Raw genomic sequence first — 57671 nt, 5'->3', positions numbered from 1 at the left:
TAATATGGATGTGGTAAAATGCGCTGACTGGGTGATTGATATTGGTCCTGAGGGGGGCGACAGGGGTGGACGGCTCATCTTTGAGGGTACACCAGAAGATCTTATTAAAGAACAAGATTCATACACTGGCAAGTTTCTGAACTCACATTTCAAATAATTAGCCTACTAATCTTATATACATTGTATTTTAGCGGAATTTACTGTTTCTATGGAATTGAAATCCGCTGAAGAGCCCGAAGTAATTGTACAGGAAGATGTAATTGGTTCTCAACCAGAGCTTCGTCAGACAAAGTTGATATTATCGATCGCTTCATTAGTGCTGGTGATGTTGGCTATTGTTGTGCTCTGGGCATATGTGCCGTCTTTTCAAACTTATTTTTCGGATATTCCTGCTGAATTTTACTGGTTTTTAATTGCAGGCTTCATTTTCGCGATGATCGACGGCGCCATCGGCATGTCATACGGCGTTACTTCAACAACTTTTAGTATCTCCATGGGGATACCGCCCGCATCGGCCAGTACGGCGGTGCATTTATCTGAAATATTGAGTAACGGAATAGCTGGCCTGATGCATTATAAGATGGGCAACGTAAATGTGAAGTTGTTCAAAATGCTGGTCATCCCGGGCATAATTGGAGCCATGCTTGGGGCCTTTTTGTTATCTTCGCTTGAGCACTACAGCGCTTACACAAAGCCACTTGTGTCATTGTATACATTGATTTTAGGCCTCGTTATCCTGTCGAAGGCGTTCAATCTGAAGAAAAAAACAGGCGAGATAAAAAAGAAAATTAAAAACATTGCGGCGTTAGGTTTTGGAGGTGGTTTGGTTGATGCAGTTGGCGGCGGCGGCTGGGGATCTATTGTACTTTCGACTCTGATTGCCGGCGGACGTCATGCCCGTTTCTCTTTAGGCGCCGTGAAAGCATCAAGGTTTTTTGTTGCGTTAATGAGCTCCTTAACGTTTATAACCATGTTAAGAGGCTTGCATTGGGCAGCCATCGGCGGATTGGTAGTAGGAAGCGCTATTGCATCTCCTATAGCGGCCCGGGTAGCTAACCGAATTTCGGCCAAGAGTATTATGTTCGCCGTCGGCATAATCGTGATTCTGGCGAGCTTAAAGAATATCCTGGGATTTATTTTGAAAATGCTCTGATCCTTATACAGACTCTTTTTTGATATCCAGTTTACCCTAATCTTCTGTAAGTTTGTTTTTGTTGAAAGAGTCGTATAAGGATTTGAAACCGACGGACGGCTCCAGATAAATCAGAATAAGATGAAAATAGAATTAAAAAGAGTTAATGATGCGGTGCATTTCGAAGCTACAGGCTCTGAAGATGTGATTGTGCACGTAGACGGATCGGAAGCTATTGGTGGACAGGGTCTGGGTGTCAGGCCTATGGAGCTCGTTCTAATGGCTTTGGGTTCATGCAGTTCGTTCGACCTTATCTCAATATTAAAAAAGCAGCGTCAGGATATTAAAGACGTATCCGTTACAGTGGAAGGCGAGCGGAAAGATGCTACACCGGCTGTGTTTACAAAGATCCACATGACAGTTAATATCTTAGGAGATGTCGATCCTGCCAAAGCAGAAAAGGCCGCTGAACTAGCGATAAAAAAATATTGCTCAGTACATGATATGCTGGCGGCTGGTGGTGTCGAAATTACATATTCCCTGCAAATCAAGGCTGAATAATAATCTTGGATTCAGCCGGTTTTAGACGTTCGACTGGGCTTTCAGACTATTGCTTCAACTTGAACAATTCAAGATTCCATATTTTTTCTGCCTTACGGCCGATGAGCCAGAACGAAAGTGCGAGGATTCCGAAAAAGATGGCTTTGTCTGTTGTATTCCAGAAGTACTCAAAATATCTGGTGTAGATATTTACCAGTAAAAACGTGATACCAAATTCTCTTGCTATTTCATCTTTTTTCTTGAGTCCGAAAGCAATAAATGCTGCCGACACAATTGCAGAAATGATAGCATAGTAGAATATATCGGTCTGTTTTACTCTGAACCAATCTTCCAGGTTTCCGAAGTTTCCAAAGATCGATAGCAGCCATAAGGAACCAAACAGGTATAATAAACCAATTATATACGTCAGGTTTCTGAACATTTCGAGGGCTTTCAGCCGATTTAAATGATAGCCTGCCAGGGTGATAAATGCGCCAAAGAATACAAAACGCAAAGGATAGTTCATCTTTAAGAAATAATCCCTCCAGGCGGTTTGATAGCCCGTTTCTGTGCCAAACCAGCTCCCCAGTGATATTAGAGCAAATGCCCAAATTAGCCGCGACTTAAACTTTAAGGCGAGGGCGCCGTACACGATAACCGACAGAAGGAAAAGCATCGAAAAGTGACCAGAGCCCTTATCGATCGCTTTTCCAAGAAAGGCGATGCTGCTGGCTGTAAAAAGAACAGCAACGAACAAGGTTGCTTCATTGCTGAATATCTTTTCAGGAAATTTCAGTTTGCTTTTTTGGCCATGATAATAAAGCCAGGCGGCTATCAATGCGGAAATTACACTTATAACAATATCCGGCGCGTCAGACAGCTTTTGTAAGAGTTTTAATATTTCATCGTTAATGATGAGTGAGGCAAATGCTATAAGTCCGCAGGCAAGAGCGATCCAAAATGAATATTGAGCCAGTCTCCTCCAGTCGAACTGCTTTATTGAATAAGATTCACGCAGTTGTTCGGCTGTGTCAGGGGTTACCAGGCCTTCAGATTCCCAATGCTGAATGGTTTGATTCAAAAAGTCAGCTTCCTGCTGATCGAGGTTTAATTTTCTCACGCGGTTAATGATACCCAAAAATAAGGGTAAAACCTTAAGATAGCAATTTTAGGCCTGATTGTTTGTCGCTGGATATTTGCAGCTTCAGTGCTTCAATATTGTCAAACCTGATATCGCCACGGATAAAATGAATGAACTCGATGGTTATATATTGACGGTAAATATCCTGATCAAAGTCGAAAATATTCACTTCAATATTTCTCGACATACCGTTGATGGTGGGGCGGTTTCCGATATACGCCATTCCCTTGTAGGCCTTAGAATTCTCCGGAAGTCTTACCCTCACAGCATAAATTCCATCGCCCGGAATTAACTTGTAGTTTTCCTCAATTAACAGATTTGCGGTGGGGAAGCCGAGAGTTCTCCCTAGCTGGTCGCCCTTGATCACCTGGCCGAATAAGCTAAACGGATAACCCAAAAAATCATTTGCAGTTTGCACATCACCTTTTAGCAGGGCATTTCGAATCTGGGTAGAGCTCACTGCTACATCATGAATGTCCTGTTCAGGAATTTCTTCTACTTCGTAACCGTATTCGGTAGCAAATTTTTGTAAGGCGGATAAATTGCCCTGGCGGTCTTTACCAAAATGATGATCGTATCCAATCACTATTTTACTGATCCCAATCTTTTCGACCAGTATCTTGCTGATATATGTTTCGGCACTGAGGTTCGAGAAATCTCTTGTGAAGGGTGTAATTATTAAATGGTCTACGCCCAACTGTTCCAAAAGTGCAGCCTTTTCATTGATGGTTGTGATCAGTTTTAGGTTTTCCTGTTCAGGATTGATGATCATCCGCGGATGGGGGAAAAAGGTAAGAATGACACTTTCTCCTTTAATTTCGTTCGCAACTTCGGTTAAACGGGAGATGATTTTTCTATGCCCTACATGTACGCCGTCGAAAGTGCCGATCGTAACTACAGCATTTTCCACTTTCTGAAATTCATCCAGATGCCTGTAAACTTTCATTTTTGCTCTGTTTCTTTTAGACTGCGAACGTGGTTAACAAGTTCCATCACTTCATAAGCGTTTTCCACACGAAAATCGCCGCTACGGGTGCGTCTTAATTTAGAAAGATAAGCGCCATTATTCAACAACTTTCCGAAATCGTATACCAAAGATCTGATGTAGGTTCCTTTGCTGCAAACTACTCTGAAGTCGACCTCCGGCAGGTCAATTCTGGTGATTTCGAATTCGGTGATAGTTACCTGGCGGGCCTTCAGTTCTACCGTTTCGCCCCTTCGCGCTTTTAAGTACAAGCGCTCTCCGTCTACCTTAACCGCTGAGTGGGCCGGCGGAAATTGTTCTAAAAGACCAATAAAGTGCTTACAGTTGTCGCGAATTTGCTCTTCCGTTAACCCCGAGATATTAAAGGTTTGATCGATTTCTGTTTCCAGATCGTAAGAGGGCGTGGTAGCGCCCAGGGTCATCGTTCCTGTATATTCCTTTTCCTGTGCCTGAAACTCATCAATCTTCTTGGTGAGTTTGCCGGTGCAGATAATTAATAATCCGGTGGCTAGCGGGTCCAATGTTCCGGCATGGCCTACCTTTAGTTTCAGCGGTTTAAACGAGTTCCGGATCTTACCCACCACATCAAAGCTTGTCCAGCGATATGGCTTATTTATTAAGAGTAGTTCGCCTTCGGCGAAATTAAAAGGAGGAAAGTCTTTTTCTGACACTATACAATTTTCAATTCGTAGCCCATCCAGTACAATACAATAATGGCTACTCCCAGTACAATTCTGTAATATCCAAAAACCTTGAAGCCATATTTCGTGACATAGTTCACAAAGGATCTTATCGCCAGTAAGGCTACCACAAATGCTACTATATTACCAATAATGAGCACATTAAAGTCTTTCGACTCGAAGCCGGTTTCTTTATAGTACTTTAACATCTTATATCCGGTGGCAGCAAACATGGTGGGCACCGCCAGAAAAAAAGAAAACTCCGCTGCAGCTTTTCGGGTAAGTTTCTGAGTAAGGCCACCGATGATGGTTGCTGCCGACCTTGAAACACCAGGGATCATGGCAATAACCTGGAAAAGACCAATAGAGAATGCCTCCCTGTAGTTCACGTCAAAATCTATTTCTCCACCAATAAACCACTTATCTACAAACAGAAGAATAATGCCACCCAAAACAAGCATTGCTGCAACTACCAGCACATTCTCCATTAACATGTCGATATAATCGTTTAGTAGAAAGCCAATTACAGCTGCCGGGAGAAAGGCTACAAATAATTTAAGGTAAAAGTCGAACGATTTAAAAAAACGTCTGCGATAAAGTACTACCACCGATAAAATAGCACCGAATTGAATAGCGACGTTAAACATTTTAACAAACGGGTCGTCCTCGATTCCCATTACCGCCGAGCCAATAATCATGTGGCCGGTTGATGATACCGGAAGGAATTCGGTCAACCCTTCTATAATAGCAAGGATGATGGCCTCAAAAATACTCATATGTATGGATTAGCTTCGCTTTTTAAGAATTGCGAGAAATCCTATAGCGAATCCAACTAACACAACAATCGGAGCCAAAATGGTTTTACGAAAATCATAAATATCCGTATCTCCGATCATCAGGATAAATCCCAGGGTAACAACTGCAATACTCAGAAGCATCAGGCGGTAATTACTTTTGCCGAATACAAATTGTACCGATGGTTTTTCAGTCGCAGTGGTTGTTGATTGTTTTTGTGCCATTATCTATAAAGGTCGTAAATTTTTAAACGCAGGTACTTACTCACAGCGAAATAGGTGCTGAAGAAAGATATCATGATGCCGATTGCGAGAACGCCTATAAACACTATCGAAAACTCTACCCAGTTCGTTAATATCACCAGTTCAGGGATTTGCTGTTGTGCAACATACAGTGTAACCAGCAAAAGGATAATTGCAATTAAGGCTCCTAATAAGCCGTGAAGCACACCGTATCCCAGAAATGGTTTCCTGATAAAGTTTTTTGTTGCCCCAACCAATTGCATGCTTTTAATCAGGAACCGCTGTGAATAAATTGCAAGCCTGATAGTGTTGTTAATTAAGGCAATAGAAATAATAAGTAATACGCAGGCAAATCCAAGAATGATCAGACCAATGACTTTGATATTCTGGTTCACCATATCAATAAGAGATTTTTGATAGATAACCTCTTTCACTAAAGGGTTTTTAGTAAGTTGATTGCTGAAAGATTGAATACTTGCATTATTTGCGTGTTCGGCTTTCATGTAAATATCGATCGAGGATAATAGCGGGTTGTACCCTAAAAACTCTACAAACTCCTCTCCCAGATCTTTTTGAAGGTTCCTGGCTGCCAGTTCCTTACTTACATATTGTGATTTTAAAACATAAGGATGCGTGTCGAGCTGCTTCTGAAGCGCAAGAACGTCAACCTCTTTTGCTCCGTCGCTAACAATAATGTTGAGTACAATATTCTCTTTCACATAATTCGAAAGATTCTTTGCGTGAACCATTATCAGTCCTAAAAGTCCTGTCATTAGTAAAACAAGAGCAATACTGATTACTGTAGAAATGTAAACCGTTTTTGTCTTTTTAGACGCTGTGCTGCTTTCAAATTCTTCCATATGCATTTAGAATACCGCGAAAATAAAGATTTCATAATCAATTAAGGTAAAACTTTGCAGATATAACATTTTTTAACAGCCTTCACCTTAAACGATCTCTCACAAATTAATGGATTCCTGTATAAGGGTATTTTGTTATTTTCGCATTCTTATTAAAACCCGTTCATGGATTATCAGTTTAGAGAACTCGAAAGCAAGTGGCAACAGTATTGGGCAGAGAACCAAACTTATAAAGTAGATAACACATCTTCAAAACCGAAATATTATGTTTTAGATATGTTTCCTTATCCATCGGGAGCGGGACTGCATGTTGGACATCCTTTGGGCTATATAGCTTCTGATATTTTTGCACGTTACAAGCGACTTAAGGGCTATAACGTATTGCACCCGATGGGATATGATTCTTTCGGTTTACCTGCAGAACAATACGCTATACAAACGGGGCAACATCCGGCATTGACTACAGAACAGAATATTGCTACCTACCGGCGGCAACTTGACCAGATTGGGTTTTCTTTCGACTGGAGCAGGGAAGTTAGAACCAGCGACCCGGCTTACTATAAATGGACGCAGTGGATCTTCATGCAGCTGTTTAATTCCTGGTATAATCTGGAAGAGGATAAAGCTGAGCGGATTGAAAATTTAATTCAGCATTTCTCATTAAAAGGTTCAGAAGGAATTCGTGCAGTATCTGATGAGGATACTTTAAGCTTTTCGGCTGATGAATGGAATCAGTTTTCGGAAAGACAGCAACAAGAAGAACTGTTAAAATATCGCCTTACTTTTCTTAAAGAAAGCACCGTAAACTGGTGCGCTGCCCTGGGAACGGTTTTGGCAAACGATGAAGTGAAAGATGGAGTTTCAGAACGGGGTGGTTATCCCGTGGAACAAAAAAAGATGATGCAGTGGAGCATGCGGATCACAGCTTACGCCGACCGCCTGCTTCAGGGATTGGATATTATTGATTGGCCGGATCCTTTAAAGGAAATGCAGAGGAACTGGATCGGGAAAAGTACGGGCGCATCGGTTATTTTTCCGTTGGAAAAAGGTGATGATGCTATCGAGGTGTTTACAACTAGAGTCGATACCATATTCGGAGTAAGCTTTCTCGTTATAGCTCCGGAACACGAACTGGTCTCATCTTTAACTACTCCACAACAAAAAGAAGAGATCGAGACCTATATAGCACAAACCAAGAAAAAATCTGAACTCGACCGCATGGCGGATGCTAAAACGGTGTCAGGTGCATTCACGGGGAGTTACGCTTTAAATCCTTTGAATGGCACTAAAATTCCGGTTTGGATAGCAGATTACGTGTTGGCAGGGTACGGAACGGGTGCTGTTATGGCGGTGCCTTCCGGCGATCAGCGTGACTGGCTTTTTGCCAAACACTTCAATCTTCCCATCATCCAGATACTGGACGCTCAGAAAGATATCGAACATGAGGCGGATGCCACCAAGGAGGGGAGATATATAAATTCAGACCTGATTAACGGTTTGACTTACCAGGAAGCCATCCCTGTTTTAATAGAAAAATTAGAACAGTTGAAGGCCGGAAAAGCCAAAATTCAGTATCGTATGCGGGATGCGATTTTTGGTCGCCAGCGTTACTGGGGTGAGCCGGTGCCTGTTTATTTTAAAGACGGGCTTCCTTATTTAATTGATGAACAAGACTTACCGCTGGTTTTGCCAGAAGTAGATAAATACCTCCCTACCGAAAGCGGCGAACCTCCTTTGGGAAGAGCGAAAGATTGGAAATACAAAGGCGAGTACGAGTATGAACTAAGTACTATGCCAGGCTGGGCAGGTTCAAGCTGGTATTGGTACCGATATATGACTTCTGCCGACGAACGGGCGGAAAATGTAATGGCTCCTCAACCTGCTATTGAGTACTGGAAGGACGTTGACCTTTACATTGGCGGTTCAGAACATGCGACCGGGCATTTGCTTTACAGCCGCTTTTGGAACAAATTTTTGAAAGATTTGGGGTATGTGATTGAAGATGAGCCTTTCAAAAAGCTGATTAATCAGGGGATGATCCAGGGGCGTTCTAACTTCGTTTATCGCGTTATCGATGAGCAAGGGAAAGGAACGAATGTTTTCGTTTCTAACGGATTGAAGGATCAATATAAAGTTTCGGCAGTGCATGTGGACGTCAATATTGTTGAAAATGATGTGCTCGATTTAGAAAGATTCAGAAAATCGCGTGAAGAGTATGCCGATGCAGAGTTTATTTTCGAAAATGGAAAATATGTCTGCGGTGTTGAAGTCGAAAAGATGTCGAAATCGAAGTTCAATGTGGTAAATCCTGATGATATCATCGAACGGTACGGTGCAGACACTCTTCGCCTATACGAAATGTTTCTTGGTCCGCTAGAGCAAAGCAAACCATGGAATACAAACGGTATAGAAGGAGTTTTTAAGTTCTTAAGGAAGCTCTGGAGACTTTTTCATGATGAACAACTTAATTTTAAGGTATCTGAGGAAGAACCAACAAAAGCAGAGCTTAAGTCTCTACATAAAATTATTCTGAAGGTACAGGAAGATATTGAGCGGTTTTCGTTTAATACTTCTGTGTCAAGTTTTATGATCTGTGTAAACGAGTTGACCGAATTAAAATGCAACAAGCGCAAGATCCTTCAGGATTTAGTGGTTGTACTGGCACCCTATGCGCCCCATATCACAGAGGAGTTGTGGACCTTACTGGGAAATCCCGCCGGAACAGTATCTTTTGCTTCATATCCTAAGTTTAACCCGGATTACCTGGTTGAGGATGAATTTGCCTATCCGATTTCTCTTAACGGTAAGATGAAAATGAATTTAAATATGTCGCTTACGCTTGAAGCTTTGGAAATTGAAAGGTTTGTTTTGGAAAATGAAGATGTGAAAAGATATCTTGACGGAAAAACTCCTAAAAAAGTTATTGTGGTAAAGGGTAAGATTGTGAATCTGGTGGTGTAACTCGGTTTCTTGCCTCAGCAACAAAAAGCGATAGAACTTAACTCTATCGCTTTTTTATTTTCTCATAAAACTTTAACATTTGCCTTGTAACATTCCGTCTATCTTTGCGACTAACTATCAAAAATGAAATAATGCGATCTTTTCTTTCTTTATTAATATTCTTATCCTGTACCAACTTCTTAATGGGCCAAATACCCGGTGGAGGCGCGCCAACGGTGATTGGAAGGGTTTCCGGAACAGTAGTTGATTCGATTACTCAAAAGCCGGTTGACTATGCATCAGTGGGTCTTGGGCGTGCCAGTTCTACAAAGAGCACAAACGGTGCACTTACCGATCAAAAAGGTGTATTCAAAATTGACAATGTTGCTCCTGGTACATATAAGCTTACTATAGTTTTCATGGGCTATCAAACTAAAGTGATAAGTCCGGTAATGACCACTCCGGGCAAACCAGATTTGAACCTCGGAAAAATTCTTTTATCACCTTCGGTTACCGCCCTGAAGGAGGTGGCAATCACCGGACAAGCATCGTTAATTGAAAACCGGGTGGATAAAGTTGTTTACAATGCCGAAAAGGACGCCACTGTAACGGGCGGAAATGCTGGCGATGTATTACGCAAAGTACCAATGGTTTCGGTTGATCAGGACGGGAATGTATCTCTTCGCGGAAGCCAGAACATTAAGGTGTTAATTAATGGAAAGCCTTCGGGCGCTATGGCGAGTAATGTGGGAGATGCAATGAAAATGCTCCCCGCCGATCAGATCAAAAGCGTTGAAGTAGTGACCAGCCCCTCAGCTAAATACGATGCGGAAGGGTCTGCAGGTATTATTAATATTATCACAAAGAAAAGCAACATGTCGGGTGTGAGTGGCTCGATTAGCGGTGGAGTGGGTACACGTCAAAACAATGGTAACGCAAACTTGAACGTCAATCAGAACCGCTTGAGTATTTCTGGTAATGTTGGTGGAAATTATACTTGGCCGCAGATTAGTACTATAGACTTCGCTAGTGTTGATTCGAAAACGATGAGATCGCAAACCGGTCGGAGCGAAACAGAACGCTATTCGGGAATGGGATCTGGAAACGTGAGTTATGATTTTAACAGCACCAATAGTATCTCTTCGGGTATCAGGTTTCATCAAGGAGGCTTTTCCACCGAGGGAATCTCGGCAAACTCTAACACCCCCACTGCCAGTAGTATGATAGGGCAATTGTATAATATCGATAATGATTCAAAAATGCAATTCAGCGGGTTTGACTGGAATGCTGATTATACTCATAAATTTAAAAAGGTAGGTAACGAAATTACTTTCGCAGGCCAGTGGAGCCATGGGAAAAGTCAGACCGATTATACCACTATTTATAGCGGATTTAACCCTAACCAAATTGCAGCTAACGATGGTATAAACGATGAGTACACCATTCAAGCGGATTATGCTCTGCCTTTAACCGACAAAATAAAATTGGAGGCTGGAGCTAAGGCTATTCTGAGAGATATTACCAGTAATTCGCTGGTACAGGTGGCTAATGGAACAGGCGTATATATAGAAAATGACCTCATGTCGAACGATTACCGGTACAACCAGGATGTGTACTCTGGCTACACAGTATTAAGTTTTCAGTTACCAAAAAGCGTTGGGGTACAGGTTGGAGCACGACTAGAGAATACAGAAATAAAAGGACGCGAAAACTCTGCTAATCCTGCTTTCGAGCCCTTTTCACACGACTATCCCAATTTTATTCCCAGTCTGGCTATTTCCAAGACTATAAAGAGCAATACTTTCCGATTGAGCTACAGTAAACGTATTCAGCGCCCCAGTCTGCATTATTTAAATCCTTTTAGAAATACAAGTAATGCTGTGTCGCACAGTATGGGGAATCCTTACCTTTCGCCGGAAATCACTCAAAATGTAGAATTGAACTTCTCCACTTTTATCAAAACGTCGGTAATTAATGCTTCGATATATTACAAACATACTGAAGATGTGATAGAGAGCTTTGTAAGTCCCGATGAGTACGTAACTCAAGGTAAGAGCGGAAACGATACAACAGTCAACGTATCTCTCACCAACTTTGATAACATCGGTAAAAATAACTCCATTGGAGGAAGCTTTTTTGGACAGATAAGTCCCGTTAAGGCGATAACATTAAGAACTAACATTAACCTATTCTCATATAAACCTCAAGCGACCACAGAATTCCAGAGATCGAGCGCGAACATTGGTACTCAATTACTTTATAACGCTTTTCTGAGTGGTTCTGTAACATTGCCGGGAAATTTCATCACCGAAACCTTTTTGATTATCAATTCACCAAGAAGAACTTTTCAGGGAAAGAATCCAGCATTTAATATGTGGGTAGTTTCATTCAGTAAGCAAGTGTTGAATAAGAAGGGAAAAATAGGACTGAATATTGTTGATCCTTTCAACGAGCGAAAGAACTTCAGGAGTGAGATTAAAAGCGGGGAATTAACTCAAAGCAGTAATTTCTCTATGCCATTCCGTTCATTTGGCGTAACATTTAGCTGGCAGTTCGGTAAGATGAACTTCAATGCACCTCAGAAGAAGAAACGCGGCGTAAACAACGACGACCTGAAACAGGATGGTGGCCAGGGCGGGACCCAAGGCGGTCAAGGCGGTGGCCAGGGAATGTAGGTTCCCGGATACCAAAAATAAAAATGCTGTTTGCCTGTAAGCTCACAGCATTTTTTGTTTTGAATAGTACCTTTGCACACATGTCTGATAAAAAGATAATTTCACTTCTTCCGGCTGCAACAGAAATTGTATGTGGCCTGGGGCTAAAAGATCAGTTAGTTGGCCGCTCTCACGAATGTGATTCTCCCGAAAGTATCATTGATTTGCCTGTATGCTCTTCAGCGAAGTTCGTTTCCGGATCTTCAAGCATAGAGATCGATCAGCAGGTAAAAGATGTCTTGTCTGATGCGCTTTCTATTTATACTATTGATAAAGAAAAAGTGAAAGATTTAGATCCCGCGGTTATAATTACCCAGGCTCAATGTGAAGTCTGTGCGGTATCGTTAAAGGATGTGGAAGAAACCCTGCAGGAAGTACTTCAAAATAATGTAGAAGTGATTTCGCTAAATCCTCGGACGCTTTCTGATATTTTTAATGAGATTGTGCTAATCGCAGAACGCTTAGGGGTAAGAGACAAAGGGGAAGAGTTTGTATCAGAACTACAAGAGCGGTGCGACTTAATTCACCATAAATTAAAATTTGTGGAACAGCGGCCTTCGGTAGTGTGTATTGAATGGTTGTCGCCCTTAATGGTTGCAGGAAACTGGACTCCGGAGTTAATATCCATAGCTGGCGGTAGGTCATTGCTGGCCGAAAAAGGTAAGCACTCGGGGTATATTAATTTCGATGCTATCAAGTCGGCAGATCCGGAGGTTATTATTGTTGCGCCATGCGGTTTCCCGATGGAACGAACCCTGCAAGAAATTAACCTGCTGCTAGAACTACCCGGATGGTATAATTTACAAGCGGTCAAGAACGATAAAGTGTTTATTTGTAACGGCAATCAATATTTTAACCGTTCAAGCCAAAAGGTTGTCGATACCATCGAGCTTTTAGCGGAGATCTTGCACCCCAAGCAGTTTGTTTTTGGATATGAAGGAAAAGGTTGGCTCAAGTTCTCATGTTAACTTAAAACTTTATTTATGAAACCTATATTCAATATCCTCTCGGCAGGTTTGATTGCATTATTTATAAGCGTCGAGGTATCAGCGCAAAGCAAAGAGAAGGTTCAGGCTAAATGCGGTTTGCTTTGGGAAGTGAGCGGCAAAGGGATGAAAGCGCCGTCTTATTTATTCGGCACCTATCACCTGATCGGCAAAAACTTTCTCGACACTTTACCGGCCATTATGCGGCATTTTAGTAAAGCCCAAACTGTGGTAGGGGAGGTCGTTATGGAAGATGAAATGGCCATGGCTCAAAAGCTTATGCCGATGATGCTTTTGAAAGACAACAGCCTCGACAAAATTCTTTCAGACCGGGAGTTTGCCGAGATAGATTCCTTTCTTAAAGTTAAAACCTCTATGAACCTTAGTATGCTAAATGGTATGAAGCCTGCTGCTGTTCAAATAATGTTGGTTGCGATGCTCGCACCGAAGAATATATCTCCCGAAAATCCGGCCCTGGATATGTTTTTCCAAACCGAAGCAAAAAAGGCCGGAAAAAACGTTGTTGGATTTGAAACTGCAGAGCAACAGGGAGCTTTATTGTTTAACCAAAGCTTATCGCGGCAAAAGGACCTCTTATTGAAAACCGTGCGCGAGAATGCCAGAATGATGAGAGAGAGTCAGGAATTGTTTCATTATTATAAGAATCAGGATCTGGAAGCTATTGAAAAAGCATTTTCTTCTAACGAAGATTATACCCCGGAAGAGATGGATGCCATGCTAGCGCAACGCAATAAGGTTTGGATAAAAGTGATGCCAGAAATGATGAATAAGAGTTCTGTATTCTTTGCAGTTGGGGCAGGTCATTTGGTTGGTAGGGAAGGACTTATTAACTCATTAAGAGAGTTAGGATATACATTGAAACCTGTATTCTAGAACCATTTTTGAGTTTAACTCCTCCTACGTAAGTCTCGTTTATTAAGGACATAAAAAAAGGTAGCCGATCTGGCTACCTTTTCTTGTAATCTATGGGAATATCTTACAATGTTGCTAATGATTGACTGGCCGAAACAAATTTGCTGGCTGCTGTCTGAACGTCTAAAAAGTTAGACGAATACTTTACCGGAGTACTGTCGCTGTATAAAAACATAGCAGTTTTTCCTTTTATCGTCTTAATAATATCGTTGGTAAGTTCTACCGGAACTGCAGGGCAGCCATGGCTTCTTCCTAAATATCCGTTCTGATTAACGAAACTTTGGCTTACATAATCAGCGCCATGAACTACGATCGCACGTGCAAAGGCATTGGTGTTGTATCCTTTATCAAGGCCTTTCAGTCTCAATGATAAACCGTGTTTTCCAAAATATGTGTCATCAGTTACATAAAAGCCAAGGCTGGATTGGTGCGATTCTGAAGTGTTTGAAAACTTTTCAGCGTTCAAACCACCGCTACCTCTTCCATGTGCCACCAATGTATGAAACAAGATTTTACGTTTCTCTAAATCTACAATCCACAAACGTTTTTTAGAACTTGGTTTAGTGAAATCCACGATAGAGATGATTTGTTTGTCGCCGGAAATCTTGTAATCCCCTTTTAGGTGATAGTATCCGGTTAAAGCTTTTTTGAAAACTTCAAAATCCAGAGACGCTGCACTTAATTTCGCAGAATCATAAATCTCTGTAATATGCTGACTGAATAGTTCTTCAGCCGACGCTGTTCCTGAAGTTATTGTTGTTTGAACCGACTCTTGAGCAACAGCCGTGTTTGAAATTACTTCCTTTTCTTTTAAACCCCATCCGATAGCAGGTATACTTAATGTTAATAGTATGAATGATGCCCCGCGAAAAATCCTTTTCCTCATATTATCCCTCAGTAAATTGTTATGTAGAGTTTATTCGATAGATTTAGTTTAGGTTTTGTTGATACAAATATACCACAAAATTAACTGTTAGACAAGCTATTAGTGAAAGTAATTGTCATATTAGTATAACAAGTTTTTGCGGTGTCAATCATAAAAAAAGCGCTTGTGTAAACACAAACGCCTTAAGAATTTAAGTAGTATACGGTTTATAATAAATTTCTCCAGCTTACTAAACTGGCAATCATCTGATCCAGCTTGTCAACGGCAACACGTTCCTGCTGCATGGTATCCCGATGGCGGATGGTGACCGTATTGTCTTCCAGTGTTTGATGATCTACTGTGATGCAAAAAGGCGTTCCGATTGCATCCTGACGACGATAGCGTTTTCCAATAGCATCTTTTTCTTCGTAAATAACGTTATGATCCAGTTTCAAACTGTCCATAATCTCTTTAGCCTTTTCAGGAAGCCCATCCTTCTTGGTAAGGGGGAAGATAGCAGCTTTAACCGGGGCCAGGCAAGGATGTAGCTTCAAGACCACGCGGCTGTCGGTTTTATCTCCTTCACTCAAATCTTCCTCTTCATACGCATTAATCATAGTTAAAAGGAACATTCTGTCGAGGCCAATAGAGGTTTCAATAACGTAGGGAATATAGTTGCCCACAGGCTTACCATCCTCATTTAAATCGTTATCGAAATACTGAAGTTTTTTACCCGAGAACTTTTGATGCTGACTTAAGTCAAAATCAGTTCGGCTGTGAATTCCTTCAACTTCTTTAAATCCAAACGGGAATTCAAATTCAATATCCACGGCGGCGTTAGCATAATGCGCCAGTTTTGTATGATCGTGAAAACGGTATTTTTTTGAATCGGTTCCAAGGGCCTTATGCCATTTTAAACGAGCTTCCTTCCAATACGCATACCATTCCATTTCGGTGCCCGGGCGGACAAAGAACTGCATCTCCATCTGCTCAAATTCCCGCATCCGCATAATGAACTGCCGGGCAATTACTTCATTCCGGAAAGCTTTTCCGATTTGGGCAATCCCGAAAGGGATTTTCATCCGGCCGGTTTTTTGCACGTTCAAATAGTTAACAAAGATACCTTGGGCCGTTTCCGGACGGAGATAAACCAAATCTGCATCGTCAGCTACTGCACCCATTTGCGTAGAGAACATCAGGTTAAATTGTCTTACATCGGTCCAGTTTTTTGTGCCTGATACCGGGCAAGCAATTTCATGCTCGACAATCAAATCGCGTAAAGCAGTTAGATTTTCGCCTTTTAAGGCTTCATCCATCGCCGTTTGCAATTTAGCTGCTTTATCAGTTTTGCCGTCTTTTTCGTAACGAGCTATCTTATCTTCTAATAGTTGGTCGGCACGGTAGCGCTTCTTTGAATCTTTGTTATCAATCATTGGGTCGCTAAAGCCGTCTACGTGGCCCGAAGCTTTCCAGGTGGTTGGATGCATGAAAATTGCAGCATCAATTCCCACGATATTCTCGTGCATTTGAACCATTGATTTCCACCAATAGGCTTTAATGTTATTTTTTAGCTCTGCTCCATTTTGCCCATAATCGTACACAGCGCTCAGGCCATCATAGATTTCGCTCGACTGGAATACAAATCCGTATTCTTTGGCGTGGGATATAACGTTTTTAAACAGTTCGTCGTTATTTTTACTCATGATGCTGCAAAGATAATTTGATCTGCCATATTTTTATCAAGTTTATGAATTCGTTTACGATCGGCCGGCTTCTTGAATTATGGCCTATGAATTGCCATTTTAATTAGCTTGATTTGCCTTAATAAGTATTTCTATTTTCTGACATTCAATTTTGTTAAACCTTGAGTATAATAGTAGACCAACTTACAAAAGTTTACGGACAGCAGCGGGCGATAGATAATATCAGTTTTAATGCAGAACCGGGTAAGATATTAGGTTTTCTTGGTCCGAACGGAGCCGGAAAGTCAACTACTATGAAAATTCTGGCCGGTTTCATTCCCCAAACTCATGGTCGGGCAAGCGTTGCCGGGTTTGACGTGACCGGTCAATCTCTAGAAGTAAGACGAAACCTGGGTTATTTACCCGAGCATAATCCTCTTTATCTCGACATGTATGTCAAAGAATCAATGGAATTTGTGGCCAATCTGCACGGGGTAGCAAATAGAGCCGCGCGGATCAGTGAAGTAATCGACCTTACTGGCCTCGGTGTAGAGCAACATAAAAAGATAGGTGCTTTATCAAAAGGATACCGTCAACGGGTTGGGATAGCGCAAGCCATTATCCACGATCCTAAAGTTCTTATTTTAGACGAACCAACATCAGGTTTGGACCCGAATCAACTCGTTGAAATACGAAATTTGTTAAAGGAACTTGGCAAATCTAAAACACTTGTTCTTTCCACCCACATTATGCAAGAGGTAGAAGCCATCTGCGAACAGGTGGTGATCATAAATAAAGGTCAGATTGTAGCGAACGACTCTTTGGCCGGTTTAAAGGAATCACATAGCAAAAACTCTCTCGAAGAGATATTTATATCGCTCACCAGCCCGGCCGGATTTTCCGTGGATTAATGCATTTATTGGCGGGTTTTTTGTTTAAGTGATTTTTGTCTTAATTTCGGCAGCCAGACTCTTTCTATGTTTACACTCTTCAGAAAAGAAATTAACGGATACCTCAGCTCTTTAGTAGCTTATATCACTATCGGGGTTTTTTTGCTGGTTATGGGTCTGTTCTTATGGGTTTTTCCTGAATCAAGCATCCTTGATTACGGGTATGCTACGATGGAAGGCTTGTTTAATACCGCACCTTACATCTTTATGTTTATGATTCCGGCGCTCACCATGAGAACCTTGTCCGAAGAGCAGAAGGACGGAACTTTTGAACTGCTTGCAACACGTCCTTTAACCGACTGGCAAATTGTTTGGGGAAAGTATTTCGCATGTTTACTTATCGTATTGCTGGCGCTGCTACCAACTTTAATTTACTACTATGCCGTTTATAAGCTGGGTGCTACAGAAGGTAACATTGATACCGGCGCTGTTATTGGTTCGTATATAGGCTTATTCTTGTTAGGCGGAGCTTTCGTAGCAATCGGTCTTTTTGCATCGTCGGTTACAAAAAACCAGATCATCGCCTTCGCAATAGGTGTTTTTTTATGTTTTTTTACCTTCATCGGATTCGATTCTTTAAGCCAACTTCTTTCATTCAGAACCATTGATTCTTTTATAGCTTCCCTGGGGATCAATGAACATTATCAGTCGGTAAGTAGGGGAGTACTGGATACACGCGATCTGGTTTATTTCTTAAGCTTTATCGGGGCCTTTCTTGTTGTCACCAAAACGGTTTTAGGAGGAAGAAAATGGTAAACCGGAAAAAGACAGATCTGACCTACCTCGCCGTGTTTGTGTTGGCACTGTTCTTAGTCAATGTGGCATCATCCTTTGTTTTCGAGCGCTTCGATTTTACCGCCGAGAAGCGGTACACTCTCTCTGAGAACACAAAATCGACCTTGTCGCAATTGAGAGAACCCTTACAGGTCACGGTGTACCTTGAAGGCGACTTTCCGGCAGGTTTCAAACGACTGAGAAATGCGACCCGGGATATTCTGTCCGATTACCGGTCTTATTCCAATAAGAACATAAGCTATCACTTTGTAAACCCATCTTCCGGAAATCAGCAAGATCAGGAACAAGCTTATGTTGACCTCGTCGAGAAAGGATTGCAGCCCACCAATTTAACCGTTGATACAGAAGATGGCAGAACTCAAAAGATAATTTTCCCGGGGGCTTTAATAACTTACCAGGGTAGACAAATGGCGGTAAATCTGTTCCAAAGTAAAATGGGTGCCTCACCGGAGGATGTCTTAAATAATTCTATTCAGAACTTGGAATACGCGTTCACCAGCGCTGTAAGAAAAATTATCAGCGGGGGCAGGCCTCGGGTAGGTTTCACCGAAGGAAATGGTGAATTGTCTGATCTTCAGCTTTCTGATGCAATGGCTTCGCTACAGTTTGGCTACGAGGCCGGAAGGGTCAACCTTAATGCCATCACCTTTGAGGGGCTCGATAAACTTAAACTGCTGGTTATTCCGAAACCGGACACAGAATTTACAGAAACTCAGAAGTATAAGATCGATTATTTTCTGATGAAGGGTGGAAGTATTCTTTGGGCCGTAGATAATGTAAACGCTGAGCTGGATAGCTTGAGAAGTGCTGGTTCACAGCTTGCTTTCGCTAAAAAGCTAAATCTCGATGATATGCTTTTTAAATACGGCGCGAGGATAAATTATAACCTTGTTGCCGATATGAGTTGTGCCCAAATCCCGCTGAATGTGGGCAATCTTGGACAGCAGGCGCAGATCCAATTGGTGCCATGGCTTTTCTATCCCATTTTTGTTCCCGTTTCTACACATCCTTTGGTGAAGAATTTGGATGGAATACGAAGCGAGTTTGCCAGTACCATTGATACTATCGCTGTCCCCGGTGTAAAAACACAGGTCATTTTAAGTACTTCGCCGTTTAATAGGTTGTTACGGGTGCCGTCTATTATAAGTTTGCAAATGGTAGAGCAGGAGCCTGATATTGAAGCTTTTAGGAGTAATCCAAAGCCTGTAGGCGTTTTATTGGAAGGGACGTTTCCTTCAGTATTTTCCCGCCGACCTGTTCCTGCGGGTATTGACGGCCCGCAAAGAATTCCTGAGAAGAGTGCGCCTGCAAAAATGGTTATTATAGCCGATGGAGACATCCTGAAAAGTCAGATCAGCTCACAGGACGGATCGCCGTTTCCGCTCGGTTTTGACCGCTATACTCAGCAACAGTTTGGCAATAAAAACTTTCTTCTGAATATTGCGGATTATTTAACCGACGATTCGGGAATCATCGAACTGAGAAACAAGGAAATCAAAATAAGATTGCTAGACAAAGCCCGGGTAAAAGATGAAAGACTGAGCTGGCAGTTGTTCAATATATTAGGTCCTTTAGGCCTTATTGCGGTGTTTGCCTTGATTTATCATTATTACCGGAAAAGAAAATATGGAAGCCTTGTTACTGCATAATGCAAAAGGCTGGTTTTATTAACATTCCGCCTAGAATGTTAGGATTTTCTTTTTCGGGATCTTCTACCTTTTTCTATTTTTGATGGGTGATGGTTTCTGCCGTCAGGAACTTTAAATTTGTTCGATTCCCGTTTAAAAAGATAATATATATAAGATATGAGATTTATTGTTTCGACGTCAACTTTGTTAAAGCAGTTACAGGCAGTGAATGGGGCGTCAAGCAGCAGTACGGTGTTGCCTATTCTGGAGAATTTTTTATTCGAGATAAAAGATAACGTTTTAACGATATCGGCAACCGATCTTCAGACCAGCATGACCACCTCCTTGCCGGTTGAATCAAAAGAAGAAGGGAAAATAGCTATACCCTCCAAAATTTTGATGGAAACCTTGAAAACCCTGCCAGATCAGCCTATTGCTTTCACTATTGATGATGCCACATTTGCAATAGAAATAAGTGCAGGCGACGGTAAGTACAAATTGAGTGGAGAAAACGGTGAAGATTTTCCGAAGATCCCGGTGGTAGAAAACGCCTCTTCAGTAAATGTCCCAGCTTCAGTTTTAGCCGAGGCAATTAATAAAACTATTTTTGCAGTAAGTAATGATGAACTACGCCCGGCAATGACCGGTGTATTTTGCCAGTTAACTCCGCAGCATCTTACTTTTGTTTCTACGGATGCCCACAAATTGGTTCGGTATCGGAGGATGGATGCAAAAGCCGACTCTTCTGCTTCGTTTATTCTTCCAAAAAAGGCTTTAACCTTACTAAAATCATCTTTACCTACAGATGATGTAAATGTTTCAGTAGAATATAACTCTACAAGTGCCTTTTTTCGTTTCGGAAACATTAACCTCATTTGTCGGTTGATCGACGAAAGATACCCGGATTATGAAGCTGTTATCCCTCAGAACAACACTAATAAACTGACGCTAGATCGGGCATTATTCTTAAATTCATTACGCCGCGTGGTGATATTTGCAAATAAAACCACTCATCAAGTAAGATTAAGAATAACAGGAAGTGAACTGAATGTTTCCTCTGAAGATATTGACTTCTCTAACGAAGCGCATGAGCGTTTGAGCTGTCAGTACGAAGGTGACGATATGGAAATAGGTTTCAATGCCAAGTTCCTGATTGAAATGCTAAATAATTTAAGCGGTGAAGAAGTTACCATCGAGATGAGTACTCCAAATCGGGCAGGTTTACTTTTTCCTCAAACCAACGACGAGCGTGAAGATGTGTTAATGCTCGTAATGCCTGTGATGCTGAATAGCTACGCCTAAGTGTAGGTTATTTAACACAATAGTTTAATAGATCTTATTGAAAGCGCTTGGTCTGGTTTTTGAACCGGATTAGGTGCTTTGCGCTATTTAATTTCTATTAAATATCTCAATTATGAACACACACGCACAACTTAAAAAACTAATGGCTGCTGTTGCAGTTATTTTTAGTCTTACATTTTTACTTAGTTCCTGCGATCACGAAAATCCTGAAATGAACGCTACAGCTAGCGTCAGAGTGATCCATTCGTCTCAGTCAACCGGATCGGTCGATCTGTTTGCCGACGATGTAAAGCTTAATACCTCTGCCATCGCCTATTCAGAATCTTCAAATTACTTTGAAACGAAAGCAGGCGAACGAACTATTCAAACCCGACTTACCGGAACCTCACAAGTGGTGAGTTCTCAATCGATCAACCTGGAAAGAGGTCAGCAATACACCATATACGTAACCGGATCGGGTACTGCAGGCCAAAATTCGGTAGTTACAACCGATGATAACTCATCGCCTTCGTCCAATCAGGGGAAAGTACGTTTTATCAACCTGAGTACGCTTACATCAAATGCAAGTTTGATGATGGACAACACCACTACATTATTCAGTAACGTTGCATATAGCACAACCTCTAATGTGGCGACAGTGGCGCCCGGCACTCATACTTTTAAGGTGACTTCGGCTGCTAACGCAAATCTGAGCGCAACTACCACGGCAAATATCGAAGCCGGAAAAATTTATACCATTTATCTTTCCGGAACCACGGTACTTGGTCTGCATATAGCAGCAAATAATTAATTGTATAATCAAAAGCACAAAGCATGTCCGGTTAAAACTAACCGGACTTTTTTTTGTCTATTCAATTTAATTCATAAGTATTTCTATTTTTGGCCATCCTAAAAACAACCGCAGCTTGGAACTTATACAAACTCTAGTAGATTTCATCCTACATATAGATCAGCATTTAGTAGATATTGTGAGTGAATACCAGACCTGGACCTATCTCATTCTTTTCCTCATCATCTTCGCCGAAACCGGATTTGTAGTGACTCCTTTTTTGCCGGGTGATTCCTTGCTTTTCGCCGCGGGAGCAATTATAGCAAAACCCGAAAGTGATCTGAGTATCTGGCTTACCTGGGCCTTACTGGTAGTAGCTGCAATAATAGGCGACTGGGTAAATTATACCATCGGCGATTACATTGGTCCGAAAGCATTCAGCGGACGGTACAGATTTTTAAAGAAAGAGTATCTGGATAAAACACAGGATTTCTATGAGAAACACGGCGGAAAGACTATAATTTACGCCCGTTTCATTCCTATAATCAGGACTTTCGCGCCATTTGTGGCTGGTGTGGGTACTATGAGCTATTCCAGATTTGCGTCGTATAACGTCATTGGAGGCTTACTCTGGGTAACAAGTTTTCTGTTCATCGGCTACTTTTTTGGAGGTTTACCTGTGATTAAGCAGAACTTTACGTATGTGATTTTTGGTATCATTATTCTGTCTTTGTTGCCACCAGTTATTGAAATTCTTAGAGAAAGATTAAAAAAAAGGGATTAATCATCGCCCTCGGTTCTTCCTATAATTTTTCCTTGTTCGAAAAGCTTTTCCTGTTGCTCGGTTTCGACTTTGTAGGCTTGCAGGTTGTGGTCGTTTAATCGCCGAACATCAGGTTGGCCTGCGTCTATCCAGGCCGAGTACCAGAAGCATCCTGTTGCTAGTATAGAAGCGCGCATCTGGCGTTCTACCATTCCGTTCATGGCTTGATGATAAGCGGCAGAATATTCCTCCGAATAGGTTTTCACAACTCGTCCGTTTCGTTCAGAAAAGCTATACCTTCTGTCTGAAGGAAAACTTCGGGAAAGCCTTGCTTCTATACCCAGAACAGAATCTTTGTAAGAGTAAGCACGGCTCACAATAGTCCATGCTTCCTTAAGGGGATTTTCGATGTATTTGGCCTTCCCGACAAAAAAGTCGTACTCATGCGCAAAAAGCTCGGGTAGGCGGCTTTCCCAGAAACCGTGAATGCCTGTTTGTCCCGAGAGTTGCCCATTATAATTTTCGGTGGTGTGAAGCGGTACATGTGCATCAGAAACATAGTGTCCAAGATCGGAGGAATATTTTAAAACTTTGGCAGCATCTTTCTCTATAAAAGCTCTCACTAAAGCATTATAACTGCGCTGAATTTGCCATGGAACAATGCCGTAAGCTTTTACGGTATCTTCAGAGAATTTTTTCACCGCATCCTGCCACTTTTGTGGGATACTATCAAAAGGTCTTTCGCCGTAATGATCGGCGTCGAGGTAATGTCGTGCAGCTTCAGCCGAGTCGGCGTACCTGCGTTTGTCCGCGTCGACTGCATGTTCGGTTAAATACGAGATGTTATCTTTATAAAACTTTATCATGTCCTGAGGGAGTGTAAAGACCGCAAGTCTGTTAATCTTTTTGTGAGCAAAGAAGCCCCAGGACGAACAAAGAAGGGTAATTGCCAGGAGGCAAACTGTTGTGGTGATTTTTTTTGTCATAGGATGTTAGGCAGGTGAAAGATAGGATATTAAGAAGTTTTTCGCCAATGAAATATTTTTAGCATTTGTATTTGAATATTAAATAGTTCGCCTTATATTTGCAGTCCTAAAATAAGACGGATAAAAAGCTTACAAATGGCAAATCATAAATCAGCGTTAAAGAGAATCAGAGCAAATGCAGCTAAACGTTTACGTAATCGCTACCAGGCGAAAACTACTCGTAATGCAATTAAAAGACTACGTGGTACCACTTCAAGAGAAGAAGCATCTCCTCTTTTGACCAAAGTTATCTCTATGCTCGATCGTCTTGCAAAGAAAAATGTAATTCATAAAAACAAAGCTTCTAACAATAAGTCTAAACTGACAAAGTTTGTTAACGGTTTAAAATAAGATTTCCTTCGTGGACGGAAAGGGGATACTGAAAAGTATCCCCTTTTTTGTTTTATACCTTGGTTTTTATAGTTTTAGGTATGGAAACCTATAAAGACAAAATCACAATCAAATCTTGGGCGGAAGAAGATCGCCCGCGCGAGAAATTACTTAGCCAGGGCAGAAGAAGCCTTACAGATGCGGAGCTTATCGCCATTTTGATTGGTTCGGGAAGCAGGCAGGAAACCGCCGTTGAATTAAGTAAGCGTATTCTTCACTCTTTTGAAAATGATCTTGACAAACTCGGACGCCTGTCTGTTAAAGAACTATCCAAGTTTCGGGGAATAGGGGAGGCTAAAGCCATTTCAATTATCTCAGCCATGGAGTTGGGGCGGCGCAGAAGAGAATCTGAGACCGCAAAAGTTAGTCAAATAACCTGCAGCAGGGACATCTTTAATTTAATGAAACGCTATCTCGCTGATTTAAATCACGAAGAGTTTTGGATTGTGCTTCTAAATCGCGCCAATAACGTACTATCGCAACATCTAATTTCTAAGGGAGGGCAGGCAGGTACTATCGCCGATCCTAAGATCATTTTTCAGGCAGCTCTGGAAAACCATGCAGCTTCCATTATCTTATCTCATAACCATCCTTCCGGTAATTTAAAGCCGAGCCAGGCAGATATCAATCTTACCAGAAAACTTAGAGATGCGGGGCAATTGCTTGATATTTCAGTCCTCGACCATGTCATCTTTACCAATTCGTCTTATTTTAGCTTTGCCGATGAGGGAATGTTGTAGTGGAGAAAAAAGACAGGATTCTAAATAACCAGTACACTTTGAGCTTTCTGCTTTCACCTTTTTCCTTTCGTCTTTCCTTTTACCTCTCTCCTTTCACCTTTTTTCTATCTTTGCCCTTCATTATTCAAATTCAAATGAAGATCTCATACAACTGGCTAAGACAGTTTATAAATACGGAGCTGAGTACTGACGAGATTTCACAAATTTTAACAGCAATCGGGCTGGAGGTGGAAAGCGTCGAAAAGGTACAAACAATCCCTGGCGGGCTGGAAGGCCTGGTGATCGGTTATGTTAAAGAATGTGTTCAGCATCCCAACGCCGACAGGTTACGCATCACAAAAGTAGATGTAGGGGCAGGAGAGGATCTGCAGGTTGTTTGCGGTGCTTCAAATGTAGCCGCGGGTCAAAAGGTGGTAGTGGCTACTGTAGGAGCAACCGTTTATCCCACCAGTGGCGAACCTTTCAAAATCAATAAATCAAAGATCAGGGGCGAGGTTTCTGAGGGAATGATTTGTGCGGAAGATGAAATTGGCTTGGGGGCTTCTCACGAGGGTATTATGGTTCTAAGCGAGGATGCTTTAACAGGTACATCCGCCCGGAAATATTTTCAGATAAGCGACGACTACCTGTTTGAGATTGGCTTAACACCAAACCGGGCAGATGCAGCGTCGCATTTAGGCGTTGCGCGCGATTTGGCTGCGTATCTGAGATCTGAAGTTAATTTACCCGATGTCTCAGCTTTTAAAGCAGATAATGATGAGCTCAAAATTCCCGTTCGCATAGAAAATGAAAGGGCCTGTCCGCGTTACTCATCATTAACCATAACCGGGGTTACGGTTAAAGAATCGCCCGATTGGTTGAAAGATAAGCTCAAAGTTATCGGCGTTCGTACTGTGAACAATATCGTTGATGTAACAAATTATGTGTTGCATGAATTAGGACAGCCTTTGCATGCCTTTGATGCCGATAAGATAGAAGGCGCCGAGGTAGTTGTTAAGAATTGCGAAGAAGGAACCACTTTTATTACGCTGGACGAGGTGGAACGCAAGCTGTCCGCGGAAGATTTAATGATCTGCAATACCGAAGCTCCAATGTGTATAGCGGGCGTTTTTGGCGGAATTACTTCGGGCGTAAATGAATCTACAGCAAACGTATTTTTAGAAAGTGCTTATTTTAATTCTGTAGCAGTTCGTAAAACATCAAAACGCCATGGCTTAAAAACCGATGCGTCATTTCGCTTTGAACGCGGTACCGATCCTGAGATGACAGTTTTTGCGTTGAAAAGGGCTGCTTTATTAATTAAGGAAGTTGCCGGTGGTGAGATATCATCTGAGATTTCAGATTTATATCCGATACCGGTTGCCCCGTTCGAGGTCTCTGTTTCCTATAAAAACGTGAACCGTTTAATAGGAGCCGATATTCCCGTGCAAACGATAAAAGAAATTATTCAGGCACTTGGTATCCGAATAAAGGACGATCAGGTTGATAAGATAGTTCTTGAGGTTCCTTCATTCAAGGTCGATGTGACTCGCGAGGTTGATATTATTGAAGAAGTTCTTCGAATCTATGGTTACAATAATATCGCTATACCATCTCAGATCCGGGCTTCCTTAAATACCTCAGTTAAGCCAGACAAAGAAGCGGTACAAAATCAAATTGCTGATATGCTTACTGCAAATGGTTTTTCAGAAATATTGTCTAATTCTTTGACTAAGGGGCTATATGATGTGGATTCGGAAACTGCGGTGAGGATCTTAAATCCGCTGAGCAGTGATTTGGATACCATGCGCCAGACCTTGTTATATTCCGGACTGGAAGCAATCGCGTATAATCAAAATCGTAAAAACCCCGATTTAAAGCTTTATGAATTTGGCAAGGTGTATTTCAAAACCGATTCAGGATATAATGAAAACTTCCGCCTGTCTTTATTCATGACCGGCCGAAATCTGAGTCAGCAATGGAATCATACCAATTCTCAGGTAACGTTTTACAACCTTAAAGGCGCAGTTGATGCAATCGTTAAACGTTTAAATATTTCAGGATTAATGGGGGAAGCTATCGAGAGCGCTGATTTTAAGCAGGGTTATCAATATAAAAAAGGAGATCAATCGCTCGTGTCCTTCGGTATGGTTTCTAAAGCTGCATTAAAAAAGCTGGACATTGATAGAGAGGTATTTTATGCAGACTTTAATTGGGATCTGGTGCTAAAAGCTATCCGGAAAAATAAAATCAGCTTTAAGGATGTTCCTAAAACGCCGTCGGTTAGGAGAGATTTATCTTTACTAATAGATAGGGATGTGACTTTTCAGCAATTGCAATCATTAGCTTTGAAAGCAGAAAAAGCTATATTAAAGGATGTCAACCTTTTTGATGTTTATGAAGGTGAAAAGCTTTCGGGAGGTAAAAAATCGTATGCTTTAAGCTTTCTTTTACAGGATGACGAAAAAACTCTTACAGATAAACAGATTGATTCGGTAATGACTAAATTAATCGGTATTTTCGAAAAAGAACTTGGAGCCGAGGTTAGGAAATAGTAAGTAGCGGTGAGGTATGAATGGATTAGCTATTATCTTAATTCATCCAACCTTCAAAATAGAAAACAATGTCCCTAACAGGTCAATTAACTAATGTACTCGACAGAACACAACGACTTATTGAGTTGTGCGAAGTTTTACAAGAAGAAAATGAGCTCTTAAAAAGGGAGAATAAGACCTTACAATCCAACCTGGAAAGTGGGAAGTCTAAAGTCTCAGAGCTTGAAGAAAAGTTAAAGGCGCTTAAGCTTGCAAGGTCATTAGAGGGTATTCCGGTAACGCAAATTACCAGTGATGAAAAAACCCTTGACATAAAGCAAAAAATTAGCGATTTTGTGCGTGAAATAGATAAGTGCATTGTATTGCTTAAAAAGTGATATAACGTGAAACTAAAAGCCAAATGGGAGAAATCTCCATTAAGATAAATATTGCTGACCGTGTTTACCCTTTACGAGTAAATATGGAAGAAGAAGAAGTGATTAGGCGGGCAGCTAAGATTATAAACGACCGTATAAAAGAGTATCAGGACAATTATGCGGTAAGAGATAAACAGGATTTATTGTCAATGTGTGTGTTGCATTATGCAACAGCTACGTTAAAAGCCGAAAAGAAGAGAGTTGATGAAGATACAGAAGTGGCCGATAAGGTTTATCAATTAGATCAGATGCTTGACAATTTCTTTTCAAAGTAATTTACGTTCTTTATATTAGGGCAAAGATTTAACCGCAGTTAAATTAAGTTTCACTATTAATAAACTTAACGCTTCAATATTTACGAAGTCGAGAGAATAGATCACCTGTTTTCAGTTGATCAGGATTCAAGACTCAATCGTGCTCAATGAAGTTTTACAATACATGAAGCTTATATTTAGTTGCGGTTTTTTTTATTAAAACACTATGGAGATAATTGGATACATTTTATTAGGGCTGGTAGTAGGTATCGGCATCGGACGCTTCATGCTTCGGTCGTTATTGAAGAACCAGGAAGTTGCGGCACAGAACAAGGTTAAAAAGATATTAAAAGATGCTGAGAATAATGCTGAAATCTTAAAGAAGAACAAACTTCTTGAAGCTAAAGAAAAATTCCTGCAACTCAAAAGTGAGCACGAACAGGAAATAAACGCTAAAAATAATTCTATTAATCAGCGTGAGAATTCTATTAAGCAGAAAGAACAATCGCTGAATCAAAAGCTGGAAAACCTTAACAGGAAGGAACAGGAGCTGGATAATCAGCGTAAGAACCTGGAACGACAAACAGAGATTGCGGTTAAAAAGCAGGAGGAAGTAGATGTTTTGAAAAATCAACACATTAGCCAGCTTGAAACTATTGCCGGCCTCTCGGCAGATGATGCCCGAAATCAACTGGTTGATTCTTTGAAAGAGGAAGCGCGTTCTAAAGCGATGATGCAGATTAAGGATATTGTTGATGAAGCCAAATTAACGGCTAGTAAAGAGGCAAAAAAGGTGGTTATTCAAACTATCCAGCGCACTGCAACGGAAGCGGCTATAGAAAACACTGTTTCTATTTTTAACATTGAAAGTGACGAGATAAAAGGCCGTGTGATTGGTAGAGAGGGACGTAATATCCGCGCTTTAGAAGCGGCAACAGGAGTGGAAATTATTGTTGATGATACACCGGAGGCAATTATATTATCAGGTTTCGATCCCGTACGGAGAGAAATAGCCCGTCTTGCACTGCATCGTTTGGTAACGGATGGACGTATTCACCCAGCACGAATTGAAGAAGTTGTAGCCAAAACCCGGAAACAGATTGAGGATGAGATTGTAGAAATCGGCGAACGTACCGTAATTGATCTTGGAATACACGGACTTCATCCTGAACTAATCAGGATGGTTGGGCGGATGCGTTACCGCTCTTCATATGGTCAAAACCTGTTACAACACTCGCGTGAGGTAGCGAATTTCTGTGCCACGATGGCTTCGGAGTTGGGCCTTAATGTTAAACTTGCAAAACGCGCTGGCTTATTACACGATATCGGTAAGGTGCCTGATGATAATCCTGAATTGCCGCACGCTATTCTGGGTATGCAGCTCGCCGAAAAATATAAGGAGCATCCTGAAGTGTGTAATGCAATTGGAGCTCACCACGACGAGATCGAAATGACGTCTATGATATCGCCAATCATCCAGGCATGTGATGCCATTTCGGGCGCGCGTCCGGGCGCACGTCGTGAAGTGGTGGAAAGCTATATCAAACGTTTGAAAGAACTCGAGGAACTGGCACTTTCATATCCGGGAGTTGAAAAAACATTTGCGATACAAGCCGGACGGGAACTTCGTGTGGTGGTAGAAAGCGAGCGGGTAACTGACGATCAGGCCGAAATTCTTGCGGCCGATATCTCCAACCGTATCCAGACGGAAATGACCTATCCAGGGCAGATTAAAGTTACGGTAATACGAGAAACGCGATCTGTTTCGTACGCAAAATAAAATTTATTTAAAATACCGATGGGCACGGGTGTATATTCGTGCCCATTTTGTTTATAGGGTGGGTTGTTATTTGATGAAGTTTTAAGGTTTCGTCAGATATAGGGCTATCTTTGCACGTTATGGCAAATAAAGAATCTTCACAAAGACCTATCGCCGCTGTGATGGCTGAACACGATCGAATGCATCAGACTCCAGTCAATAAAACGCTTCAATGGGTCTACATTCCTCTTCTCACATTTGGGTTACTCGGAATGATCTGGGCGATCCCATTTCCTCATTTGGACTTTCTTGGAAAATATAATGGATTTGTAAATTGGGCCTCTTTCGTGATTGCTTTTTCGATTTATTATTACTACACATTGTCGCCGGTTCTTTCGTATGGCATCTTGCTGATGATTTTTGCTTCCTCTGCTGCTATTGTGGGACTGGAAAAGCTGCATTCTAATCACAACTGGCCTTCGTTGGGAATTGTCTGTGCGGGTATATTTTTCGTGGGATTAGTATTTCAGTTAATAGGTTTTAGCAAAGAAGCTAAAATTCCATCGTTTGCGGCATATATAAAATCCATTCTTACCAATCCGATAGCCCTGATGTATCTGGTATTTAAAAAAGCGGGTTTCCGAGGTTAGGGCTTCATACTGGCAGTGTATTTGATATAACAATAGAAAATCTATTGTTATGGAAAAGCACAGTCATATAATACCCGCACTTATTTCGGCGGTGATACCTGGTTTAGGACAGATAGTTAAAGGACAAGTTGTAAAAGGCTTATTGATAATCATTCTTGGAGTAACGATATCTTTTCTTTTATTCTGGACCATAATATTTCCTATATTATTCTGGGCCTGGAACGTATACGACGCCTATACCTCTGATAGTGAGAAGCGCTTCGTGAACGATACCAGTAAACGGGCGAATGCCTGATGATAGGGAGGACAAAGATAAATTTGTCCTCCCTACTCCTTTAATATATAAATAACATCGGAAGAATATTGAGTTAACAGCAGGTAGATACTTTAGTATCAATAAAAATTATGATACTAAATATTTGCAGGTTTCTTACTTCATTCAGGCATTGGTTGTTTTTAAAAGCCATGCGATCTTCTTTTCTTCATTAATTAATTCCATTTTAGTAGAACCTACGGTGCAATCGGTATTAAGCTGATTGACGGAAGGGCTTCTGAACAATACAAATGAATAGAGAGGATTTCGGATCTGATTTTGAATGGGGAGTTTCAACAGCGGCGTACCAAATAGAGGGCTCTCACGATGTTGATGGGAAAGGCTTGTCTATCTGGGACGTATTTACTTCAAAAAAGGGGAAAGTTCGTAACAATCATCATGGTAACACCGCCTGCGACTTTTATAATTGTTTTAAGGGCGATATCGGTCTTATTAAAGACTTAAATATTCCCAACTTTCGCTTTTCTATCAGCTGGTCGCGCATTATACCTAACGGACAAGGGGCGGTTAATCAGAACGGAATCGATTATTATAACAGGATAATCGATTATTCGCTCGAATGCGGAATTACCCCTTGGCTAACCTTGTATCACTGGGATTTACCTCAGGCTCTCGAGCTGCGGGGCGGGTGGACAAATCGGGATATCATCGGTTGGTTCTCCGATTATACTGAACTCTGTGCAAAAAACTTTGGAGATAGAGTAAATAATTGGATGGTAATGAATGAGCCATCGGTTTTCACCGGCGCAGGTTATTTTTTGGGAATTCATGCTCCGGGCAGATCAGGCTTGAGAAATTTTCTTCCGGCAATTCACCATGTGACGCTGGCAACATCTTCCGCCGCGAGACAATTGAAAGCTATCATACCCCATGCAAACCTCGGAACGACTTTTTCCTGTACCCATATAGAGCCTCAGGCGGTTACTGAAAGAAATCTTCTGGCGGTAAATCGTGTGGACACGCTACTTAATCGCACCTTTCTTGAGCCCATCCTCGGAATGGGGTATCCGCAAAACGATTTAAAGGTTTTGAGAAAATTGGATAAATATATAAAGGGGAATGATGAAGCCGACATGGCATTCGATTTCGATTTTATAGGTTTTCAAAATTATACGAGAGAAATAGTTAAGGCCTCGTTTTTTACCCCCTATCTGGGCGCCAGTCTGGTAAAAGCGGAAAAAAGGAATGTTCCGCTCACCGATATGAAATGGGAAGTATACCCGCAGGCTATGTATCACGTTATCAAAAAATTCGATGCTTATCCTCAGATCAGGAAGATTATCATCACAGAAAACGGTGCGGCCTTTCCGGATATAGTTGTCAATGGCGAGGTAGCAGACGAGCAAAGAATTAGTTATTTGAAAGATAATCTTCAAAGCATTTTGCGGGCAAAAAAGGAAGGTTGCAAGGTTGACGGGTATTTTGTATGGACATTGACTGATAATTTTGAATGGGCTGAAGGATATCACCCACGTTTTGGATTAATATATGTGGACTTTGATACACAAAGACGAATTGTCAAAGATTCCGGAAAGTGGTATAAAGAGTTCTTGACGAGAAAGGCCTGATTTTTATCAGGCCTTTCCTTGAATTACTATCAGTGTATCTTTGCTGGGGTGCGATAACCGGAAGATGTATTACTATACCAATCGGTGAACACCGCTCCGCCGGAAGTGGCCCAATCTCCGAAATGCAAATATGTATCGTTAATCGCAGCACCTTCTTTTGGATACTCAAATGTCTCAGTGAAATTCAATGCCCATGGCCAGTTTTCCGCTGACAGATAGTATTTATTATTCGCAGGTATAGAATTATCATGCATAGTGCCAAATAAGCTTAGATTTGCCCGGCTAGTGGGTTGTTTTCCAGGTAAATGTACCTCTGCGCCACGATTTAGGTTGCCAATTAAAAACGGATTATATGGTGCACCGTAAAGAACGGAAATTACTTGTGGGGTGACAAAACTCACATTAACATGCACAGTATCTTTAACTCCATTTGACTCTGCTGCCAGCAATGTCTTGTGGTTTTCAAAAGGAATTATTACTGCGTTTGTCTGGCCTGATTCTGTTCCATTTGAATTCAGAGGGCTGTAATTCACAGTACGTCTCTGGCCGGTTACAGTGCTTATCAGGTTGGACGAGAACGGAAGTTCAACACCAAATCCATTGGTATATGATGCAAATGCGTTATCTACAACAAAGTCTCCGCCCATTGCAACCACCCTGTTGTTTCCGTTGTTAATGTATTTATAACGATATTTTACAACCAGATCATTCATGTCATAGTCGCCTTTGGCGGGCCAGTTGTCCTCAAAAGCTAATGTTCCCATGGTGTTTTTTGAGGGGTAATATGATGTATACGCTCTCGCAGGATCTTCTGGAAATTCATCATTGTTGTCGTATACTCCGTCGCCGTCTGTATCTGTAGCCGGCCCCATTGTAGGAACGCCACTTGTAGAAATGCCGGTTACCGGATTTGATGTTGCATACAGGATTACATCGTTAAAGTCGTGATCACAACTTGGATCGGTTCTGTTTAAATCTTCGAAGCCAATAACATACTGGTTCTCCAACGGATAGTTCAATAAAACCGTGTGGCTTTGCAAAGAAGATGAAGGTTCCGGATTAAATTTCGAGTCTGAATAAAATTTAGGATTATTCACATGTACTATGTTTCCTCCCTGCCATCCAAAACTAAATAGCACGAAACCAATCGAGGTTCCCTCTGAATACCTTCCAATGTGAACCTTGTCTCCAGATACCATCGAGCCCCCTGTGCCTGCAGCTGAAGCATTTGGAAATAGTAGTTTCACTTCACCAATATCATTCACTGTCGTGGGCGGGGCGTTTGTTGGATAGGTATAGAAGCCAATGCTGTTTAAATTTCCGGCACCTTCGGCTACAAATGTTATCCAAACATCAGAAAGCTGAACGATATTAAGGTGTTCTGTTGCATTATCCGACACATATTGGGGGTGGTGAACACGTATATCCTGTTGGTTTGGTAGCGCTGCAGCAAGGTAGCTTAACAGGTTGGCACTCACTGTACCTGGTTGGTCTTCAAGATAGCTTAAAGGCCTGCCCGTGCCATCTAATGTGCCCATGTATGGATAGGTAGTAGACAGTGTTCTGCTGCTCCTGTTTAAAAAGCTTTTTCCGTATAGTGAGTTAGATTTAATTACATCGCCTGAAAGACCAGATTTACCACCGATTACACAAGTAAGTGCATTGCCCTTAATGAGTCCCTGTATATTTTGACTTAAACCCGGATTTTGCGGATTGATAGTTAGTGTTTCCATATACGCAGGAATATTTACAGAGGCTTTAAAATAGCCATTATCGTCCGTCAAACCTCTTAATAAAGTTTCTCCAGAAAGGCTCGAGTTAATGTTTACCATGCTTCGTTTAACGGGTTCATCCAAGTTTGAAAGCAGCCTTACGCTTACATCAACTGATTTAGATGTAGAGAAGTTAAATCCGTCCGGAGCAATTTTATCGCCTAAAAAATTACCAGGACTAGTGTCGTCCTTATGGCAACTAACGAAGAAAAAAGCAAAAAAGAGAGCAAGAAGGAAGGATGAACCAAATTTCATTGAAATTGTTTTGAATTATTAAAATATCATGCAATAATTGTGCTTATCTTCTAATTGGCGCAAGAATACGTTCTATAGCCTATCGAGGATGATTGTCAAGACGGAAGTGGGGTGGATATTTGTTGTTCGGGGAATTTATTGCGCTGTTATATCAAAGAGAGCTCGTCGCTCTCCTTGATATTTCTTATTCAATTTAATGAATCTTCAGCGGGTCGCGATAGCCGGGCGCTGTATTCTTATACCAATCGGTAAACATAGTCCCACCCGAACTTGCCCATTCACCAAAATGTAGATAGGCGGTATTAATGGCATTCCCTTCTTTTGGAAAGCTGAAATGCTCAGTGAAGTTAAGAGCCCAGGGCCAATTCTCGTCAGAGATGTAATATTTATTTATAGACACATTACTCCGGTCATGTTCGGATCCAAACCGCGATAAGTCGGCTAAGTCCGTAGGTGGATGGCCCGGAAGATGCGCTTCTATTCCTCTGAGTTTGTTGCAAATGAGAAACGGATTATATGGTCCTGTACCAACTGCGGACAAATCAACCGGCGATGCAAATTTAACTACCAGAGATACAGTATCTACGACCTGGTTTGGGCCTGATAACAAGTTTGTATGATCATCGAACGGAATTAGCACCGCTTTTGATTGGCCAGCTTCTGTGCCATTGGGGTTTAATGTAATGTAGTGGTCAGTAATTTTGTGGCCGCTTACGCTGCTAATCAAACTTGCTGCGAATGGTAATTGTACGCCCATGCCGTTTTTATTCGTGGCCCAGGCAGATACTGCCCGAAAGTCCGCGGTCATCTCCACTACTTTGTTGCTGGCGTTGCTTATATAGGTGTATCTGTATTTTACTACAAGATCATTCATGTCATAATCACCCTTGCTGGGCCAATTATCTTCAAAGACTAATGTTCCCTGGCTGTTTTCCGAAGGAAAGTAGCTCACATAAGCCTTCGTTCCGTCATTTGGAAATTTGTCATATACATCCCAAACCCCATCCGCGTCGGTATCTTTTGGAGGCACAATTCCTTGTACTCCCACTGTTGATATTGCGTCTACCGGTGCAGATGTGGCGTATAGAACCACATCATTAAAGTCATGGTCTGTACCTGTCAGGTCCCTTTTTAAATCTTCAAAACCAATCACGAACAGATTCTCTTTCGCAAAGTTTAATAAAACGGTATGTGTTTTAAGCTCGTTCGAGTTTTCCGGGTTAAATTTCGAGTCTGAATAGAACTTGAGAGCGCTCGAGTTAACTGTATTAAGATTTTGTCTCCATCCGTTTTGAACTAATACGAAACCAATAGAAGTTCCGCTATCAAACCTTCCGATCTTTACTCGATCTCCCGACTGCATATTTCCTCCCGAACTAACAGCTGATGCATTGGGGAAAATAAACTTTACCTCATCAATTTTATTGACAACATTTGGAGGGTTATTGGTCAGATAGGTATAATAACCTATAGCATTTTTATTCCCTCCGCCTTCAGACACAAATGTTACCCATACATCTGAGGTTTTAGTGATATTAAGATGTTCTGTTGCGTTGTCGGTAAGATATTGAGGGTGATGGTTGTTTACATTTTGCTGATCTGGCAATGATTCTCCCAGATAGGCCAGCAGGTCTGCACTAACGGTTCCTTTCACCTGGTCAAGGTAGCTTACCGGACGGCCATTAACATCGTAAGAGCCCATGTATGTATATGTTGTATTTGCGAATATTGAATTCCCGGAGAAAGCCTTCATGTTTTTACCGCCGAACGTTTGTGGGCTTGACGGAGCTTTCACGATGTCTCCTGTTACCCCTTTGTCGCCCCCTATAACGCAAGTTACAGCATTGTTGCGTATCAATACTTGAATGTCCTGGTTTAAACCGGGATTTCCTGGCCGGATAAGAAGGGTGTCGATATAAGAAGGAATGTTAACAGTTCCTGTAAAAGTACCGGTTTCATCGCTAGCTCCTCGTAGAAGAGTTTCGCCGCTGATTGAATTAACATCAATAATGATTCCTTTAAGTGGCTCATTAATATTTGAAAGGAGTTTAATGTTTACGGCTACCTTTCTTGACGTTTCGAAGTTGAAGCCATCAGGCGCAATTTTATTCCCGTCTTTTGGTGGTGTGTCCGGCTGTTTTTGGCAGGCAAAAATTATAAGGGAGAGTGCTAAAATCGCGTAGAAACAGTGCTTCATCTTTATCGTTTTCTTATAATAAACAATAATCGGACATTTTACGATTTTCCGCTCAAAATCCTTGCTAAGGGTTTTTATACGAACGGGGGTGTGGAAAGGTTCTGATGTATTGGGAAAAAATTACACATTTTTTTGGTGACCCGATGATCTTCGAAAATTTTTCAACACGAGCCTTTGCCTCGGCTTTTTTCCTTAAATTCGATCTTCTTTTTTGAAGCTTAGCTGATGCCGGATTTTTCTCATTTACACGTTCATACTCAATTTTCACTTCTTGATGGAGCTGCAGATATTTCAAAGCTCTATAAAAAAGCTGCAGCCGATGGTATGAAAGCTTTGGCTATCACCGATCATGGAAATATGTTTGGTGTTTTTAAGTTTGTTGCCGAAGCAGGAAAGCATAATGTGAAGCCAATTGTAGGTTGCGAATTTTATGTGGTAGACGACAGGCATAAAAAGCAATTTACCAAGGAAAACAAAGACATCCGTCATCATCAGTTGTTTCTGGCTAAAAATCCCAAAGGTTATCAAAATCTGGTAAAGCTCTGCTCATATGGATTTATTGAAGGGCTATACAGCAAATGGCCACGGATTGACAAGGAGTTAATTCTCAAGCATCATGAGGGACTTATCGCTACAACTTGCTGTATCGGTGCTTCCGTACCTCAGGCGATATTGAAGCAAGGCGAAGAAGAAGGGGAGAAGGAATTTAAATGGTGGCTTGATATTTTTGGTGAAGACTATTATATCGAGCTTCAGCGTCATAACATTCCCGATCAAGAAAAGGTTAATCATGTTCTGTTAAAATTTGCCAAGAAATATAATGTCAAAATAATTTGCTCTAATGATTCGCATTATGTGGATCAGCAAGACTCCAATGCGCACGATATTTTACTTTGTGTAAATACCGGCGACATGCAAAGCACGCCAATTGCCACTGATGAGGAAGGCGGAAAAGGCTATCGGTTTGGATTTCCTAACGATCAGTTCTACTTTAAAACGCAGGCGGAGATGGGGCAGCTGTTTCATGATCTTCCGGAAGCTTTAGATAATACCAATGAGATTGTTGATAAGGTAGAACACCTTAAATTAAAAAGAGACATTCTTTTACCCAACTTTCCAATATCTCCTGAGTTTAAAATTCATGGTGATGACGTATTAAATCAATGGGAGTACCTGCGGCATCTGACGATGGAGGGTGCGAGGGAGCGTTATAAAGAAATAACACCCGAAGTTCAGGAACGTCTTGATTTTGAGCTGAACACGATCAGAATAATGGGTTTTCCCGGTTATTTTCTTATTGTGGCCGATTTTATAAAGGCTGGGCGCGATTTAGGAGTCTTTATTGGCCCGGGTAGAGGGTCCGCGGCTGGCTCTGTAGTGGCTTATTGTATCGGCATTACAAACATCGATCCTATTAAATATAATCTGCTTTTCGAGCGGTTTTTAAATCCCGACAGAAAGTCGATGCCCGATATTGATACGGATTTTGATGATGAAGGTCGCCAAAAAGTGATCGATTATGTGGTGGATAAGTACGGGAAAAATCAGGTAGCACAGATCATTACGTATGGTTCGATGGCTGCCCGTACGAGTATTCAGGATGTTGCGCGCGTGCTCGATGTTCCGCTGTCGGAAGTGAATGCACTAAAGAAATTAGTGCCCGACACGTTGGGGATTACATTAAAAGATGCTTTTGACCAGGTTGCAGAGCTAAAAGATATTTTAAAAGGCGATGACGTCCGTGCAAAAGTATTGCGGGAAGCTGAAAAGCTCGAAGGTTCTGTACGAAACACCGGCATTCATGCGGCAGGAATTATCATTGCCCCATACGATCTGACAGATATTATCCCGGTGGCAACCATGAAAGACTCTGATCTTTTGGTTACCCAATTCGATGGGCGTGTAATTGAAGATGCAGGGGTAATTAAGATGGACTTTTTGGGCCTTAAAACGCTCACTATTATAAAAAATGCGCTCACATTAATTAAAGCCAATCACGGTGTCGAGATCGATATAGATTACATTCCGCTTGACGATCAGAAAACTTTTGAACTCTATCAGCGTGGCGATACAAACGGTACTTTTCAGTTCGAAAGTGATGGTATGCAGATGTATCTCAGAGAACTGAAGCCCGACAAGTTTGAGGACTTAATCGCCATGAACGCACTTTATCGTCCGGGGCCGATAGAATATATCCCCAAATTTATTGCACGTAAGCATGGCAGGGAAGAAGTAAGTTTTGACCTGGCCGACATGCAGGAGCATCTTGAAGAAACTTATGGTATCACGGTATATCAGGAGCAGGTGATGCTTTTATCGCAAAAGCTGGCCAACTTCACAAAAGGAGATGCAGATGTGCTTCGGAAAGCGATGGGTAAGAAGCAAATCGAAGTGCTGAACAAAATGAAAGCCCAGTTTATGGAAGGTTGTAAACTGAATGGCCACGATACCAAAGTGGCAGAAAAAGTTTGGACCGATTGGGAAGCGTTTGCCCAGTATGCTTTCAATAAATCGCACTCTACCTGCTATGCGTTTGTTGCATATCAAACAGCCTATTTAAAAGCCCATTACCCTGCCGAGTACATGGCAGCCGTATTGAATAACCAGAATAACATAGAGAAGATATCTTTCTTTATGGAAGAAAGTAAAAAGATGGGTATTCTGGTTCTTGGTCCGGATATTAATGAATCTAACCTGAGTTTCGCTGTAAACAAAAAAGGCGAAATCCGTTTTGGAATGTCAGGTATTAAAGGCGTTGGTGAAAAGGCCGTTGAAAGTATTGTGGAGGAGCGCGTGGAAAATGGTCCGTTTGTAAGTATTAACGACTTTGCCAAACGCGTGAACTCAAGAACGGTGAGCAAAAAGGTGTATGAAAATCTTGTTTATAGCGGGGCGTTTGATTGTTTTGGCTATAACCGCTCTCAGTTCTTTTGCCGGCCCGATAATACCCCTTATAATGGTATTGAACGTCTGATAAAGTATAATAACGACTATCAGAATAGTTTAAATACATCCCAGGTGTCTCTTTTTGGCGGTACTACCGATGCTCACATTTCTGAACCCCAAATGCCCGAATGCCCTGAATGGGGATTGATCGAGAGGCTTAAGTACGAAAAAGATATGATTGGGATTTATCTCACCGGTCATCCGCTCGATAATTATAAATTTGAAATGGATCACTTCTGTACCTTTCAGGTGAAGCACCTCGCTTTAATTAACCGTGCAAAAAGTGGCGAGCTGAATGAAACAGATACCGAAGAATTCAACAAAATCAAAAATAGAGACCTCGTAATTGGTGGATTGGTTTCAAACGCACAGCATCGTACAACTAAAACCGGGAAGCCTTTTGGATCGATGGTTCTCGAAGATTATAGTGATTCTTTCGAGGTAGTATTATTTGGTGAGGATTATGTGAAGTTGAAACAGTTTTTTACAGACGGTTATTTTATCCAGGTACGGGGAAATGTATGTGAGCGTTTTAAGCAAAAGGATAACTGGGAATTCAAAATTACCAGCATAAATCTATTGTCGGAGCTGAGGGATAAAATGTCTAAATGCCTTACTATTCAGTTTCCCTTGCAACAACTGTCCGAAACCTTTATCACAGAAATGGACGAGCTGGTTCGTGTCAACACCGAGCAAAATCCGCAGCGTAACTGTCAGCTTAAATTCACGGTGTTCGATTCTGAGGAAACTATAGCGATAGAAATGCCCTCAAAAAGTGTAAAGATTTTCCCGAGTAATGAATTTTTGGAACATTTGCATAAGCTGCAGAATATTACTTACAAGTTGAATTAATGATGTAGTTAAAGAATGTTAAAATATTTGGCCGCGTAAACTTTAGTGCACATCTTCGCCAACTAAAAAACACTTAGAATATGAAAACATTCCTATTAGCTTCGCTATTTGCAGCCATCAGCCTTTACGCCAACTCACAAACCAAGGGAACAAATTCTGTTGGGTTTGGTGTCAATCTCAACAACCGTGATTCAGAACAACCCAATAGTTCTGATAAGCAAAGTTCGCATCAGTATTTATTAAATTACGGACACTTCATTAAAGACAATGTCAAAATCGGCATAAGCGGTTCTTATGGCCGTCAGAAATTTGAAAGTCTAAATAGCTATAGCCTAACATCTGAATTATACGGCGGAGGATTATCTTACCAAAAATACTATCCCCTATTTAAAAAGTTATATGCTTACGCAGGCGCAAATGCAGGCTATCAATACTCAGAAGAAGCATATTTAAACACTCCTTCAGCCAGAGAAATCAAAACAAATATCTACACTGTTGGAGCATCTGGAGGAGTTGCAATCTTTCTATCAAAGCATTTGGCTCTTGAAGCTCATCTGCTTAATGCTTCGGCTCTCTATTCTAAAGGAAAAGATGTTGATAATGGTGCCGAAACCACCCAACAAGGTTTCCATCTGAATAGCTCCGGAGCTTTGAATAACTTTGGATTCCAAATACATTTCCTCTTTTAATCATCCCCCTGTCAGATTGTCCGTCAAAATTTGTGGTTAGGTTTTTGTATATGTAAGTTTGAATATAAATACATAATATCATGGCTTTAGAAATAACAGACGCAAATTTTGATGAATTAGTGTTAAAATCTGATAAACCGGTTCTTATAGACTTTTGGGCAGAATGGTGCGGTCCTTGCCGTATGGTTGGTCCGCTGGTAGAAGAACTGGCTAAAGAATATGAAGGTAAGGCCGTTGTTGGTAAAGTAAATGTGGATCATAATCCTGCCATTTCAATGAAGTTCGGAATCAGAAATATTCCTGCTTTATTGTTTTTCAAAAACGGAGAAATAGTTGATAAGCAAATAGGTGCTGTTCCGAAATCGGTATTAGCTGATAAATTGAGCAAGCAAATAGCTTAAATCAAAGAAACAAGAAATCCATCCCTGAAAAGCGGATGGATTTTTTTTGTCCTCACAAACCGTAAATCCTGTACTTAGTTGTAAATTGCTTTATGCTTCCGGATTTAAATACCTATACAGATCTACAGGATTTTGGCAACCTTGAGTTGCTGGCAAGGCGGGTGGTAGAAGGTTTTATCACGGGTCTGCACAAAAGCCCATTTCATGGATTCTCGGTTGAATTTGCAGAACATAGGCAATACAATAGCGGTGAGTCGGTTAAAAACATAGACTGGAAATTATACGGGAGAACCGATAAGCTTTTCGTAAAGCGTTTTGAAGAAGAAACTAATTTGCGTTGTCAGCTGGTTTTGGATATATCATCCTCTATGTATTTCCCTGAAAAGAAGTTTAATAAGCTCCTTTTCTCAGTATATGCGGCAGCCTCTTTGATGTATTTATTCAAAAAACAGCGCGATGCCTTCGGTTTAAGCTGCTTCTCGGATAAACTGGAGCTCTCCACCCCTGCAAAATCTACCGCAGTTCATCAAAAATATCTTTTTTCGGAGCTCGAAAAACTTATGCATTATGAGAGCAAACGAGTTAAAACATCGGTAGCAAATTCCCTTCATGAGATTGCAGAATTGATTCATAAGCGCTCGCTGGTGATAATTTTTACTGATATGTTTGACCCGGGAACCGATGCGGATGGTTTAAACGAAATCTTTTCGTCGCTTCAACATTTGAAGTATAACAAACACGAAGTAGTGATATTTAATGTACTTGATTATAAAAAAGAAGTTGATTTTAATTTCGAAAATCGTCCCTATCACTTTATTGATATGGAGACAGGCGAAGAATTGAAAGTAAACCCGTCGCAGGTAAAGGAAACTTATACAGAATCGATTACTGCTTTCAGGAAGGAACTCGAGGAAAGGTGTAATCAGTATCACATCGATTTAATCAATGCAGATATAAACGAAGGGTTTTACCCAGTCTTAAACTCTTATCTCATCAAGCGCGGCCGGATGATCTGACTATCATTTGTAATAAATAAATCTTTTTTCTGACTTTAACTGTTAGTATAGTTTAAAATGTTATATGAATAATACTACAGAAGTAATCCATGGGCATATCGCGACTCATGTTTTTGAAGATGATGGACGTTTCCCGAATAATCCTATACTGCCCGTTTTGATTTATAAAGGGGCTTTACGTCTTCATCCTGGTGATGATATTGAGTCGATACTCGAGTTATTCAAAAATAATAACTGGAGCAATTGCTGGAAAGATACCGTTTACGATTACGACCATTATCATAGCAATACTCATGAAGTTCTTGGGGTTTTTTGCGGTATGGCCGATATCTATCTGGGCGGACCAGAAGGGACTTGTGTCGAATTGGTGAGGGGCGACGTGGTGATTATACCGGCGGGCGTTGCACACAAAAATATCAACGGAAGTGCTGATTTTTTATGTGTTGGGGCTTATCCTGATGGTAGAGAATACGATATGAATTACGGGAAAGAAGAGGAGAGATCTTCCGCGCTCGAAAATATAAAAAATGTGCCACTGCCCAAGTTAGATCCCGTATTTGGGGCTGAGGGCGGCTTAATCGAACTTTGGACAAGAAAATAGTCATTTCACACTATCTTTTGCAAGTCTTGGGCGTTGTAAACGGCATAAGTGTGGATGTCGTTGTTGAAAAAGATATAAGCTTCTTGAATGTTATCCCTCGATTTTATTTCGGCAGCCAGATTCTGAAGTTGCGATCGATCGTAATTTGATGCATATAACATGCCTTCACCGTGCATTCTGTGATAAAGCATCGGGGTGTTGCTCACCACATCTTTAGGTAAATCAGGGTGGCTCATACCACAAAAAGTTATGTTCTTGTTTTTTAAAGATTCATATACCTGATCCTGCCACCAACTGTTATGTCTGAATTCGACTACATTTAAAAAGGAGTTGTCGAGATTGTCGGTAACTCTCGCCAGGCGTTCTTCTGAATAATGATAATTCGGCGGAAGCTGAAAAAGAACACATCCAAGTTTGTCCCGCAGACCCTCTCGGACAACCCCGTAGAAATCTGTTATCATATCTCTTGCTCCAGAAAACTTCCTGTAATGCGTGATTGCCCTCGGAGCTTTTACAGCAAAACGAAATCCATCTGGACTTTTTGTATACCAATCCTGTAAGGTTGATAGCTTTGGAAAGCGATAAAAAGAAACATTTAATTCAAGAGTATTGAAAAACTGGCAATAATGGGCAAACCATTTGCTTTGGGCCATATCCTCAGGATAAAAGGTTCCTTTCCAGTGTTTGTAGTGAAAGCCGGAGCATCCGATATGCCAGTTTATCATTTCAAGTAAACAGCATAAAACCAGATCGGTTTAAATTCGCCCTGTCATTTCTTTTAAAATGTACATCAACACGCTTCGTTTTACAGCCAATTCTTCTTCCTGAAAAAAATCAATGTAATAATCGATGAAAGGAACATTAGCAGGGTGGCGAAAATGTAACCGTAATGCCAGTTTAATTCGGGCATAAATTTGAAATTCATTCCGTAGATGCTGGCAATAAGGGTAGGAGGCATGAATGCAACGGTGGCAACCGTAAAGATCTTGATGATCCTGTTTTGCTCAATATTTACAAAACCCATAAAGGTGTCTTGTAGGTATTCGAGGCGTTCGAATGCAAATTTATTATGTTCAAGTATTGAGCTGATGTCCCTTATCATGATCCGTAGTACGCCTTTATATTCTTCAGGGAAGATATTGCTTTTCATCAGGGATGAGATCAGACGCTGCTTGTCGATTATGTTTTCACGAAGAGACATGGTTTCATTTTGAAATAAGGATAGCTGGATCAATATTTCCTCATCGGGGCGGTTCTTTTTTAAAATTAGTTGCTGATTTAGTTCTGCGATTTGTTTCGCGAGCCCTTCAATTAAATCAGCATCCAGATCTATGGATGTTTCCAGAAGGGTTAAAAGTATCTGAAAGCCGTTGCTGTAAGATGCGGGACTTGCCTTGATCTTTTTTACAGATTCGCTGAATGTTTTCAAATCATCATCCCGGTAGGTGAATAATATGCCTTTTTCCAATACAACCGATACAGGACAGTACGCAAAACCCTTTTCGCGGAATGAGAGAAAGTTTGAATTGATGATAATTTCTTCTTCAACTTCGCTAAACCGCGACGAGCTTTCTATTTCCTGCGATTCTTCTTCTGAGGAGTACTTGATATCAAAGGAGGATTCGATTGTAGATTTTTCCTCGGGTGTGGAGTTTTGGAGGTCCACCCATATAAGGTTTTCGACCGGAATCTCTTTAAGCAGTTCGAGATTTGTTTCTTTGGCCAGGCGGCGATCTTTTTTATAATATATACGTAACATCTAAACCCTTCTAATTTTTCACCAGATTGAATCTGTATCTTTGCATCAAGAGTTAAAAGTAGATAAAAGCGGCAATAAATTTAAGGTTGCTGCGCTTATTTAGCTTAGCCATCGAAATAATTTGAGTTAATGGGTACACCGGTAGATTTTGGACAAAAGAGTTATAATTTTTATGGTGCATACTTAAAAGGTAAGTATGGCGGTAAACGTGTGTTCAAAATCATTGTCGATGGTGGGTTTACTTGTCCTAATAGAGATGGAAGCAAAGGGTTTGGAGGGTGTTCGTATTGTAACGTGGATTCTTTTACTCCTGAGCTTTCACGGAGTACACCTAATATCCGCGAACAAATTGAGAGGGGGATAGAGCGTGCCCGAACCGGCTATGCAGCAGAAAAATTTATCGTTTATTTTCAGCCTAATACAAACACGTATGCGCCGGTACATTATTTAAAGATGATGTATGATGAAGCTATCGCCATTGCAAGGCAAATTGCCCCCGGCGATATTGTAGGGCTATCTGTTGGGACGCGACCGGATTGTATAGATGCAGAAAAAGTTGCTCTTTTGGAAAGTTATCTCGACCAGGGCCTGGATGTGGATCTGGAAATGGGTATGGAGTCTATTTATAACGAAACTCTTTTAAAAATAAACCGGGGATGCTCTCACGAGGAATTAGAGCAGGCCTTAAGCTTGGTTCAAAATTCTCGATTGGACGTATGCGTTCATACCATTTTCGGATTTCCGTGGGAGACTAAAGAGATGATGCTTCGTTATGCAGAAGAAATTAATCGTTTCCCCCAGATCAAATTTGTGAAACTTCACCATCTTCACATTGTCGAAGGCTCGATTATGGGCGTATTGTATAAGCGTGAGCCATTTAAAGTGTTTAGCTTAGAAGAATATACCGATTTTCTTGCTGAATTCATTCCTCTGTTGCGGCCGGATATTATACTTCAGCGCTTATTCGGAATCGCAGATTACGACCTTTTGATAGCTCCGAACTGGGGAGTAAAAAAATCTCAGATCCAAACCTATATTGATAAATCTCTGGAACAACGAGGTATAACGCAGGGGTCGAAATATCTGCCGGTTATTGCCTAGGTCGTTTTATGAAATAATCTCTCTCGAAACCCGGGCCTGCTAGTTCGGTGTTTCTTCCTTTATTTTTCTCCTCTTGCTGTTTTTTTGACTGCATCTACTCCGGTTTTCTTGCTTCTGTTGCTTTTATCTGAGCTATTTCGCTTGCATTTATATGGTTTTCGTAATTAGTCGATTTTTTTTGTTTATTTTATTGTTGTAACCCGACAATTTGTGGTATTTTTCTTTATTCGTTAGGTTATTCTGGTTAATATTGGTAAAATATTAATCTTTTGTTGTTGTTTTTAATAAATATATCGTTTATTTGAATGATAAAATTAATTGTATTGACGTTTTTCCTTATCATTTACTAGTGCTTTAAGTAAATTTAATTGTGTTCTTTGGATAGAGTTAATTTTTTAACTATATAGTTTATAAAAACCTAAAATATATCAAAATGAAACGATTTTTACCTTTTTTTCTATTGGTTTTGGCGGTCATTCTTGGCCTTCTTTTTCCATCTGTCGAAGTTGTGGATGTGGCGGATAATAAGATTGATACCGGCGACACGGCTTGGTTGCTTGTGGCCACAGCATTGGTGTTGTTGATGACGCCCGGGCTTGCGTATTTCTATGGCGGAATGGTTAGAAAGAAAAATGTGATTTCCACTATGTTGCAAAGTTTGGTGTGTATGGGTTTGATAACTGTATTGTGGGTGGTTTTTGGGTTTAGTCTCGCGTTTGGTGAGGATGTAGGCGGCTTGGGTATTATTGGTGATCCGCGGACGTTCTTTATGATGAAAGGTATGGTTGGCAATGCGGTGTGGTCTCTGGCTCCAACTATTCCCTTGGTTTTGTTTGCAATGTTTCAGTTGAAATTTGCGGTGATTACGCCGGCATTGATCACCGGGGCTTTTGCCGAGCGGATTCGCTTCAATTCTTACCTCATTTTCCTTTGTCTGTTTATGATATGTATTTACGTGCCATTGGCTCATGCCACCTGGCACCCCGAAGGTTTATTGTTTGGTTTGGGGGTGCTTGATTTTGCCGGAGGTACTGTTGTGCATATGTCGGCGGGTTGGGCTGCGCTTGCCTCTGCTTTGTTTTTGAAGAAGCGTACCGTCGTTGAGCATACTCCGGCTCGTGTAAGTTATGTGATTCTTGGAACTGGCTTGCTGTGGTTCGGGTGGTTTGGTTTTAATGCAGGGTCGGCAGTTGGGGCCGGGACTCTAGCGGCCACCGCTCTGGCTACCACAACTACAGCCTCTGCTGCAGCGGCGATGGCCTGGATATTTTTTGACATAGCCAGAGGGAAGAAGCCTTCCGCCATGGGGGCATGTATTGGTGCGGTAGTGGGTTTGGTTGCGATTACGCCGGCTGCAGGCTTTGTTAGTGTTTCTCATTCAATCGTTATTGGGGTTGTGGCGGCTGTTGTAAGTAATCTGGTGGTGATATGGAGGAGTCGTACTAATATTGACGATACTCTGGATGTGTTTCCTTGTCACGGTGTAGGTGGGATGGTAGGTATGCTTCTAACAGGGGTTTTTGCCAATCAGGGCGTTAATGCGGCTAATACAACAGGTAATGGGCTTTATTTTGGCGAGACTAAGTTATTTTTTGTGCATCTGATAGCCTTGGTGGCGGTTTCTGCATTTGCTTTTATTGGGGCCTATATATTGCTGGTTGTTACTAATGCGATTAGTCCGTTGCGCGTAACAGCTGAAGATGAGGAGTTAGGTTTAGACATGAGTCAGCACGATGAGGAGTTGTAATTATTGAATTTGTGGTGGTTTTTTATGAAAATAAAATGTAAAAGAATTTAAATTCTGAATTTTGGTTTAGTGTTGGGAGGGTTTGACGTAAGTCAGCCCTCTTTTTTTGTTGTTATTGTATGTTTTTTATATAATATCTGATGTTAGCTTTATTTTTCAACGCATTTTTATGATGTTTTTAACTTACTTGGTGGTTTTTTTATTATTTTATTGATTTTTATTTTGAAATAATTATGATTTTACGAAAATATATCTAATTTTATTGCAGATTTTATTCAACAACACTAAAAAACTAAACAAATGGGTAAATTTTCAATTAAACAAGCGGCTCCTTTCCTGGTATTGGCAGGGGTTGCTCTCGCATCAATCTTCATTCCGGTGCTACCAAACTTTGATGACGGCGGAAAAACGTACAATGGCGCCGACATCGCTTGGGTTGTGGTAGCTACTGCGTTGGTATTTTTGATGACTCCGGGTCTTGCATTTTTTTACGGAGGAATGGTTCATCGTAAAAACGTAATCTCTACTATGATCAAAAGCGTAGTGGCTGCAGGGGTAGTGAGTGTGCTTTGGGTTACGGTAGGATTTAGTCTGGCTTTCGGAAATTCGATTAATGGCTTCATCGGCGATCCGTCTACTTTCCTGTTCTTCAAGGATGTAAACTCCGGAGCTCCATGGAGTCTGGCTCCTACAATCCCTCTGGCTCTTTTCGCCTTATTTCAGTTAATGTTCGCCATCATAACCCCAGGATTGGTTGTGGGCGCTGTTGCTGAGCGCATCAGATTTACATCGTACATCCTCTTTATAGTATTGTTCAGTTTATTTGTATATGCACCTTTGGCACATTGGAGCTGGCATCCGGAAGGATTCCTTTTTCAATTAGGAGTGCTTGACTTTGCTGGTGGGACAGTGGTTCATATCTCTGCCGGTTGCGCTGCATTGGCCGGAGCCTTAGTTTTAAAGCGTCGGAGATCACATTTGGAACAACGAGAAATTCCTCCGGCTAATATCCCTTACGTGCTAATTGGTACCGGTTTATTATGGTTCGGATGGTTTGGTTTTAATGCTGGATCTGCTCTTGGAGCTAACGCATTGGCAGTATCTGCATTCGCGACTACAAATACCGCTGCCGGGGCCGCAGGTTTATCATGGATGTTTTTTGATGTGATCCGCGGAAAAAAACCATCTGTACTTGGATTCTGTATTGGAGCGGTAGTGGGTTTAGTAGCAATTACTCCTGCTGCGGGATTTGTTGCGATTCCACAAAGTATCTTCATTGGTTTCATTGCAGCCATTATATCAAATATCGCGGTTCATTACAAGCAAAAATCATCTCTTGATGATACATTAGATGTGTTTCCTTGCCACGGCTTAGGCGGTATCGTGGGGATGATTCTTACAGGCATCTTCGCAACCAAAACAGTTAACGGCGCTGGTAACGACGGTTGGTTTTACGGTAATTCAGAGTTCTTCTTTACTCAGTTGAAAGGTCTCGGAATAGTGGTTGCCTATAGCTTCATCGTGTCATTTGTAATCTTCAAGTTGATTAACCTGATTCAACCAATCCGTGTATCCCAGGAAGAAGAGGAATTAGGCTTAGACGCATCTCAACATAACGAAAAATACGTTCAGGGAACATTATTAGTGAATAATAACGGGAAGACTGTTGAACGCGACATCAAAATTTTCGAAAAAGATGCGGTAGAAGACTAATTCGATTAAATAAACAACCTTATAACAAAAGCAACATTAAAATTAACAAACCTTATTTAACAAAAAGCAACATGTTTAGAAAACTACTTTCGTTAATTGCATTGGCTGGTGTATCATATGCTAATGCTCAGGATTCAGCTTCGGTTTCTGCGCCTTTAACTATTTCGGGGTCGGTAGATGCGTATTATAAATATGATTTTTCTGGCTACAAGCCTGGAAATATTGGATATAGAGCGGAAAATGGATATTCGGGTACAAGCTTCGCTACAGAGAATAACTCAATATCTCTCGGGATGATAGATGTCGCTTTGAAGAAAACCACCGGAAAGGCTTCTTTTGTAGGGGAAGTGTCATTCGGACCAAGAGGGCAATATCAGTCTATTCCCAACGGAAACTTTGATGAGGATAACGCTGAGAACTCTTTCAATATCCAAAATCTATATGCAACTTATGCATTTACCGACAGGTTTTCTGTAACGGCGGGTTATATGGGCACATTTGTTGGGTATGAAGTTATCTCTCCGGTAGGTAATTACAATTATTCCACGTCTTACTTATTTACTAATGGTCCATTCCAGAATGCAGGAATTAAGGCAAACTTTTCCCTTTCAAGTAAAGTAGGTGTGATGGTTGGTTTATTCAATGACTGGAATACTTATCAGGATTTTAATGGCGTATCACATTTTGGGGCTCAATTAGCCCTAACACCGATAGAAGGTTGGTCGGCTTATTTAAATGTCTTAACAGGACAGGCTAACGGAGGTAACGATACCTATGGCTCTGGTACTGTGTTAGATTTGACTACCGCTTATCAAATTACCGATAGGTTTAAATTAGGATTAAACGCAGCAGACTATTCGATGCCTGATGACTTAGGGGGTTACAGTGGGATTGCCCTCTATCCTCAAGTTTCAGTAACGAATGGCTTTAGCTTGGGATTGAGAGGTGAGTATTTTAAATGGAAAGATGTAACTGAAGATGATGTGACTATCGAGGGTACTTCATTTTCTGCAATCACTCTATCCAGCAATCTTAAATCCGGTGGCTTGACTTTTATACCGGAGATCAGATTTGATAACGCTTCAGAGAATGTGTTTTTCAAGAAGAATACAAGCTTAGGTGCAGATACCAAATCAGCTTCACAATTTTCACTGGCAGTTGTTTACGCCTTTTAAGGAATTAAACTTTACTCTAAATTAAGCAAAGCCGGATTTTTCCGGCTTTGCTATTTTATAGCATTACTGGTGCAACCTTTCCCACTAAAAACATATCTAATCAATAAACACACAGATATGAAAAAGATACTGCTACTATGCCTGCCTGTAATTTTGCTCATAAACTCCTGCAAAAAAGAATACATCATCCCTAACCGGACAATCATTGTAAATTTAAGTTCCGGACAGTGGGTTCCTTTAAACGGAGGAAGAAGTTACACGACAGCAATCAATGTGCCGGAATTGGATGATTACATGAATGAAAGGGGAGGAGTGTTGGTGTATCTTTCGTTCGGCGATCGGACCTACGAGCAAATACCTCAGCTCTATAATGGAGATTCGTATAGTTATGTGACCCGTCCGGGACAAGTTGTATTGGAAGTGCAGGAGTACGATGGACTGGGAACGGTCTCCCCACCTCCGGGCATGACCGTAAAAATTGTTCTGATGGAATCTGATTTCTAGCAAAAAAGGCCGATGTTTATCGGCCTTTTTTGTTAGTCTTTTAAACGTCTATTTACTTTCTACTCCCAATTTAGACATTATAGCATCACTTACTCCAGTAGATGAATATCCTCCGTCATGGAAAAGATTCTGCATAGTTACCATCCTGGTAAGATCAGAGAATAATGTGATACAATAATCAGCGCATGATTCTGCGTCGGCGTTTCCAAGTGGAGCAATTGCATCGGCATAATCATAAAAATCCCCAAATCCCTTTATTCCAGTACCCGCTGTAGTTTTAGTCGGCGATTGTGACACAGTATTAATACGAACTTTTTTCTCAACTCCGTAATGATACCCAAAGCTGCGGGCAATTGATTCCAGCATTGCTTTGATATCTGCCATATCGGTGTAGAATGGATAAGTACGTTGGGCCGCCATATAAGTAAGAGCCACTACGCTTCCCCATTCGCTGATAGCATCGAGCTTTTTAGCCACACTAAGCATTTTGTGAAATGATAAAGCAGACACATCAAGGCCTTTCATATAGTAGTCGTAGTTTGAGTCTGTATATGGAATCTTCTTACGAATATTTATACTCATCCCTATTGAGTGAAGCACAAAATCGATCTTTCCACCCAGAATTTCCTGCGACTGAACAAACAGATTAGTCAACTCATCCACATTGGTGGCATCAGCAGGAATAATCTGTGAATTAGTCTTCTCTGCAAGGCTATTTATTTCGCCCATGCGCATTGCTATCGGCGCGTTGGTTAATACGAAAGTAGCGCCCTCTTCGTGCGCCTTTTCAGCAACCTTCCAGGCAATAGAATTCTGATCTAACGCTCCAGTTATTATCCCGCGTTTTCCTTTTAATAAGTTGTAAGCCATATTTCAAATTTGGTTGGCTAAAATAATGAATTAATTGGTTTGGTGCCGATTGATAAGAGTAAAATTGAATTTATTATCCGTCACTCAAACTCAGCAATTCTTTGGCATGCTGTAAAGCCGCTTCTCCTGGAGTCTCACCGCTCAGCATTTTGCCAATCTCCAAAACCCTTTCATGGCCGTTTAGTAGGCGGATGTTGGTATGTGTTTTATCTTCGCGGTCGTCTTTATAAACGCAGTAATGGGCTTCGCCTTTGCTAGCTATCTGCGGAAGGTGAGTTATGGCGATCACTTGCATATTTGCCGATAAACGTTCCATGATTACTCCAACCTTTAAAGCAACCTCGCCCGAAATCCCGGTGTCTATCTCATCAAAAATGATGGTAGGTAGAGCAATATGTGTAGTTATTAAGGATTTTATACTCAGCATTAACCTTGATAATTCTCCACCGGATGCTACCTTACTCATCGGCGCTGGTTCCTGCCCCTTATTTGCAGAGAAGAAGAATTCGATCTTGTTTCTCCCAAAGGCGTTCAATGAGTTCTCATCTAAAAGCTGATTATTGATCTTGAGCACAGAATTAAGCATCCCCACTTCTGCAAGAGTTTCTTTTACCTTGTTCTCTATGGTCGGGATTATTTCCGTTCTGCTTGCAGATAAAGTCTCGGAAACTATCAGAAGCTCTGCATGATGATTTTTTACTTCCTCTTCCAGGCTTGATATTTCTTCTTCAGTGAATGAAATCGATTCGATTTTGTCTGAAAGCGTACGCTGAATCTCCAGTAACTCTGTAACTGTATTTACATGGTGTTTCTTCTGAAGGCTGTAGATCGAACTCAATCGCGTACTGATTTCTGAAGAGCGTGCCTCATTAACCACTGTTTTTTGTTCAAGTAGTTCAATCTCCGAGACAATATCCTTCAATTCAATCAAGCTGCTTTGTAGCCTTTCTGCCAGTAGCTCAGATTCTGGAAGGTATTTGCCGGCTTGTTGTACTTGGGTTAGCGACTCTCTCAGACGCGCAATCACTGCCTGCTCGCTCTCGCTCAGCAGATAGGAAGCGCCAAGCAGATTGCGTTTAATTTCTTCCGCATGGCTTAAAGTTTGTAGTTCATGCTCAAGCTTTTCCTGCTCACCCTCAATAAGATTAACCTTTTCCAATTCCTCAAATTGAAACTGGAGGTAGTCCAGTTCTATATTCGCTTTTTTACCGGCGTCTATCAGTTCGCTTAATCTTGCTTTCTTTTCTTTGTAACTGTTAAAAAGCTTTTGGTATTCTTTTAACAGCGCTTCGTTCGCTGCCAGCGTATCAACAACCAGGCGCTGGAAGCTTTCATTGTTTATTTCGAAGGTAGCGTGCTGCGAATGGATATCGATCAGCAGTTCACCCAACTGTTTTAATGTAGCCAGATTTACAGGCGTGTCGTTAATGAAGGCCCGCGACTTTCCTTCCGATGAAATTTCCCGTCTCAGAACGGTCTCTGTTTCATAATCCAGTTCATTTTGCCCGAAGAAGTCCTGCAGTTTATACCCATCTATCTTAAAGCTTCCTTCTATGATACATTTTTTTTGCTGGTTGAAAAAATACCGCCCTTCGACCCGGTTTCCCAATATGAGCGACAAGGCACCTAGAATAATAGATTTACCAGCTCCCGTTTCTCCCGTAAGTATATTTAACCCCTTAGAGAACGATATATCGAGATCGTCTATTAAAGCGTAGTTTTGAATAATAAGGCGATTAAGCATGCAGATCAAATAACAATTTCAGTTTAGCGCCTTGTATTTTTTAATACTTCATATTTAGTAACATTCGGCGGATCCAATACAGTAAGAATATTATAGGCGTTCATTCTATCTCGCGGATCTGATTGGCTCAATAAGTTTACCAGCTCATCAGCTTTTGACGTGAAGAAGATCTGGCTTAGCATCGAGCCCTGCTTCTGCTTGTCGATTTTCTGAAGTTGTGGAAGCAAGCTCATGATTTCTTTTCTTCCCTTAGATTGGTTGTCGTACATAATATCCAGGCCATGTCTATGATAATTATACAACACTTCCCGTATCGGGTTATATGCCTTATTAGTTAAGTTTTCCGCCAACCAATATCGGTTTCTCAGATTCTCAAAAGCTTTCCATCCGGGGAAAGGGGCGTTTTGAGCATTATTTACAATGGTTTGGGCTTTTGCAAACAAAGGGCTGCCACCATATCTTGAAAAAGTATCATAATCCAGCCCCACGATAATATTGGCGTAAAACGCAAGTAGCGAGCTTAGATTGTTGATGTAATTTTGATCAGAAAAATCAAGAGGCTGGCCCTCCGTATAATTAAAACTGAACTCTTTATCGCTGTAGTTAAATACGGTGCTATTGAATGTCGTACCATAAACTGGCCGGGTAGATTGTATTTGTGCATCCGCTCTAAAGTTCGCCCCGCCATCCCATTCTGTGATATTAATGACGAAATTACAATCTATTCGTTCCTGCACCTGGAAGTTATCCGGCGACCATCTTCTTGTATTTAAAAAATCGCGAATAGATGTCTCCAAAACATCTAACACCCTTTTATTTGTATTCTGAATCTGTGGCGACAGAATTTGGACTCTTGCATTCAATTCCTGCGCCTGTACTGCAGTCGATAGGTTAATTACAGCGATCAAGGTGATGACAAAACGTTTAAACATTGTACAGTTGAATAATTTTATTGCAGATGTCTTTAGCTACTTCTGATTTCGTTTTTAACGGATATTTTTCAATGCCCGCATCTTTATCTATAATAGTTACTTTATTGGTATCAGTTTTGAATCCGGCTCCACTATCCTGCAAAGAGTTTAGTACTACAAAGTCCAGGTTCTTTTTTTGAAGCTTTTTTCGTGCATTCTCCTCTTCGTTCTCGGTCTCCAGTGCAAAACCAATCAATACTTGTCCGGACCGTTTTATTTTGCCCAGTTCCGAAAGTATATCCGTGGTCTTAACCAGTTCGAGCATAAATTCGCTGCTCTCTTTCTTTATCTTTTCTCTTGCAACTTCTTTAGGGCGGTAGTCGGCTACCGCAGCGCCCATAATGGTGATGTCGCTTTCTTTAAAATGTTGTTGAACCGCAGCATTCATTTCTACAGACGATCCTACATCAATACGCACTATGCTTCTATTTATTGTTTTTTCTCCGCTTGGCCCGCAAACCAATACTACTTCTGCGCCTTGTTTGCATAATTCCTCAGCAATTGCAAAACCCATCTTGCCCGACGAATGATTGCCAATGAATCGTACCGGGTCAATCGGTTCATAAGTTGGTCCTGCAGTCACCAAAGCCTTTTTTCCAGCTAATGGCAAATTGCTTTTTAAATGAGCTTCAAGAAAAGCAACAATCTGTTCGGGTTCTGCCATACGGCCTTCACCGGTTAGACCACTCGCCAGCTCACCATATGCCGGCTTGATTAAAACGTTCCCATACCCCAATAGCTTTTCGATGTTCTGTTGGGTGGAAGAATGCTTCCACATATCCAGATCCATAGCAGGAGCGAAGTATACAGGGCATCTGGCAGACAGATAGGTGGCAGCAAGTAAGTTATCGCACAAACCGTTCGCCAGTTTAGCTAAGGTGTTAGCAGTAGCGGGTGCTATTATCAAATAGTCTGCCCAAAGCCCAAAATCAACATGGTTATTCCATTCCCCGGTACTTTTGTTAAAATAGTCGGAGTAGACAGGATTCTTAGAAAGAGTAGAAAGCGTAAGAGGAGTGATGAAGTTCTTCGCATCAGTCGTCATAATCACCTTTACGGTGGCGCCTTCTTTAACCAGCAATCTAACCAGGGTGGCCGATTTATAGCTGGCTATACTGCCGCAAATGCCGAGTAATATATTTTTCCCTTTAAGCATATAAGTATGCTCAAACTTACATAAAAAATGCCTTTTAAATTGACAGATCAATTCAAAAGGCATTCTTTGAAGAAAGAGATTATGTTATCCCTGCTCTTTAGATGGGTTTCTGAAATAGACTTTGTCGTTCAGAAATTCATCAACCGCAATCAAAGTCGGTTTTGGTAACCGCTCGTAATGCTTAGATATTTCGATCTGCTCGCGGTTCTCGAAAATCTCTTCCAGATTATCGTTAGACGATGCAAACTCTGATAGTTTACCATTCAGCTCTTCTTTCAGATTGTTAGAAATCTGATTGGCTCTTTTTGCAATAATTACTAAAGACTCATAAATGTTGTCTGTTTTCTCATCCAACTGACGAACATCTCTGGTAATAGTGCTGGTTGGTATTGTATTTTTTGGTGTATTCATACTGCTCTTAATCTTTTTGTAATGTATCTGCCTGTTTCGCTTTATCCTGCGGCGACATCATAGTCGCCAATAATTTCTTTACGTTAATAATATCTTGTTCTGATTTCCTCTTTATCGCCTGTACCTCTTTCAGGTAAGGGCTATTCGGATAATCTTCCTCGAACTCGGTAGCATAACCAATCGCCTCATTAAAACGTTCTTCCTGCTTAGTCTCTAAACTGTTCTGAGCATAAAGTTGTTGTGCCTTTACCGTCAAATATTCCATTTCCTCCGCGTATTTCGTGTCCGGGAAATCCCTTATTGAATTTCTGAACGCAATTACTGCCGATTTATAATCACCAATATCATAAAATAATCTGGCATTGGCATACGATTTCTTCTCAAGCTTATCGCGTAAATTATTAATCAGCGTGCTTGCCTCCGCTACCCGCTCACTTTTAGGGTAAAGATTAATAAACAATTGCAAGGCCTCAATGGCCCGTATGGTATTTTCCTGATCTAAAGTATAGTTAGGAGATTCCAGGTAATAACAATATGCCGATATAAAGCGGCTTTCTTCAGCTTTCGGACTGTTAGGGTAAGTATCAGCAAAAACCTTAAACTGGTAACGTGCAGTAGCGTAGTCTTTTAATTTATAGTGCGTATAGGCAAAGTAGTACGACAAATCTTCAGCCTCCTTCATTCCACGATACCTTTGCATCAGATCATCAAATAAAATTAAGGCCTTATTATAATCACCCTTATTATACAGGCGCAGGGCTTCCTGATATTTCTTAGCCGTATTGGTGCTTTCCTGTAACTTTTCAAACTTGCTTTTGCAGCCAGTAAGAACCGTCATCAACAATATAAAACAATACGTTAAAAATTGCTTGTTTTTAAACATCGCGCAAAGATAGGTTAATTCAATTTAATTTCAATATTTTAATAGCGCTCCTAAAGTATCCAAAATAAGCATCTGACTCCTCGCTTTAACAAACTTTAACAATCTGCCGCTAAGTCATTATAAGATATAAAACGATACATATATATAAGGAGTATCTTTGTGGTTTAGAAGCGCAAACTTCTTCGGGTCTTTTTCCGCCGGTCCCGCTATTCACTTTTACTCCTCACCCCATCGCTCGGCAGACCTCCGTTCGGGGTAACCGTTACTATCGGGGCTAACTATGTGTGGCCTTTAGAAATCATTCCTTTTGCATATCGCTCAGAACACTCCGGTCATAACGTGTTATAATATACATATAAGTACATGATCGGATGATCCGGATCTTTTAATGTATAAAAAGCCTAATAAAACCCTTGCCTTGCAATGATAAAAGGGTTATCTTTGTAACCCCATCGCGAGGAAGGGGGCGAACTGAAGCGGTTTTGACAGAGAAGGAAAGTATGATCAAGGGCGATTTAAAAAATAAAGTCTTGATA

General features: G+C 41.1%; 51 protein-coding genes (1 of these 51 running past the window's edge). 32 read left to right on the top strand and 19 right to left on the bottom strand.

Annotation, left to right across the window (positions count from 1 at the left end; genetic code table 11):
- From uvrA to J3P43_RS18450, 3 genes are all read left to right on the top strand, one after another.
- Positions 1 to 157, top strand: the end of a protein-coding gene (gene uvrA / locus J3P43_RS18460) for an excinuclease ABC subunit UvrA (RefSeq protein ID WP_255905224.1). The gene continues 2642 nt to the left of window position 1, outside the view; only the last 157 of its 2799 coding nucleotides appear in the window; its start codon lies beyond the left edge, outside the window; its stop codon occupies positions 155 to 157.
- Positions 158 to 208: 51 nt separating this feature from the next.
- Complete coding sequence (locus J3P43_RS18455; RefSeq protein WP_255905222.1) at positions 209 to 1153, top strand: sulfite exporter TauE/SafE family protein; 945 nt, start codon at positions 209 to 211, stop codon at positions 1151 to 1153.
- Positions 1154 to 1273: 120 nt separating this feature from the next.
- Positions 1274 to 1693, top strand: coding sequence for an OsmC family protein (locus tag J3P43_RS18450; protein WP_255905220.1), 420 nt, complete (start codon positions 1274 to 1276; stop codon positions 1691 to 1693).
- 46 nt (positions 1694 to 1739) lie between these two features.
- Here the strand turns inward: J3P43_RS18450 and J3P43_RS18445 are convergent, their stop codons facing one another.
- Genes J3P43_RS18445 through J3P43_RS18420 form a run of 6 tightly spaced genes read right to left on the bottom strand, consistent with a single transcriptional unit; the run spans position 1740 to position 6375 of the window.
- Complete coding sequence (locus tag J3P43_RS18445; protein ID WP_255905218.1) at positions 1740 to 2792, bottom strand: DUF2157 domain-containing protein; 1053 nt, start codon at positions 2790 to 2792, stop codon at positions 1740 to 1742.
- Between the two features lie 34 nt (positions 2793 to 2826).
- Positions 2827 to 3759, bottom strand: coding sequence for a bifunctional riboflavin kinase/FAD synthetase (locus tag J3P43_RS18440; RefSeq protein ID WP_255905216.1), 933 nt, complete (start codon positions 3757 to 3759; stop codon positions 2827 to 2829).
- Complete coding sequence (gene truB / locus J3P43_RS18435) at positions 3756 to 4472, bottom strand: tRNA pseudouridine(55) synthase TruB (protein WP_255905523.1); 717 nt, start codon at positions 4470 to 4472, stop codon at positions 3756 to 3758. The genes J3P43_RS18440 and truB overlap by 4 nt, the downstream gene beginning before the upstream one ends.
- Positions 4469 to 5254 (bottom strand): undecaprenyl-diphosphate phosphatase, encoded by a 786-nt coding sequence (locus tag J3P43_RS18430; protein WP_255905214.1) that lies wholly within the window; start codon positions 5252 to 5254, stop codon positions 4469 to 4471. Before J3P43_RS18430 ends, truB begins: the two co-directional genes overlap by 4 nt.
- A 9-nt stretch (positions 5255 to 5263) precedes the next feature.
- Positions 5264 to 5497: a DUF3098 domain-containing protein gene (locus J3P43_RS18425; RefSeq protein WP_255905212.1), complete on the bottom strand. Its 234-nt coding sequence runs from the start codon at positions 5495 to 5497 to the stop codon at positions 5264 to 5266.
- Complete coding sequence (locus J3P43_RS18420; RefSeq protein WP_255905210.1) at positions 5497 to 6375, bottom strand: cell division protein FtsX; 879 nt, start codon at positions 6373 to 6375, stop codon at positions 5497 to 5499. The genes J3P43_RS18425 and J3P43_RS18420 overlap by 1 nt, the downstream gene beginning before the upstream one ends.
- 165 nt (positions 6376 to 6540) lie before the next feature.
- On the opposite strand from J3P43_RS18420, the gene leuS reads away from it, so the two are divergent.
- From leuS to J3P43_RS18400, 4 genes are all read left to right on the top strand, one after another.
- On the top strand, positions 6541 to 9336 hold the full coding sequence (leuS, locus tag J3P43_RS18415) for a leucine--tRNA ligase (RefSeq protein ID WP_255905207.1): 2796 nt from the start codon (positions 6541 to 6543) through the stop codon (positions 9334 to 9336).
- A gap of 182 nt (positions 9337 to 9518) precedes the next feature.
- Positions 9519 to 11990, top strand: a complete 2472-nt coding sequence (locus tag J3P43_RS18410) for a TonB-dependent receptor (protein WP_255905205.1) — start codon at positions 9519 to 9521, stop codon at positions 11988 to 11990.
- A gap of 80 nt (positions 11991 to 12070) precedes the next feature.
- On the top strand, positions 12071 to 12997 hold the full coding sequence (locus tag J3P43_RS18405) for a cobalamin-binding protein (RefSeq protein WP_255905203.1): 927 nt from the start codon (positions 12071 to 12073) through the stop codon (positions 12995 to 12997).
- A 15-nt stretch (positions 12998 to 13012) separates the two neighbouring features.
- Positions 13013 to 13909, top strand: a complete 897-nt coding sequence (locus J3P43_RS18400) for a TraB/GumN family protein (protein WP_255905201.1) — start codon at positions 13013 to 13015, stop codon at positions 13907 to 13909.
- 103 nt (positions 13910 to 14012) lie between these two features.
- Here J3P43_RS18400 and J3P43_RS18395 read toward each other — a convergent pair whose 3' ends face one another.
- Together J3P43_RS18395 and J3P43_RS18390 are read right to left on the bottom strand one after the other, a co-directional pair.
- Positions 14013 to 14834, bottom strand: a complete 822-nt coding sequence (locus tag J3P43_RS18395) for a murein L,D-transpeptidase catalytic domain family protein (protein ID WP_255905199.1) — start codon at positions 14832 to 14834, stop codon at positions 14013 to 14015.
- Positions 14835 to 15040: 206 nt separating this feature from the next.
- Complete coding sequence (locus J3P43_RS18390; RefSeq protein WP_255905197.1) at positions 15041 to 16516, bottom strand: glycine--tRNA ligase; 1476 nt, start codon at positions 16514 to 16516, stop codon at positions 15041 to 15043.
- Positions 16517 to 16677: 161 nt separating this feature from the next.
- On the opposite strand from J3P43_RS18390, the gene J3P43_RS18385 reads away from it, so the two are divergent.
- The 6 genes from J3P43_RS18385 (at position 16678) to J3P43_RS18360 (ending at position 22723) form a co-directional block, all read left to right on the top strand.
- Positions 16678 to 17406: an ATP-binding cassette domain-containing protein gene (locus J3P43_RS18385; protein WP_255905195.1), complete on the top strand. Its 729-nt coding sequence runs from the start codon at positions 16678 to 16680 to the stop codon at positions 17404 to 17406.
- Positions 17407 to 17472: 66 nt separating this feature from the next.
- Positions 17473 to 18201, top strand: coding sequence for a gliding motility-associated ABC transporter permease subunit GldF (gene gldF / locus J3P43_RS18380; protein WP_255905193.1), 729 nt, complete (start codon positions 17473 to 17475; stop codon positions 18199 to 18201).
- Positions 18195 to 19889 (top strand): gliding motility-associated ABC transporter substrate-binding protein GldG, encoded by a 1695-nt coding sequence (gldG, locus tag J3P43_RS18375; protein ID WP_255905191.1) that lies wholly within the window; start codon positions 18195 to 18197, stop codon positions 19887 to 19889. Before gldF ends, gldG begins: the two co-directional genes overlap by 7 nt.
- A gap of 156 nt (positions 19890 to 20045) precedes the next feature.
- Positions 20046 to 21170: a DNA polymerase III subunit beta gene (gene dnaN / locus J3P43_RS18370; protein ID WP_255905188.1), complete on the top strand. Its 1125-nt coding sequence runs from the start codon at positions 20046 to 20048 to the stop codon at positions 21168 to 21170.
- Between the two features lie 112 nt (positions 21171 to 21282).
- Entirely contained in the window at positions 21283 to 21960 is a 678-nt protein-coding gene (locus J3P43_RS18365) for a DUF4397 domain-containing protein (protein WP_255905185.1), read from the top strand.
- Positions 21961 to 22075: 115 nt separating this feature from the next.
- Entirely contained in the window at positions 22076 to 22723 is a 648-nt protein-coding gene (locus tag J3P43_RS18360) for a DedA family protein (RefSeq protein ID WP_255905183.1), read from the top strand.
- Here J3P43_RS18360 and J3P43_RS18355 read toward each other — a convergent pair.
- A complete protein-coding gene (locus tag J3P43_RS18355) occupies positions 22720 to 23688 on the bottom strand; it encodes a zinc dependent phospholipase C family protein (RefSeq protein WP_255905181.1) in 969 nt (322 codons plus the stop codon). The two genes, J3P43_RS18360 and J3P43_RS18355, sit on opposite strands and share 4 nt — an antisense overlap.
- Positions 23689 to 23823: 135 nt before the next feature.
- Between J3P43_RS18355 and rpsT the strand changes: the two genes are divergently transcribed.
- The 9 genes from rpsT to J3P43_RS18310 all read left to right on the top strand — a co-directional run bounded on the left by rpsT (position 23824) and on the right by J3P43_RS18310 (position 32372).
- Complete coding sequence (rpsT, locus tag J3P43_RS18350) at positions 23824 to 24078, top strand: 30S ribosomal protein S20 (RefSeq protein ID WP_255905179.1); 255 nt, start codon at positions 23824 to 23826, stop codon at positions 24076 to 24078.
- Positions 24079 to 24158: 80 nt separating this feature from the next.
- Positions 24159 to 24857: a RadC family protein gene (gene radC / locus J3P43_RS18345; protein WP_255905177.1), complete on the top strand. Its 699-nt coding sequence runs from the start codon at positions 24159 to 24161 to the stop codon at positions 24855 to 24857.
- 134 nt (positions 24858 to 24991) lie between these two features.
- On the top strand, positions 24992 to 27391 hold the full coding sequence (pheT, locus tag J3P43_RS18340) for a phenylalanine--tRNA ligase subunit beta (protein ID WP_255905175.1): 2400 nt from the start codon (positions 24992 to 24994) through the stop codon (positions 27389 to 27391).
- 68 nt (positions 27392 to 27459) lie between these two features.
- Complete coding sequence (locus J3P43_RS18335) at positions 27460 to 27768, top strand: coiled-coil domain-containing protein (protein ID WP_255905173.1); 309 nt, start codon at positions 27460 to 27462, stop codon at positions 27766 to 27768.
- 23 nt (positions 27769 to 27791) lie between these two features.
- Complete coding sequence (locus tag J3P43_RS18330; protein ID WP_255905171.1) at positions 27792 to 28082, top strand: cell division protein ZapA; 291 nt, start codon at positions 27792 to 27794, stop codon at positions 28080 to 28082.
- Between the two features lie 205 nt (positions 28083 to 28287).
- Entirely contained in the window at positions 28288 to 29841 is a 1554-nt protein-coding gene (rny, locus tag J3P43_RS18325) for a ribonuclease Y (RefSeq protein ID WP_255905169.1), read from the top strand.
- 119 nt (positions 29842 to 29960) lie between these two features.
- Complete coding sequence (locus J3P43_RS18320; RefSeq protein ID WP_255905167.1) at positions 29961 to 30470, top strand: DUF962 domain-containing protein; 510 nt, start codon at positions 29961 to 29963, stop codon at positions 30468 to 30470.
- Positions 30471 to 30519: 49 nt separating this feature from the next.
- Positions 30520 to 30765: a hypothetical protein gene (locus J3P43_RS18315; RefSeq protein WP_255905165.1), complete on the top strand. Its 246-nt coding sequence runs from the start codon at positions 30520 to 30522 to the stop codon at positions 30763 to 30765.
- Positions 30766 to 31028: 263 nt separating this feature from the next.
- Positions 31029 to 32372 (top strand): GH1 family beta-glucosidase, encoded by a 1344-nt coding sequence (locus J3P43_RS18310; protein WP_255905521.1) that lies wholly within the window; start codon positions 31029 to 31031, stop codon positions 32370 to 32372.
- 29 nt (positions 32373 to 32401) lie between these two features.
- On the opposite strand, the gene J3P43_RS18305 is transcribed toward J3P43_RS18310, so the two are convergent.
- A complete protein-coding gene (locus J3P43_RS18305) occupies positions 32402 to 34399 on the bottom strand; it encodes an LruC domain-containing protein (RefSeq protein ID WP_255905163.1) in 1998 nt (665 codons plus the stop codon).
- Positions 34400 to 34592: 193 nt separating this feature from the next.
- On the bottom strand, positions 34593 to 36596 hold the full coding sequence (locus J3P43_RS18300) for an LruC domain-containing protein (RefSeq protein WP_255905161.1): 2004 nt from the start codon (positions 36594 to 36596) through the stop codon (positions 34593 to 34595).
- Between the two features lie 225 nt (positions 36597 to 36821).
- Between J3P43_RS18300 and dnaE the strand changes: the two genes are divergently transcribed.
- From dnaE to J3P43_RS18275, 5 genes are all read left to right on the top strand, one after another.
- Positions 36822 to 40394 carry a DNA polymerase III subunit alpha gene (gene dnaE, locus J3P43_RS18295; RefSeq protein ID WP_255905159.1) on the top strand — a complete coding sequence of 1191 codons (3573 nt, stop codon included), beginning with the start codon at positions 36822 to 36824 and terminating at the stop codon, positions 40392 to 40394.
- 80 nt (positions 40395 to 40474) lie between these two features.
- Positions 40475 to 41083 carry a hypothetical protein gene (locus tag J3P43_RS18290; RefSeq protein ID WP_255905157.1) on the top strand — a complete coding sequence of 203 codons (609 nt, stop codon included), beginning with the start codon at positions 40475 to 40477 and terminating at the stop codon, positions 41081 to 41083.
- A gap of 80 nt (positions 41084 to 41163) precedes the next feature.
- Positions 41164 to 41484, top strand: a complete 321-nt coding sequence (trxA, locus tag J3P43_RS18285; protein ID WP_255905155.1) for a thioredoxin — start codon at positions 41164 to 41166, stop codon at positions 41482 to 41484.
- A gap of 92 nt (positions 41485 to 41576) precedes the next feature.
- A complete protein-coding gene (locus tag J3P43_RS18280; protein ID WP_255905153.1) occupies positions 41577 to 42500 on the top strand; it encodes a DUF58 domain-containing protein in 924 nt (307 codons plus the stop codon).
- Between the two features lie 64 nt (positions 42501 to 42564).
- Positions 42565 to 43101, top strand: a complete 537-nt coding sequence (locus J3P43_RS18275; RefSeq protein WP_255905151.1) for a hypothetical protein — start codon at positions 42565 to 42567, stop codon at positions 43099 to 43101.
- Positions 43102 to 43106: 5 nt separating this feature from the next.
- On the opposite strand, the gene J3P43_RS18270 is transcribed toward J3P43_RS18275, so the two are convergent.
- Positions 43107 to 43826 (bottom strand): DUF72 domain-containing protein, encoded by a 720-nt coding sequence (locus J3P43_RS18270; RefSeq protein WP_255905149.1) that lies wholly within the window; start codon positions 43824 to 43826, stop codon positions 43107 to 43109.
- An 80-nt stretch (positions 43827 to 43906) separates the two neighbouring features.
- The gene (gene corA, locus J3P43_RS18265) at positions 43907 to 44860 is read right to left on the bottom strand and encodes a magnesium/cobalt transporter CorA (protein ID WP_255905147.1); all 954 of its coding nucleotides are present in this window, start codon (positions 44858 to 44860) and stop codon (positions 43907 to 43909) included.
- 129 nt (positions 44861 to 44989) lie between these two features.
- Here corA and mnmL point away from each other — a divergent pair, with 129 nt between their 5' ends.
- The 5 genes from mnmL to J3P43_RS18240 all read left to right on the top strand — a co-directional run bounded on the left by mnmL (position 44990) and on the right by J3P43_RS18240 (position 51100).
- The gene (gene mnmL / locus J3P43_RS18260; RefSeq protein ID WP_255905145.1) at positions 44990 to 45961 is read left to right on the top strand and encodes a tRNA modification radical SAM protein MnmL/YtqA; all 972 of its coding nucleotides are present in this window, start codon (positions 44990 to 44992) and stop codon (positions 45959 to 45961) included.
- A 433-nt stretch (positions 45962 to 46394) separates the two neighbouring features.
- Positions 46395 to 47708, top strand: a complete 1314-nt coding sequence (locus J3P43_RS18255; protein ID WP_255905143.1) for an ammonium transporter — start codon at positions 46395 to 46397, stop codon at positions 47706 to 47708.
- 300 nt (positions 47709 to 48008) lie between these two features.
- Positions 48009 to 49421 (top strand): ammonium transporter, encoded by a 1413-nt coding sequence (locus J3P43_RS18250; protein ID WP_255905141.1) that lies wholly within the window; start codon positions 48009 to 48011, stop codon positions 49419 to 49421.
- Positions 49422 to 49492: 71 nt separating this feature from the next.
- Positions 49493 to 50596 (top strand): porin, encoded by a 1104-nt coding sequence (locus J3P43_RS18245; RefSeq protein WP_255905139.1) that lies wholly within the window; start codon positions 49493 to 49495, stop codon positions 50594 to 50596.
- Between the two features lie 117 nt (positions 50597 to 50713).
- A complete protein-coding gene (locus J3P43_RS18240; protein ID WP_255905137.1) occupies positions 50714 to 51100 on the top strand; it encodes a hypothetical protein in 387 nt (128 codons plus the stop codon).
- A gap of 48 nt (positions 51101 to 51148) precedes the next feature.
- Here the strand turns inward: J3P43_RS18240 and J3P43_RS18235 are convergent, their stop codons facing one another.
- The 6 genes from J3P43_RS18235 to J3P43_RS18210 form a co-directional block, all read right to left on the bottom strand.
- The gene (locus tag J3P43_RS18235; RefSeq protein WP_255905135.1) at positions 51149 to 51970 is read right to left on the bottom strand and encodes an enoyl-ACP reductase FabI; all 822 of its coding nucleotides are present in this window, start codon (positions 51968 to 51970) and stop codon (positions 51149 to 51151) included.
- 73 nt (positions 51971 to 52043) lie between these two features.
- Positions 52044 to 53714 (bottom strand): DNA repair protein RecN, encoded by a 1671-nt coding sequence (gene recN / locus J3P43_RS18230; RefSeq protein WP_255905133.1) that lies wholly within the window; start codon positions 53712 to 53714, stop codon positions 52044 to 52046.
- Between the two features lie 23 nt (positions 53715 to 53737).
- Entirely contained in the window at positions 53738 to 54646 is a 909-nt protein-coding gene (gene porD / locus J3P43_RS18225) for a type IX secretion system protein PorD (protein WP_255905131.1), read from the bottom strand.
- A complete protein-coding gene (coaBC, locus tag J3P43_RS18220) occupies positions 54639 to 55841 on the bottom strand; it encodes a bifunctional phosphopantothenoylcysteine decarboxylase/phosphopantothenate--cysteine ligase CoaBC (RefSeq protein ID WP_255905129.1) in 1203 nt (400 codons plus the stop codon). Before coaBC ends, porD begins: the two co-directional genes overlap by 8 nt.
- Positions 55842 to 55925: 84 nt before the next feature.
- On the bottom strand, positions 55926 to 56252 hold the full coding sequence (locus J3P43_RS18215) for a DNA-directed RNA polymerase subunit omega (protein WP_255905127.1): 327 nt from the start codon (positions 56250 to 56252) through the stop codon (positions 55926 to 55928).
- A gap of 7 nt (positions 56253 to 56259) precedes the next feature.
- The gene (locus J3P43_RS18210; RefSeq protein ID WP_369414812.1) at positions 56260 to 57090 is read right to left on the bottom strand and encodes an outer membrane protein assembly factor BamD; all 831 of its coding nucleotides are present in this window, start codon (positions 57088 to 57090) and stop codon (positions 56260 to 56262) included.
- Positions 57091 to 57671 lie beyond the last annotated feature (581 nt).

Source organism: Paradesertivirga mongoliensis (assembly GCF_024436395.1).
Taxonomy (GTDB): domain Bacteria; phylum Bacteroidota; class Bacteroidia; order Sphingobacteriales; family Sphingobacteriaceae; genus Paradesertivirga; species Paradesertivirga mongoliensis.
The sequence above is the reverse complement of the archived record's forward strand: the minus strand, read 5'-3'. Positions and strand labels throughout refer to the sequence as shown.

Coding starts and splice junctions, on each gene's coding strand:
- J3P43_RS18275 (WP_255905151.1), top strand. CDS start 42,565: ATGAATAATACTACAGAAGTAATCCATGGGCATATCGCGACTCATGTT.
- J3P43_RS18305 (WP_255905163.1), bottom strand. CDS start 34,399: ATGAAATTTGGTTCATCCTTCCTTCTTGCTCTCTTTTTTGCTTTTTTC.
- J3P43_RS18395 (WP_255905199.1), bottom strand. CDS start 14,834: ATGAGGAAAAGGATTTTTCGCGGGGCATCATTCATACTATTAACATTA.
- J3P43_RS18210 (WP_369414812.1), bottom strand. CDS start 57,090: ATGACGGTTCTTACTGGCTGCAAAAGCAAGTTTGAAAAGTTACAGGAA.
- J3P43_RS18240 (WP_255905137.1), top strand. CDS start 50,714: ATGAAAAAGATACTGCTACTATGCCTGCCTGTAATTTTGCTCATAAAC.
- J3P43_RS18270 (WP_255905149.1), bottom strand. CDS start 43,826: ATGATAAACTGGCATATCGGATGCTCCGGCTTTCACTACAAACACTGG.
- pheT (WP_255905175.1), top strand. CDS start 24,992: ATGAAGATCTCATACAACTGGCTAAGACAGTTTATAAATACGGAGCTG.
- J3P43_RS18440 (WP_255905216.1), bottom strand. CDS start 3,759: ATGAAAGTTTACAGGCATCTGGATGAATTTCAGAAAGTGGAAAATGCT.
- mnmL (WP_255905145.1), top strand. CDS start 44,990: ATGGGTACACCGGTAGATTTTGGACAAAAGAGTTATAATTTTTATGGT.
- J3P43_RS18430 (WP_255905214.1), bottom strand. CDS start 5,254: ATGAGTATTTTTGAGGCCATCATCCTTGCTATTATAGAAGGGTTGACC.
- J3P43_RS18425 (WP_255905212.1), bottom strand. CDS start 5,497: ATGGCACAAAAACAATCAACAACCACTGCGACTGAAAAACCATCGGTA.
- rpsT (WP_255905179.1), top strand. CDS start 23,824: ATGGCAAATCATAAATCAGCGTTAAAGAGAATCAGAGCAAATGCAGCT.
- J3P43_RS18290 (WP_255905157.1), top strand. CDS start 40,475: ATGAAAACATTCCTATTAGCTTCGCTATTTGCAGCCATCAGCCTTTAC.
- J3P43_RS18365 (WP_255905185.1), top strand. CDS start 21,283: ATGAACACACACGCACAACTTAAAAAACTAATGGCTGCTGTTGCAGTT.
- J3P43_RS18250 (WP_255905141.1), top strand. CDS start 48,009: ATGGGTAAATTTTCAATTAAACAAGCGGCTCCTTTCCTGGTATTGGCA.
- corA (WP_255905147.1), bottom strand. CDS start 44,860: ATGTTACGTATATATTATAAAAAAGATCGCCGCCTGGCCAAAGAAACA.
- J3P43_RS18355 (WP_255905181.1), bottom strand. CDS start 23,688: ATGACAAAAAAAATCACCACAACAGTTTGCCTCCTGGCAATTACCCTT.
- gldF (WP_255905193.1), top strand. CDS start 17,473: ATGTTTACACTCTTCAGAAAAGAAATTAACGGATACCTCAGCTCTTTA.
- J3P43_RS18215 (WP_255905127.1), bottom strand. CDS start 56,252: ATGAATACACCAAAAAATACAATACCAACCAGCACTATTACCAGAGAT.
- leuS (WP_255905207.1), top strand. CDS start 6,541: ATGGATTATCAGTTTAGAGAACTCGAAAGCAAGTGGCAACAGTATTGG.
- J3P43_RS18335 (WP_255905173.1), top strand. CDS start 27,460: ATGTCCCTAACAGGTCAATTAACTAATGTACTCGACAGAACACAACGA.
- J3P43_RS18245 (WP_255905139.1), top strand. CDS start 49,493: ATGTTTAGAAAACTACTTTCGTTAATTGCATTGGCTGGTGTATCATAT.
- porD (WP_255905131.1), bottom strand. CDS start 54,646: ATGTTTAAACGTTTTGTCATCACCTTGATCGCTGTAATTAACCTATCG.
- dnaE (WP_255905159.1), top strand. CDS start 36,822: ATGCCGGATTTTTCTCATTTACACGTTCATACTCAATTTTCACTTCTT.
- gldG (WP_255905191.1), top strand. CDS start 18,195: ATGGTAAACCGGAAAAAGACAGATCTGACCTACCTCGCCGTGTTTGTG.
- J3P43_RS18280 (WP_255905153.1), top strand. CDS start 41,577: ATGCTTCCGGATTTAAATACCTATACAGATCTACAGGATTTTGGCAAC.
- J3P43_RS18405 (WP_255905203.1), top strand. CDS start 12,071: ATGTCTGATAAAAAGATAATTTCACTTCTTCCGGCTGCAACAGAAATT.
- J3P43_RS18235 (WP_255905135.1), bottom strand. CDS start 51,970: ATGGCTTACAACTTATTAAAAGGAAAACGCGGGATAATAACTGGAGCG.
- J3P43_RS18420 (WP_255905210.1), bottom strand. CDS start 6,375: ATGGAAGAATTTGAAAGCAGCACAGCGTCTAAAAAGACAAAAACGGTT.
- rny (WP_255905169.1), top strand. CDS start 28,288: ATGGAGATAATTGGATACATTTTATTAGGGCTGGTAGTAGGTATCGGC.
- J3P43_RS18390 (WP_255905197.1), bottom strand. CDS start 16,516: ATGAGTAAAAATAACGACGAACTGTTTAAAAACGTTATATCCCACGCC.
- trxA (WP_255905155.1), top strand. CDS start 41,164: ATGGCTTTAGAAATAACAGACGCAAATTTTGATGAATTAGTGTTAAAA.
- J3P43_RS18300 (WP_255905161.1), bottom strand. CDS start 36,596: ATGAAGCACTGTTTCTACGCGATTTTAGCACTCTCCCTTATAATTTTT.
- J3P43_RS18450 (WP_255905220.1), top strand. CDS start 1,274: ATGAAAATAGAATTAAAAAGAGTTAATGATGCGGTGCATTTCGAAGCT.
- J3P43_RS18315 (WP_255905165.1), top strand. CDS start 30,520: ATGGAAAAGCACAGTCATATAATACCCGCACTTATTTCGGCGGTGATA.
- J3P43_RS18410 (WP_255905205.1), top strand. CDS start 9,519: ATGGGCCAAATACCCGGTGGAGGCGCGCCAACGGTGATTGGAAGGGTT.
- J3P43_RS18400 (WP_255905201.1), top strand. CDS start 13,013: ATGAAACCTATATTCAATATCCTCTCGGCAGGTTTGATTGCATTATTT.
- dnaN (WP_255905188.1), top strand. CDS start 20,046: ATGAGATTTATTGTTTCGACGTCAACTTTGTTAAAGCAGTTACAGGCA.
- J3P43_RS18255 (WP_255905143.1), top strand. CDS start 46,395: ATGAAACGATTTTTACCTTTTTTTCTATTGGTTTTGGCGGTCATTCTT.
- J3P43_RS18330 (WP_255905171.1), top strand. CDS start 27,792: ATGGGAGAAATCTCCATTAAGATAAATATTGCTGACCGTGTTTACCCT.
- coaBC (WP_255905129.1), bottom strand. CDS start 55,841: ATGCTTAAAGGGAAAAATATATTACTCGGCATTTGCGGCAGTATAGCC.
- radC (WP_255905177.1), top strand. CDS start 24,159: ATGGAAACCTATAAAGACAAAATCACAATCAAATCTTGGGCGGAAGAA.
- J3P43_RS18320 (WP_255905167.1), top strand. CDS start 29,961: ATGGCAAATAAAGAATCTTCACAAAGACCTATCGCCGCTGTGATGGCT.
- J3P43_RS18455 (WP_255905222.1), top strand. CDS start 209: ATGGAATTGAAATCCGCTGAAGAGCCCGAAGTAATTGTACAGGAAGAT.
- recN (WP_255905133.1), bottom strand. CDS start 53,714: ATGCTTAATCGCCTTATTATTCAAAACTACGCTTTAATAGACGATCTC.